Origin of the sequence: Xanthobacter autotrophicus, from assembly GCF_030015065.1 — a bacterium.
GTDB classification, from domain to species: Bacteria; Pseudomonadota; Alphaproteobacteria; order Rhizobiales; family Xanthobacteraceae; genus Xanthobacter; species Xanthobacter autotrophicus_D.
Map to the genome: position 1 here is coordinate 1 of NZ_JAIVFN010000023.1, position 46,036 is coordinate 46,036.

General features: G+C 65.9%; 39 protein-coding genes and 1 pseudogene. 16 read left to right on the forward strand and 24 right to left on the reverse strand.

Annotated features, from left to right (window positions below):
* Positions 1-206: 206 nt before the first annotated feature.
* The 4 genes from K9U40_RS07100 to K9U40_RS07115 form a co-directional block, all read right to left on the reverse strand.
* Positions 207-2,168, reverse strand: a complete 1,962-nt coding sequence (locus K9U40_RS07100) for an amidohydrolase (RefSeq protein ID WP_414114972.1) — start codon at positions 2,166-2,168, stop codon at positions 207-209.
* Positions 2,169-2,181: 13 nt separating this feature from the next.
* A complete protein-coding gene (locus K9U40_RS07105) occupies positions 2,182-2,478 on the reverse strand; it encodes a XapX domain-containing protein (protein ID WP_282889549.1) in 297 nt (98 codons plus the stop codon).
* A gap of 57 nt (positions 2,479-2,535) precedes the next feature.
* Positions 2,536-3,366, reverse strand: a complete 831-nt coding sequence (locus tag K9U40_RS07110) for an alpha/beta fold hydrolase (protein WP_349239419.1) — start codon at positions 3,364-3,366, stop codon at positions 2,536-2,538.
* Between the two features lie 158 nt (positions 3,367-3,524).
* On the reverse strand, positions 3,525-4,148 hold the full coding sequence (locus tag K9U40_RS07115) for a hydrolase (RefSeq protein ID WP_282889551.1): 624 nt from the start codon (positions 4,146-4,148) through the stop codon (positions 3,525-3,527).
* A 135-nt stretch (positions 4,149-4,283) separates the two neighbouring features.
* Here K9U40_RS07115 and K9U40_RS07120 point away from each other — a divergent pair, with 135 nt between their 5' ends.
* Entirely contained in the window at positions 4,284-4,625 is a 342-nt protein-coding gene (locus K9U40_RS07120) for a winged helix-turn-helix transcriptional regulator (RefSeq protein ID WP_282889513.1), read from the forward strand.
* Between the two features lie 539 nt (positions 4,626-5,164).
* On the opposite strand, the gene K9U40_RS07125 is transcribed toward K9U40_RS07120, so the two are convergent.
* On the reverse strand, positions 5,165-6,070 hold the full coding sequence (locus K9U40_RS07125) for a helix-turn-helix domain-containing protein (protein WP_282889514.1): 906 nt from the start codon (positions 6,068-6,070) through the stop codon (positions 5,165-5,167).
* Between the two features lie 401 nt (positions 6,071-6,471).
* Between K9U40_RS07125 and K9U40_RS07130 the strand changes: the two genes are divergently transcribed.
* Genes K9U40_RS07130 through K9U40_RS07140 form a run of 3 tightly spaced genes read left to right on the forward strand, consistent with a single transcriptional unit; the run spans position 6,472 to position 10,969 of the window.
* Entirely contained in the window at positions 6,472-7,302 is an 831-nt protein-coding gene (locus tag K9U40_RS07130) for an FAD binding domain-containing protein (RefSeq protein ID WP_282889515.1), read from the forward strand.
* The gene (locus tag K9U40_RS07135; RefSeq protein ID WP_282889516.1) at positions 7,299-10,034 is read left to right on the forward strand and encodes a molybdopterin-dependent oxidoreductase; all 2,736 of its coding nucleotides are present in this window, start codon (positions 7,299-7,301) and stop codon (positions 10,032-10,034) included. The genes K9U40_RS07130 and K9U40_RS07135 overlap by 4 nt, the downstream gene beginning before the upstream one ends.
* On the forward strand, positions 10,031-10,969 hold the full coding sequence (locus K9U40_RS07140) for an antibiotic biosynthesis monooxygenase (protein WP_282889517.1): 939 nt from the start codon (positions 10,031-10,033) through the stop codon (positions 10,967-10,969). Before K9U40_RS07135 ends, K9U40_RS07140 begins: the two co-directional genes overlap by 4 nt.
* 363 nt (positions 10,970-11,332) lie before the next feature.
* Here K9U40_RS07140 and K9U40_RS07145 read toward each other — a convergent pair whose 3' ends face one another.
* The 11 genes from K9U40_RS07145 to K9U40_RS07200 all read right to left on the reverse strand — a co-directional run bounded on the left by K9U40_RS07145 (position 11,333) and on the right by K9U40_RS07200 (position 20,772).
* Entirely contained in the window at positions 11,333-13,522 is a 2,190-nt protein-coding gene (locus K9U40_RS07145) for an amylo-alpha-1,6-glucosidase (RefSeq protein ID WP_282889518.1), read from the reverse strand.
* 68 nt (positions 13,523-13,590) lie between these two features.
* Positions 13,591-14,649, reverse strand: coding sequence for a glycosyltransferase family 4 protein (locus K9U40_RS07150; protein ID WP_282889519.1), 1,059 nt, complete (start codon positions 14,647-14,649; stop codon positions 13,591-13,593).
* 272 nt (positions 14,650-14,921) lie between these two features.
* Positions 14,922-16,235, reverse strand: a complete 1,314-nt coding sequence (gene nhaA, locus K9U40_RS07155) for a Na+/H+ antiporter NhaA (protein ID WP_282889520.1) — start codon at positions 16,233-16,235, stop codon at positions 14,922-14,924.
* 47 nt (positions 16,236-16,282) lie between these two features.
* Positions 16,283-17,095: a transglutaminase-like domain-containing protein gene (locus tag K9U40_RS07160; RefSeq protein ID WP_282889521.1), complete on the reverse strand. Its 813-nt coding sequence runs from the start codon at positions 17,093-17,095 to the stop codon at positions 16,283-16,285.
* 9 nt (positions 17,096-17,104) lie between these two features.
* Complete coding sequence (locus K9U40_RS07165; RefSeq protein WP_282889522.1) at positions 17,105-17,374, reverse strand: DUF1488 domain-containing protein; 270 nt, start codon at positions 17,372-17,374, stop codon at positions 17,105-17,107.
* A gap of 310 nt (positions 17,375-17,684) precedes the next feature.
* Positions 17,685-17,927: a hypothetical protein gene (locus tag K9U40_RS07170; protein WP_282889523.1), complete on the reverse strand. Its 243-nt coding sequence runs from the start codon at positions 17,925-17,927 to the stop codon at positions 17,685-17,687.
* A gap of 469 nt (positions 17,928-18,396) precedes the next feature.
* Positions 18,397-18,660, reverse strand: a complete 264-nt coding sequence (locus K9U40_RS07180) for a hypothetical protein (RefSeq protein ID WP_282889525.1) — start codon at positions 18,658-18,660, stop codon at positions 18,397-18,399.
* A gap of 622 nt (positions 18,661-19,282) precedes the next feature.
* Positions 19,283-19,627, reverse strand: a complete 345-nt coding sequence (locus K9U40_RS07185) for a response regulator (RefSeq protein ID WP_282889526.1) — start codon at positions 19,625-19,627, stop codon at positions 19,283-19,285.
* Between the two features lie 181 nt (positions 19,628-19,808).
* Positions 19,809-19,982 (reverse strand): DUF3309 family protein, encoded by a 174-nt coding sequence (locus tag K9U40_RS07190; RefSeq protein WP_282889527.1) that lies wholly within the window; start codon positions 19,980-19,982, stop codon positions 19,809-19,811.
* A 134-nt stretch (positions 19,983-20,116) separates the two neighbouring features.
* On the reverse strand, positions 20,117-20,512 hold the full coding sequence (locus K9U40_RS07195) for a PRC-barrel domain-containing protein (protein WP_282889528.1): 396 nt from the start codon (positions 20,510-20,512) through the stop codon (positions 20,117-20,119).
* A gap of 89 nt (positions 20,513-20,601) precedes the next feature.
* Positions 20,602-20,772 (reverse strand): CsbD family protein, encoded by a 171-nt coding sequence (locus K9U40_RS07200; protein WP_282889529.1) that lies wholly within the window; start codon positions 20,770-20,772, stop codon positions 20,602-20,604.
* 308 nt (positions 20,773-21,080) lie between these two features.
* Here K9U40_RS07200 and K9U40_RS07205 point away from each other — a divergent pair, with 308 nt between their 5' ends.
* Positions 21,081-25,499, forward strand: a complete 4,419-nt coding sequence (locus K9U40_RS07205; RefSeq protein ID WP_282889530.1) for a chemotaxis protein CheB — start codon at positions 21,081-21,083, stop codon at positions 25,497-25,499.
* Positions 25,500-25,593: 94 nt separating this feature from the next.
* Here the strand turns inward: K9U40_RS07205 and K9U40_RS07210 are convergent.
* From K9U40_RS07210 to K9U40_RS07220, 3 genes and pseudogenes are all read right to left on the reverse strand, one after another.
* Positions 25,594-25,740 (reverse strand): annotated as a pseudogene (locus K9U40_RS07210) (DUF3363 domain-containing protein); the annotation flags it as partial.
* A gap of 95 nt (positions 25,741-25,835) precedes the next feature.
* Positions 25,836-26,180, reverse strand: a complete 345-nt coding sequence (locus K9U40_RS07215; RefSeq protein WP_282889531.1) for a conjugal transfer protein TraD — start codon at positions 26,178-26,180, stop codon at positions 25,836-25,838.
* Positions 26,104-26,430, reverse strand: a complete 327-nt coding sequence (locus tag K9U40_RS07220) for a conjugal transfer protein TraD (RefSeq protein ID WP_282889532.1) — start codon at positions 26,428-26,430, stop codon at positions 26,104-26,106. The genes K9U40_RS07215 and K9U40_RS07220 overlap by 77 nt, the downstream gene beginning before the upstream one ends.
* 172 nt (positions 26,431-26,602) lie before the next feature.
* On the opposite strand from K9U40_RS07220, the gene traA reads away from it, so the two are divergent.
* From traA to K9U40_RS07250, 6 genes are all read left to right on the forward strand, one after another.
* Complete coding sequence (gene traA / locus K9U40_RS07225; RefSeq protein ID WP_282889533.1) at positions 26,603-29,593, forward strand: Ti-type conjugative transfer relaxase TraA; 2,991 nt, start codon at positions 26,603-26,605, stop codon at positions 29,591-29,593.
* A gap of 197 nt (positions 29,594-29,790) precedes the next feature.
* Positions 29,791-30,033, forward strand: coding sequence for a helix-turn-helix transcriptional regulator (locus K9U40_RS07230; protein WP_282889534.1), 243 nt, complete (start codon positions 29,791-29,793; stop codon positions 30,031-30,033).
* Complete coding sequence (locus K9U40_RS07235) at positions 30,020-30,268, forward strand: hypothetical protein (protein WP_282889535.1); 249 nt, start codon at positions 30,020-30,022, stop codon at positions 30,266-30,268. Before K9U40_RS07230 ends, K9U40_RS07235 begins: the two co-directional genes overlap by 14 nt.
* 83 nt (positions 30,269-30,351) lie before the next feature.
* Positions 30,352-30,771: a putative toxin-antitoxin system toxin component, PIN family gene (locus K9U40_RS07240; RefSeq protein ID WP_282889536.1), complete on the forward strand. Its 420-nt coding sequence runs from the start codon at positions 30,352-30,354 to the stop codon at positions 30,769-30,771.
* Complete coding sequence (locus tag K9U40_RS07245) at positions 30,768-31,028, forward strand: toxin-antitoxin system HicB family antitoxin (protein WP_282889537.1); 261 nt, start codon at positions 30,768-30,770, stop codon at positions 31,026-31,028. The genes K9U40_RS07240 and K9U40_RS07245 overlap by 4 nt, the downstream gene beginning before the upstream one ends.
* 16 nt (positions 31,029-31,044) lie before the next feature.
* Positions 31,045-32,787, forward strand: a complete 1,743-nt coding sequence (locus K9U40_RS07250; RefSeq protein WP_282889538.1) for a recombinase family protein — start codon at positions 31,045-31,047, stop codon at positions 32,785-32,787.
* Between the two features lie 91 nt (positions 32,788-32,878).
* Here K9U40_RS07250 and K9U40_RS07255 read toward each other — a convergent pair whose 3' ends face one another.
* From K9U40_RS07255 to K9U40_RS07265, 3 genes are read right to left on the reverse strand one after another with little or no spacing between them, the layout of a single operon-like run.
* Positions 32,879-33,721, reverse strand: coding sequence for a siderophore-interacting protein (locus K9U40_RS07255; RefSeq protein ID WP_282889539.1), 843 nt, complete (start codon positions 33,719-33,721; stop codon positions 32,879-32,881).
* Positions 33,718-34,695, reverse strand: coding sequence for an alpha/beta hydrolase (locus K9U40_RS07260; RefSeq protein ID WP_282889540.1), 978 nt, complete (start codon positions 34,693-34,695; stop codon positions 33,718-33,720). The genes K9U40_RS07255 and K9U40_RS07260 overlap by 4 nt, the downstream gene beginning before the upstream one ends.
* A gap of 2 nt (positions 34,696-34,697) precedes the next feature.
* Positions 34,698-36,950, reverse strand: a complete 2,253-nt coding sequence (locus tag K9U40_RS07265; protein WP_282889541.1) for a TonB-dependent siderophore receptor — start codon at positions 36,948-36,950, stop codon at positions 34,698-34,700.
* 388 nt (positions 36,951-37,338) lie between these two features.
* Here K9U40_RS07265 and K9U40_RS07270 point away from each other — a divergent pair, with 388 nt between their 5' ends.
* From K9U40_RS07270 to K9U40_RS07290, 5 genes are all read left to right on the forward strand, one after another.
* On the forward strand, positions 37,339-38,358 hold the full coding sequence (locus K9U40_RS07270) for a helix-turn-helix transcriptional regulator (protein WP_282889542.1): 1,020 nt from the start codon (positions 37,339-37,341) through the stop codon (positions 38,356-38,358).
* A gap of 170 nt (positions 38,359-38,528) precedes the next feature.
* Positions 38,529-39,473: a siderophore ABC transporter substrate-binding protein gene (locus tag K9U40_RS07275; protein WP_282889543.1), complete on the forward strand. Its 945-nt coding sequence runs from the start codon at positions 38,529-38,531 to the stop codon at positions 39,471-39,473.
* A gap of 3 nt (positions 39,474-39,476) precedes the next feature.
* Positions 39,477-40,538: an ABC transporter permease gene (locus tag K9U40_RS07280; protein ID WP_282889544.1), complete on the forward strand. Its 1,062-nt coding sequence runs from the start codon at positions 39,477-39,479 to the stop codon at positions 40,536-40,538.
* A gap of 61 nt (positions 40,539-40,599) precedes the next feature.
* On the forward strand, positions 40,600-41,493 hold the full coding sequence (locus K9U40_RS07285; RefSeq protein WP_282889552.1) for an iron chelate uptake ABC transporter family permease subunit: 894 nt from the start codon (positions 40,600-40,602) through the stop codon (positions 41,491-41,493).
* Entirely contained in the window at positions 41,490-42,248 is a 759-nt protein-coding gene (locus K9U40_RS07290; RefSeq protein ID WP_282889545.1) for an iron ABC transporter ATP-binding protein, read from the forward strand. The genes K9U40_RS07285 and K9U40_RS07290 overlap by 4 nt, the downstream gene beginning before the upstream one ends.
* Before the next feature lie 12 nt (positions 42,249-42,260).
* Here the strand turns inward: K9U40_RS07290 and K9U40_RS07295 are convergent, their stop codons facing one another.
* Together K9U40_RS07295 and K9U40_RS07300 are read right to left on the reverse strand one after the other, a co-directional pair.
* Complete coding sequence (locus K9U40_RS07295; RefSeq protein ID WP_282889546.1) at positions 42,261-44,342, reverse strand: sensor histidine kinase; 2,082 nt, start codon at positions 44,340-44,342, stop codon at positions 42,261-42,263.
* Positions 44,335-45,738, reverse strand: coding sequence for a sigma-54-dependent transcriptional regulator (locus K9U40_RS07300; protein ID WP_282889547.1), 1,404 nt, complete (start codon positions 45,736-45,738; stop codon positions 44,335-44,337). The genes K9U40_RS07295 and K9U40_RS07300 overlap by 8 nt, the downstream gene beginning before the upstream one ends.
* Between the last annotated feature and the right edge of the window lie 298 nt (positions 45,739-46,036).

A 46,036-nucleotide genomic window follows, 5' to 3' on the forward strand; every position in this document is an offset into this window, starting at 1 on the left:
CTCCCCAACCCTCCCCCGCAAGTGGGAGAGGGAGGGGCCGCTTTTCACCATCGTCGCCGTCCGGCTTGACCAGAGGGTCCATCTGTCCGCTTTCCCGGCCCCCGCCGCTTTGTTCCGGAGGTGTTTTCCCGGCGGGGCCATGGGCCGTCCGGTCAAGCGGCCGGCGACGGTGCTCTATCGTCTCAAGGCGCTGCCCCCGCCCCCCATCAGAACGCCCAGCAGGCGCAGCCCAGCGCGCCCCAGAACGAGCGCTCGTCGGAGGTGGGCACGCTGGCCGCCAGCGCGCCGGCATGGGCGTGGCCGTGGATGCCGCAGGCGGTGGCGCAGCCGCAGGCGGCGGCGAAGGCGTATTTGCGCTCGCCGGTCTCCGCCCGCTTCTGGTAGCCGCCGAAGGTGCGCACCGGCGACCAGTCGGGCATGGGCGGCGGCAGGTCAGGGGCGAGGGTCCTGAAGTCGCCGTCGCCGTGGACCGGCACGCCCCCCAGCAGCGTGAGCACGCTAGTGATGTCCTGGATCTTGTCCTCCGATACGGAGAAGAAATCGTCCGAGAGCACCGCGAGGTCGGCGAGCTGGCCGGCCTTCACCTGCCCCTTCTTGTCGGGCTCGGAGGAGAACCAGGTGTTGGCCTGCGTCCATAGCCTCAGCGCGCTTTCGCGGTCCAAGAGGTTCGACGGCGGGTAGAGGGAAAGGCCGCCCAGGGTGCGGCCCGTCACCAGCCAGGAGAGGGAGACCCAGGGATTGTAGGAGGCGACGCGGGTGGCATCGGTGCCGGCGCCCACCGGAATGCCCGCATCCAGCATGCGGCGGATGGGCGGGGAGCGCTCCGCTGTGCGGGCGCCGTAGCGCTCCACGAAATATTCGCCCTGGAACGCCATGCGGTGCTGCACGGCGATGCCGCCGCCCAGCGCCGCGATGCGGTCGATGTTGCGGTCGGTGATGGTCTCGGCATGGTCGAAGAACCAGTTGAGGCCCTTGAGCGGCACGTCCTTGTCCACCTTCTCGAACACGTCGAGGGCGCGCGAGATGGTCTCGTCATAGGTGGCGTGCAGCCGCCACGGCCAGCGGTTCTCGGCCAAGAGGCGGATGACGGGCTCGAGGTCGCCCTCCATGTTGGGCGGCATGTCGGGCCGGGCCACCTGGAAGTCCTCGAAGTCGGCGGCGGAATAGACCAGCATCTCGCCGGCGCCGTTGTTGCGGTAGAGGTCGTCGCCCTGGCCGGGCTTCACCTGTTTCGACCAGCCGGAGAAGTCGGCCAACTCCTGCTTCGGCTTCTGGGTGAAGAGGTTGTAGGCGATGCGCACGGAGAGCTGGCCGTCGCGGTGCAGCTCCTCGATCACCGCATAGTCGTCCGGATAGTTCTGGAAGCCGCCGCCGGCGTCGATGACGCTGGTGACGCCCAGCCGGTTCACCTCGCGCATGAAATGGCGGGTGGAGTTCTTCTGGTATTCGGCCGGCAGCTTGGGGCCCTTGGCCAGCGTCGAGTAGAGGATGGTGGCGTTGGGCTGGGCGAGGAGCAGGCCAGTGGGGTTGCCGCTCGCGTCGCGCACGATCTCGCCGCCGGGCGGGTTGGGCGTGTCCCTGGTGTAGCCCACCACGCGCAGCGCGGCGGCATTGAGCAAGGCGCGATCGTAGAGGTGGAGGATGAAGACCGGCGTGTCGGGGGCGGCGGCGTTCAGCTCCTCCAGCGTGGGCAGGCGCTTCTCGGCGAACTGGTGCTCGGTGAAGCCGCCCACCACGCGCACCCATTGCGGCGGCGGGGTCACGGCCACCTGTTTCCGCAGCATCTCCATGGCGTGGTCGAGGGAGCGCACCCCGTCCCAGCGCAGCTCCATATTGTAGTTCAGCCCGCCGCGGATGATGTGCATGTGGCTGTCGATGAGGCCGGGAATGACCCGCCGGCCGCCCGCGTCGATGATCCTGGTAGCCGTGCCGGCGTGTCGCATGGCGTCGGCGGTGGGGCCCGCGAACAGGATGCGCCCGCCCTTCACCGCCACCGCCTCGGCCTGCGGGTTGGCGGGATCGAGGGTGGTGACCTTGCCGTTGAAGAGGATGAGGTCGGCGGTCTCGCTCATGGTCTGCGCCTTCGGGGAAGTGGGAGCAAAGCCGGCGGCGAAGAGCCCCGCGGCGGCGATGAACTGGCGGCGATCGGGCCGCTTCCGGTCGGGCATGGCGCTGCTCCGCTCAGGATCCGGGAGGTGTGGGGGAGGGCAAGTCCCGTGGCGCCGGTTCCGCCGCGGCGCTCTGCCGGCCCGGCAGCTGGCCGAGCACGTGGTCGGAGCAGTCGGCGAGCCCGATGGCGGCGCGCAGGCTGTCGCCGGCCATCAGGTGGCGGGCCACGGGCACGATCTGCTCGCCGATGAGGATGCCGAACAGCCCCACCAGCGCCACCACCGGCGGCGCCGGCGAGCGGACGTTGATGAGGCTGTAGACGATGCCGACCAGCAGGCCGGCGCCGAGCGAGGCGAGATAGAGCTTCATGCTGTGTGCGCCCATGGTAGGGCGGCGCCGGCCGGGGGCGGGCCGGCGCCGCGCGCGTCACGCCTTGATGAAGGCGAGGAGGTCGGCGTTGATCACCTCGGCATTCACCGTGCACATGCCGTGGGAGAAGCCGGGATAGACCTTCAGCGTGCCGTGCTTCAGCAGCTTCACCGAGAGCAGGGCCGAGTCGGCGATGGGCACGATCTGGTCGTCGTCGCCGTGCATGACGAGGGTCGGCACGTCGATGGCCTTGAGATCGTCGGTGAAGTCGGTCTCCGAGAACGCCTTGATGCCGTCATAGTGGGCCTTGGCGCCGCCCATCATGCCCTGCCGCCACCAGTTCCAGATCACCCCCTGCGATACCTTGGCGCCCGGCCGGTTGAAGCCGTAGAACGGCCCGGTGGGCACATCGAGGAAGAACTGGGCGCGGTTGGCGGCAAGCGCCGCGCGGAAGCCGTCGAACACCTCCATGGGCAGGCCGCCGGGATTGGCCGGCGTCTTCAGCATGATGGGCGGCACGGCGCCGATCAGCACCGCCTTGGCGACCCGGCCCTTGCCGTGGCGGGCCACATAATGGGCCACCTCGCCGCCGCCGGTGGAATGGCCGATATGGACGGCATTCTTGAGGTCGAGATGCTCGACCACCGCGGCGGCGTCGGCGGCGTAGTGGTCCATGTCGTGGCCGTCCCAGACCTGGCTGGAGCGGCCGTGGCCGCGCCGGTCATGGGCGACGACGCGATAGCCCTTCCCGAGGAAGAACATCATCTGGGCGTCCCAGTCGTCCGACGACAGCGGCCAGCCGTGGTGGAAGACGATGGGCTGGGCGTCCTTCGGGCCCCAGTCCTTGAAGAAGATCTCGACGCCGTCGCGGGTGGTGACGAAAGGCATGGCTGTGGCTCCCTTGGTCGTGGCGGAGGTGGCTGCCGCGGCCGGCATGGGCAGGCCGAGGGCGGCCGCGAGCGCCGCGCCGGCACCGAGTTCAAGCGTGGTGCGGCGCGTGAGGCCGCCGGCCGGGGCGCCGGTGGCGGATGGGGCTTGTTCCACGCTCAATGGCCTTCCGAGGCGCCGAACATGGTCTTGGCGTAGATGATGCCGAGGCCGTAGGCGCCGCCGAACTTCTTGGCGATGCCGGTGGTCATGTCGTAGGTACCGGTGCGGGCCCAGTCGCGCTGCAGCTCCAGCAGGTATTGCAGCGAGGTCATGGGCCGGGCGCCGGCCTGGATCATGCGCTGCATGGCCCGCTCGTGGGCCTCTTCCGAAACGTCGCCGCAGGCGTCGGCGATGACATAGACCTCGAAGCCCTGGTCGATGGCCGACAGCGCCGGGCCGACGATGCACACGCCGGTCCACAGGCCCGACAGCACGATGCGGTTCTTGCCGATGGCGTTCACCTTCTCGATCACCGCCGCGTCCTCCCAGGTGTTCATGGAAGTGCGGTCGAGCAGCTTCTCGCCGGGGAAGGCGTCGGTGATCTCGGAGAACATGGGGCCCGAGAAGCTCTTCTCCGCCACCGTGGTGAGGATGGTGGAGACGCCGAAGCCCGCCGCCGCATGGGCGACGAGGGCGGCGTTGTTGCGCAGGTTCACGGCGTCGATGGACTTGGTCGCGAACGACATCTGCGACTGGAAGTCGATCATGATCAGGGTGTGGTCGTTGGGGGACAACAACATCCCGCCGGGGGCAGCGACGGCATTTGACACGGGGAAATCTCCTGTTGTGATGATGGGGACTGACAGGGTGGACGGGAAGCTAGCGCCGCGCGGGCGCGGCGGCCATTAGTTACCTATGGGATACTGGTTTCATCCATGGACGACGAAGCAGAAGACCAGAAGATCGGGCTTGGGCACTGCCCGGCTGAGCATTTTCTCAAGTTCATGGCCCAGGAGTGGATGGGCCACATCATGGCCGCGCTTGCGCGCAACGGGACGCTGCGGTTCGGTCAATTGCGCCGGGCGCTTCCCGGCGCCATCTCTGCGCGCGTTCTCTCCGCGCGGCTCAAGGAACTCGAGGCCGCGGGCTATGTGACGCGGCGCGAGATCGAGGGGCGGGTCCGCCATGTGGAATATGCGCTGACCGCGCGCGGCGAGGCGGTGGATGCGGCGCTCACGCGCAACGAGGCCTTCGGCGTTCCCGTGGTCAGGGCCTAGAGAACGCGTTGTCCTTCTTGAGTTTAGAGGGCGATCCACTCCCCCGAAGCGAACGCCCCGGTCGGCGTGAACCGGCCGGATCGGTTCCGTCCGGTCGGGCCCGGCTGCAATCCGGCGCCCGCAGGCCCGGCGGAGGCGGATGCGCGGCGCTTCTTCGGAGCCCGTGCTGGTAGTCCAAGGTTGCGGTCATGGTTCGACCCCCGGCTGTGTGTGGCGGGGACTATCGCGCCGGGCCGAGGGGTCGTCTTGCAGGAAAGTCTACGTCCTTGGACGATCGGACCCGGACAGTTGGCGCGGACGTCGGGGAGGTTGCACGTCTTCCACAATGCGCGCAACGTCTTTGTGTCATCGGTCTTTCACGTTGTAATGAAGCCGGGCGCATCTGTCGTCTCGCCGGTGCTCCGTGCCGGCACACCCGCGATATTTCAGACTATACCAATTGATGAAGCGAAACCCTTTCCGCCATCGCTCCTGGCCGGGCGGGCGGCGCGGCGCATTTTTCCGCATCGGCTTGCGATGCAAGCTGATCGGCGCGTGCTCTAGCGGCCGCGCCGCCAGGCCCCGGGCGTTGATCCGGTGAGGCGCGCCACGGTGCGCGTCATGTGGCTCTGGTCGGAAAAGCCGCACTGGATGGCCACTTCCGCCAGCGACAGGCGCGATCGGGTGAGAAGCGCCCGCGCCTGCTCCACGCGGCGGGCGAGCAGCCACTGGTAGGGCGTCGCGCCCGTCGCCTGCCGGAAGGCGCGGATGAAATGGCTGCGCGAGACGTTGCAGGCGGCGGCGATGTCGCTGATCAGCACGGCGCCGTCCACACCCGCCATCAGCAGCTCCTGCGCGCGCCTGAGCTGCGTGGCCGACAGGCCCCCGCGGCCCACATGCGCCGCCGCGCCGTGATAGCGCTGGACGATGTGCGTCTGGAGGGCGCTGACCACCTGGCTCACGAACAGCGGGCTGCTGCTCGCCGGCTGCGCGAGGGCCGGCAGAAGGGCGCGGGCGAGGTGAGCGAGCACCGGATCCTTCCTGCCGGGCGGGGCGGAAATGCCGTCTGCGGGCGGCAGCCCCATTTCGTCGAGGGTGCGGCACAGCTCGCCCTGCGAGATTTCGAGCAGCACGAACTCGAACCCGGTCTCGATGTCGGCCAGGTAGTCGTCGGCGAAGGCGCGGACATAGCTGCTGTCCGGCTCGAAGTCATGCACGGCGGAGCGCCTGCCGCTGAAGATGCGCCGGCGGTGGCCCCCGCTGAGGCAGACCCCCATCAGGACACCGCGGTCGCTGGGCGGGGTCTCCACCCGGCTCATGCGCCGGCCATCGTGGGATTTGCGGTGGAGCACGAAGCCGGGCCCCGTCAGCTCCTGCCCGCCGCACAATGCCGCGAGCGAGCAGCCGAGGCTGTCGCGACTGGGTGTGGGCCGGCTTCGGGGCGGGCTCGGCTGTGTGCCATTCATGCCCTTATCTCACCGCCGCGCGCGCCCGAAGGCAAGGCCCACGCTGACGCGCCCTGCGCGGACCGCCGCCGGCCGCCCCTTGATGGCCGCCAAACGCCGCTTGGCGCGGGCCGGCGAGCCGTGATAGCGTCGAAATAGAACGAAGATCAATTCCGGCTCTCAATTTGCCGGATGGGGCGGGACGACACGGGACAGCCGAAAAGGAAAGAAATAGCGCCCGGCCGCCGATGTTTCATCGGGCTGCCGGATGTTTTGCCACGTCTTTCCGGTTGACACGTCTTTCCGGTTGACACGTCTTTCCGGTTGTCACGTCTTTCCGGATCGGCGATGCCTGTTCGCGAGCCACCGGACCCGAGCGGGTCTCCCGTGTGTTCGGCGCGGCGGCGAGTGCGGGGAGACGAATGGACCTGAACACGGTGCGGCAGATCAAGTCGCCCTTGAGCGCCGACGAGGTGGCCGACTGGCCTTCGGGTCACGCCTGGCTGTCCGGCGGCACCTGGCTGATGTCCGAGCCGCAGCCGGGCATCGACACGCTGGTGGATCTCCTCGGCCTCGGCTGGCCGGCGCTGGCGGCATCGCAGGCGGGGCTCGAGATCGCGGCCACCGCCACCATCGGCGCCCTCGCCGATTTCGCCGCCCCGCCGGACTGGACCGCCGCCCCGCTGCTGCGGGCCTGCGCGAATGCGCTGCTCATGTCGTTCAAGGTGGCGGATGTGGCGACCGTGGGCGGCAACATCTGCATGTCGCTGCCCGCCGGCGCCATGATCTCGCTCACCGTGGCGCTGGACGCGACATACCTGCTGTGGCCCCGCTCGGGCGCGCCGCGCACGGTGGCGGCGGTGGATTTCGTCACCGGCAACCATGCCAATGTGCTCAGGCCCGGCGAGTTGCTGCGCGCCATCCATATTCCGGCGGCTTCTCTTGAGCGGCGCTTCGCCCTGCGCCGGGCATCGCTCACCAAGCTCGGCCGCTCGGCGGCGCTCGTCATCGGCACCGCCGGGCTTGAGGGCGATTTCGTCCTCACCATCACCGCCGCGACCCCGCGCCCGGTGCACCTGCGCTTCGCCGCCATGCCGGGCGCGCCGGAGCTTCAGGCCGCCCTCGCGGCGGCGATCCCGGACGACGGCTGGTTCGACGACGTCAACGGCACGCCCGCCTACAAGCGCCATCTCACCATGCACTTCGCGGAAGAGATCCGGGCGGAGCTGGCAGCATCCGGGGGCGACGCGTGACCTACAGCATCGACGGGCGGAGCGTTTCCGCCGAGCCGCGCCCCGGCCAGTGCCTGCGCACCTTCCTGCGCGAGAGCGGCGCGCTGGGGGTGAAGAAGGGCTGCGACGCGGGGGATTGCGGCGCCTGCACCGTGTGGCTCGACGGGCGCCCGGTGCATTCCTGCCTCATGCCCGCCTTCCGGGCCAGGGGGCGGCAGGTGACCACCGTGCAGGGGCTCGCGGCCGGCGATGCGCTGCACCCGGTGCAGCAGGCCTTCCTGGAGGCGCAGGCGTTCCAGTGCGGCTTCTGCGCCGCCGGCATGATCATGACGGTGGCCGCCCTCGACGAGGCCCAGCGCACCGACCTGCCGCGCGCGCTGAAGGGCAACCTCTGCCGCTGCACCGGCTATCGCGCCATTTCGGATGCGGTCCACGGCGTGGGCGCCATCGAGCAGGACGTGGCCGGCGCGGCCTGCGGCGCCAGCCTGCCCAACCCGTTCAGCGCCGGCATCGTCACCGGCCATGCGCGCTACACCATGGACGTGGACGCCACCGACCCGGCGCTCCACGGCCTCCTTCATCTGAAGGTGCTGCGCTCGCCCCACGCCCATGCGCGCATCCTGCGCATCGGGCGGGAGAAGGCGCTGGCCGTTCCCGGCGTGGTGGCGGTGTTCACCCATGAGGATGTGCCGAAGAAGCTCTTCAGCACCGCCACCCACGAGGACCATCTGGTCGATCCCGACGACACTCTCATCCTCGACGAGGTGGCCCGCTTCGTCGGCCAGCGCATCGCCGCCGTGGTGGCGGAAACCGAGGGCGCGGCCGAGGCCGGCTGCCGGGCGCTGGAGGTGGAATACGAGATCCTGCCCGCCGTGTTCGATCCCATCGAGGCGATGGCCGAGGGCGCGCCCCTGCTGCATCCCGGCAATGACGGGATCGGCGGCGCGGCGCGGGGCAACGTCTTCCTCACCCTCAGGGGCGAGGTGGGCAGCGTCGCCGAAGGTTTCGCGGCCGCCGCGGTGGTCCATGAGGAGACCTATTCCACCTCCCGGGTGCAGCACGCGCACCTTGAAACCCACGGCTCCATCGCCTGGCGGGACGGCGAGGGGCGCATCCATGTGCGCACCTCCACCCAGGCGCCGTTCATCACCCACAGGAAGCTGTGCTATCTGTTCGGCATCTTCCCCCACGATCTGCACGTCTTCACCGAGCGGGTCGGGGGCGGGTTCGGCGGCAAGCAGGAGATGCTTGCCGAGGATCTGTGCGTGCTGGCCACGCTGCGTCTCGGCCGCCCGGTGAAATGGGAGTTCACCCGCGAGGAGGAATTCCTCGGCGCCACCACCCGCCACCAGATGACCACGCGGGTGAAGCTCGGCGCCACAGCCGACGGCACGCTGACGGCGCTGGAGGTGCACGTGGTCTCCAACACCGGCGCCTATGGCGGCCATGGCGGGGAGACGCTGGCGGCGGCGCTGGGCAGTCCGCTCGCCGCCTATCGCTGCCCGGCCAAGAAGGCGCAGGGCCACGCGGTCTACACCAATGTGATCCCCGGCGGCGGCTTTCGCGGCTATGGCGCCTCCCAGACCTCGTTCGCCATCGAATGCGCCATGGACGACCTTGCGGCGAAGCTGGGCCTCGACCCGTTCGCCATCCGCCGCAGCAACATGATCCGCCCCGACGACGTGATCCAGTCGGTCTGGAACGACCCGAGCGACGTCGCCTTCGGCAGCTACGGGCTCGACCAGTGTCTGGACCTGGTGGAGGCGGAGCTGGCGAGCGGCAGGGGCGAGGCGAAGCCCGAAGGCGACTGGGCGGAGGGCACCGGCGTGGCGCTCGCGATGATGGAAGCCGGCCCGCCCACCGAGCATCGCTCCGGCGGCGAGATGCGGCTTCTGGAGGACGGCACCTATCACCTCGCCGTGGGCTCCACCGAGATGGGCAACGGCTCGGTCACGGCCCATCGCCAGATCGCCGCCGCGGTGCTGGGCACGCGGGCCGAGGCCATCGCCATCATCAATGCCGATACCGACCGTGCCCCCTACGACACCGGCACCTTCGCCAGCACCGGCACGGTGGTGGCCGGGCAGGCGGTGGAGCTGACGGCGCGGGCGCTCAGCGCCGACATCCTCGCCTATGCGGCGCGCCGCACCAATACGGCGCTGGAAGACTGGCGGCTTGCGGGCGATGCGGTGGAATGCGCCACCGCGCGCATCCCGCTCGCCGAGCTGTACCGGCTGGGAACCGCCGAGGGCCATCGCTTCGAGGCCAAGCGCAAGGCCTATCTCTCGCCGCGCACCATCGGCTTCAACGTGCAGGGGGTGCGTCTTGCCGTGCATCGCGTCACCGGGGAGATCCGCATCCTCCACAGCGTGCACGCGGCTGATATCGGCCGCCTCATCAATCCGCTGCAATGCCGGGGGCAGATCGAGGGCGCGGTGGCCATGGGGCTGGGCTGGGCGCTCACCGAGCACATGGTGCATGACGCGCAGGGCCGCGTGCTCAATCCGGCGCTGCGCAACTACCACATCCCCGCCTTCGCCGACACGCCGCGCACCACCGTGCTGTTCGCCGACACCCACGACGCCATCGGTCCACTGGGCGCCAAGGCGCAAGGCGAATGCGCCGTCAACGCGGTGGCGCCGGCGGTGGCCAACGCGCTCGCCCATGCCACCGGCGTTCGCTTCGCCCACCTGCCCTTCACCCCGGACCGCATCTTCGACCGGCTCGGCCGGGCGGCGGGGGCGCCCCAATGAGCGGGGCGCCGGAAGGCTCGGTCACCATCGTCACGCAGACGCGGGTGCTGAAGGGCCAGGATCACGCCTTCGCCGACTGGCAGGAGGAAACCAGGCGCCTCATCGCCGGCTTTCCCGGCTTCATCGAGCAGTCGGTGGCGCCCCCCGCGCCGCCGGCGCAGGTGGATTGGGTGATCCTCCAGCGCTTTGCCAGCACCGAGGATGCGGTGGGCTGGCTGAAGTCGCCGGAGCGCCTCGCGCGCATCTCCGGCGTGCAGCACATGCTGGCCGGGCGGGACGACGTTCACCTGGTGCGCGACGGCGCCGCCGGGGTATTGCCCTCGCCGGTGTCGGTGGTCATCGCCACCCGGCTGAAGAGCGGGCAGGAGGCGGCCTATCGCGCGTGGGAGCAGCGCATGACCATGCTGCAGAGCCGCGCCCCCGGTTTCGAGGGCTACCGGCTGGAGGCGCCCATTCCCGGCGTGCAGGAGGACTTCCTGGCGATCCTGCGTTTCGATACCCAGGAGCATCTGGAAGCCTGGCTCGGCTCGCCGCAGCGCAGGGCCATGCTGGAGGAGGCGCGGGCCTTTATTGAGGAGTTTCATGCCCGCACCGTGCGTACCGGCTTCGAGCAATGGTTCTCCGCGCCCAGGGGCAAGGCGCCGCCGCCCTGGAAGCAGAGCATGCTGGTTCTGCTGGCGCTCTATCCGGTGGTGTTCCTGTTCGGCCACCTGGTGCAGATCCCGCTGCTGATGGGCGAGGCGGGACTGCCGTTCGCGGTGGCGCTGTTCATCGGCAATGCGGTGAGCGTGCTGCTCCTGACCCGGTTGGTGCCATGGGTCAGCCGCCGTTTCGACTGGTGGCTGCAATCGCCGGCGCCGCGGACCGATGCGCTGGGCGCGGGCGTCATCCTCGCATTCTACGCCGTCCTGATCGCCGTCTTCGTGCGGGTCTGAGAGCTCGTTTGGAAAATCCGGCTGGCTTATGCATGTCGCTGGAAAAGAGCCGTCGTCATGCCCGGGCAGGTTTTGACCGAGACCGACACCTGTTGGTCGTGGAGATTTGAAGCCTGTCCTACCAACCACTTTTGTTATAGCTCAATCACCATCTCGGTCTAACCACCGGGATGGATATAGCATTTACTTGGAAACTCAAGTTCGTCTAGGTATGTTCTTACTAGATCACCTTTCGAATGTCGGGAGGACGTCTGTCAGGAGTTCGAATCTTCTCGGGTGGGCCAACTACCCTCAAACCCGCCCGTTGCGAACGCCGAACGCCGCCGATTCCCGCACTAATTGAAACTGTCAGCGATCCCCGTATCACTTGGTCTGCACGATACTTGCATTGCCGTCTCGCGAAAGCACGCTCACCGTCACGTCGACGCCATCGTTGCGCAGCCGGATGTCGACACATGTCGTTCCAAGCCGCAAACCGCGGATCGTCAGGTCGGCAAGGAAACCAGGCAGTTGTGGATTCGCAAAGCGGATTTCGTTCCTGTCATGGTCGAAGCTCAGCCCGATGCAAGCGGCCAAGAACGCGAACGGGGCAGCGGACGCCCAAGCTTGGGGAGCACAAGCGACAGGATAGGCGATCGGCCCGCACCGGCGCCGGCGTCCGAAACCGCAGAAGAGTTCTGGTAGCCGTAGCAGATACTGATAGCTCGCAGCGTCGAACATGCCGGAAAAAACTTTGGCGGCGTGCCGCTTCAGGCCATATCGGCCGAAGCCCAGCGCGATGAGCGCATTGTCGTGCGGCCACACCGACCCATTGTGATATGACATCGGATTATACCGGCTTTCGCCTTGCGAAACGGTGCGAATTCCCCAACTGCTGAACGCTTCCGGTCCCGTCAGCACATCGGCGATGCGAGCGGCATAAGCGGGATCGGCGATGCCGGCGAAAAGTGCATGTCCGGCATTGGAGGATCGCACGCGGCACGGTTGCTTGGCTCCATCCAGGGCCAGGGCATAGGTGCCAATTTCCTCGCACCAGAAGCTCTCGTGAAACCGGATCCGCAACACCGCGGCCTGCTTGCCGAGAGTCTCGGCAAGGGCCGTCTTGCCAAGGACCTGCGCCAGCGTTGCTGCGGCCCCTTTGGCGGCATAGACATAACCCTGCACCTCGCAAAGCGCGATCGGCCCCTCGGCCAATGATCCATCCGCATGAAAGATGGAATCGTGGCTGTCCTTCCAGCCTTGATTGACGAGGCCGGCGTCTGTCGTCCGGAAATATTCGACGAAACCATCCTGATCCGGATCGCCGGACGTATCGCACCACGAAAGCGCGGCTTCGATGTTGGGCCAGATTGCCCGGATTGTGTCCATATCGCCGGTTCGCTCGAAGTAAAGGCCGGCGAGCATGACAAAGAGTGGAGTGGCATCAACTGATCCATAATAGTGACCAAATGGCACCTCTTTGAGATTTGCCATTTCACCGTTCCGCGTTTCATGCAGGATCTTGCCGGGCTGGGCGTCCGCCCCTGGATCGTCGGCTTTTGCCTGCGTATCCGCTAGATAGAGGAGCACGCCCTTCGCGATGCTGGGGTCGATCCAGAGCATCATGATCGCGGTGATGATCCCGTCGCGCCCGAAAACCGTGCTGAACCACGGGATGCCGGCATAAGGATAAGGGCCGCTCTTGGTCTGGCTGACCAATGTGTAGATATCCGAGGTCGAACGACAGGCCATCTCGTTGAAGAGAACGTTGCTACTTTCGACCGTGGCAATGCCCCGCGTGAGCTTTGCCAGATCTCGCCTCGCGCCGCGATAAGCCGCCAGGAAATGCATGGGCTCGGGTACCTGACCCTCGCCGCAAACCGCACTCACGAAAATTGAGCATCTCGCGCGCGGCTCGAGCACGATGTCGAATTCCGCTAGACCGGTTTCAAGCCTTTGCGGCACAGGATCGAAACTCATCACCGTGTAGCGGCGGATGGCGTCCAGGCCGTCATATCGAAATTCGACGCGTTTGGAGCTTAGGAGCCGTGCGGACAATTGGCCTCTCGCCTTGCGGCGTGTCCCACGGACTTCGAAAAGGTCGTGGAAGTCCGCCGCAAAGCGGATCGAGACCCTGAAGGCTCGCTGCTTGTCATCATAGTTGACGAAACCAATGCGCTCATAGCACCCTGCCTCGAAAAGCAATTTGGTGCGTTCTATGGCGATGATATCGCGCGGTATTGTCAGGCTGCCGCCGAGATGGATGTCGGGATTGCTTGAGTTGGCGGACAGGGAGGCATTGTCATCCTCGACGACGGAGCCGAGCAAAAGGGGGCGCTCCCCCTCGAACCTGAGATCGAAGCCGGACAGGTATCGCGTATCGCGCAGGAACACGCCTTCCGGGCCGTCGCAGCCGACGCCGATGTCGCCATAGCTGTCCAGCACGGCGAAGATATCGCCGTGCTTGAGCGTGCGCAGCGGGCGTTCGATCAGCGAGGTCTGGGGCTCGATATAAAAATCCGATGCGGCTTCGGTCCCGACGCCGATATCGTTCAAGGCATCGATCTCTTGCATTGTCATGGTTTCTCGCATTGAGGGGACGCCAGGGAGCACCGCGACATGGTTCGCAGAGAGACGGCGGCCTATGCGGCCTCCATGCGCCCAGCCCGCGATCGCGATTTCCCGATGAGATCCTCGTAGACCGCGACGTAATTCCCGGCCATCTGGCTCACGGTGAAACGCCGTTCGAAGGACCGCCGGACGATTGATCGATCAAGCGTTGCAGCGCGGCCAACAGCTTCGATCGCCATTTCCATCGAATCGACGATGAGGCCGCCGAGTCCCTCCTCGATGACTTCCGGCACCGAGCCGTTGCGCCAGGCGATGACGGGTGTGCCCGCCGACATGGCCTCGATCATGACGAGTCCGAAAGGCTCGATCCAATCGATGGGAAAGAGAAGCGCGAGGGCTCCACCGAGGAAGGCACTCTTCTGACTCTCGTCGATTTCGCCGATGAACTCGATCAGGGGATGATCCAGCATGGGCCTGATCACCTCGTCGAAATAGCCTCGATCCACCTCGTCGACCTTAGCGGCGATCTTCAGCCGGACGCCGGCCCTGATCGCAATTTCGATGGCGCGATCGGGACGTTTTTCGCGTGATATCCGCCCAAGAAAGGCCAGATACTCACCACCCTTGGCATTGAACGGGCAAACCGTGGCCGGCAGCCCGTGATACACCGTCGCTGCCCAGTTGACATTCGCCGGCATCGGCTCGCGCTGCCGGTTCGAGATCGAGACCAGCGGCATATGACGATAGGCCCCGTAAACCGGCCACAGATTCGGAATATCCAGGCGACCATGCAAGGTCGATACGAGCTTGTGACCCAGATCCCGGAACACGGGATATTGCAGGATATCGATGTGGCAGTGAATGACGTCGAACTGCTCCGCTAGCCGTCTGGCATGCTCCAGCATCACCAGATTGCTTGCTGTGTGGTCCGCGACGCCTTGAAGGCGCAGGCCTTTGTCGCAGCCCACCACGAGCTTCGCGGCAGTCTTCGATCCGCCCGCCGCGAAGAGGGTTACGTCGTGCCCTTGAGCGACCAGTTCTTCCGTCAGCCAGGACACCACTCGCTCCGTTCCTCCATAGAGCGCGGGCGGCACTGCTTCGGCAAGAGGCGCAATCTGAGCAATTCGCATTCTGTATCCCAATCATAGCATCACGTGGGCCTCGATTGTCGACAGGGTTTCATAACGACGCGCCGGACGTTGCTCGCGAGGTAGAAGCATTCGTCAGAACCCGGCTCGGCGCCCTTCAGGTAACCAGACTGCATGAGCCGTCTGAAAATTCGATCCCAATCAGAATATAGCTTCCAACCGATCACGATAGCAGGCTCGGAAACTACTCAAACCACCCTCCCGGCTTGTCCGACATCAGAGCCGACGCCTTAAGTCCGGGGATGAAGAAGGCATTATCTCGTGGCGGCAGACGTCAGCCAGTTCAAGCTCAACAGACCGAGGATTGCCGATATGGCAGAAGCGCCGAGAACGCCGAGCTTGACCGAGTTCAGAAGCGCCGCATCGAAGCCGAGCTCGGCAATGAACAGCGCCATGGTGAAACCGATACCGGTCAGCAGTCCTCCTGCTGCCAAAAATCCCCACGACAACTCGCTGGGACGAATGCCGAGATGCGATTTCACAACAAGGAAGCTGAAGAGAATGACGCCAACGGGCTTGCCCGCCACGAATGCCATGAAAATTGCAGTCGTAAGTGTAGGGTCGAACTTGGCGGCGATCATTGGGATCCCGGCGTTGGCCAGGGCAAACAGCGGCAGGATTCCAAACGCGACCAAGGGATGGAGCGCCATCTCAAGGCGCTCGACCGGGGACAGCGCTTCGCGTGTCGCGATGCCGGCCTTGTTGAGATCATTGCGAGCGGCTGTGTCACTGCTCCAATGGTCGCCGGGCGGGTAGGCAATAACCCGGTCGAGAATCGCATGGAGGCGTTTGTCGCTCACCCAGCTTCGCGCCGGCGTCATCAATCCGAGGACGACCCCCGTCAAGGTTGCGTGGATGCCAGAAGCATCGAACGCGAGCCAGATAACGCCGCCCATAGCGAAATAGACCGGGATGCTGCGCACACCCAGGCGTGCGAACGTGGCCACGGCGACGAATCCCAACCCTGCTACGCCGAGCGGCAGCCAATTCAAGGTCCCGCCATAGGCGATCGTTACAACCAGAATAGCGCCGACATCATCGAAGATAGCAAGCGAGAGCAGGAACAGCCGCAAACTCTGCGGGATACGCGAACCGAGAACCGCCAGACAGCCGATCACGAAAGCCGTGTCGGTGGACATCACGGTGCCCCAGCCGCCGGCTCCGGGGCTGTCGCCAACGATCAGCAGGAACACGCTGACAGGCGCGACCATCCCGCCGATCGCCGCGGCGACAGGCAATGCTGCCACCCGAGGATCTCGCAGTTCGCCCAGCACCAGTTCCCGCTTCAGTTCGAGCGCAATGACGAAGAAGAAGAGCGTCATCAGCCCGTCATTGATCCAGTGCTTCAGCGACCGGGATATCTCCAGGCCACCAAGATTGATCCCGGCATGAATATCCCACAGGGCGAGAAACGAAGCCGACCACGATGAGTTGGCGAGAGCGAGCGCTAAGAGGGTGCTCAGCAGCAGGACGGCGCCTGCCATAGCCTCGATGCGAAGGAAACGCATGAATGGCTTGGTCAGCCGATCAGCCGGCACTCTCGGGAGTCGGGAGAGACTCTCGTTCATTTCAAACAGTCCCTCCTTGTTTCTCAGTGGCGAACGGGGTTCTACGGCTATAGAGGCGCCTGCACCTCGTAGGTCCAGACTCGGAAGGATTTCAGAACATGAGGTCCGAAGGAATTGATGAGAGGGACGTCAGCGGCGTCGCGTCCACGCGCGACCACAATCCGGCCAATTCTTGGAACATTGTTGCGCGGATCGAACGTATGCCACGCACCGTCGAGGAAAACCTCGATCCAAGCGCTGAAATCCATCGGATCGACGACCGGCACACCGATGTCGCCCAGATGGCCATTCACGTAGCGTGCGGGGATATTGAGGCAGCGGCAGAAGGTGACCGCCAGATGCGCGAAGTCGCGGCACACCCCGACACGCTCATGGAAAGCTTCGAACGCCGTGCGTGTTGCGCGGGCTTGCATATAGTCGAAACGGATGTGGGCATGCACGAAGTCGCAGATGGCCTGCACCCGGCTCCAGCCACGCGGAATCTTTCCGAATATATCCCAGGCGATCTGGCTGAGACGATCCGTCTCGCAATAGCGGCTGCCCATGAGGTAGCCGAGACATTCATCGGGCAGATCCGGCACTGGAGTTTCCCGGGCCTCGGGCACCACGGGGTCCGGCTTGCCGTCGTCCTCGATCGTGGCGTCGCCCCAGATCATGAGGTCGCCCGCCGGCGCGACAAGCCGCCGGCACCGGTTGCCGAAGAGGTCGCGATAGGTCGACACCGGCACATCCGGCGTCGTGAAGGTCGTCTCTTGAACCCTGATGTCGGCCGCGCGATCGTCATGGACCGACAGCAGGCACACCAACGCGGTTGGTTGTGTGCAGGTCAGGGTGATCTCGTAGCCGTAGCGGATCAGCATCGTGCCGCCCTACCGGAAATCGGTGGCGGTCAGGGTGTTCGAATTGCGGCGGCTGTGGGAATACGCCTTGCGTGCAACATCATGGATGGATGCACGCATGGCATCGAACGCCGAAAGATATTGCGCCTCCGACATTCGCGCGCCCCGTGGCTGGCCTCCTGCGAGTGCCGCGATCTCGACAAAAAACCGTATCTCGAACATGCCATCATGACCGAAGAAGACAACCGCATTGCGCGCCTCATCGAAGCTCCGGCTCGGATTGAGGAAAGCCACTGTCATGATTGGCACGCGGCTACAACCGGCACCAAGGCGACCGTTGGTAGCCCACTGCGGTCCTTTCTGCAGCTAGCGTAGCGTTCGGCGAGCGACAAACGGTTATCGCTCACTGCCCACCGCCAGAGGGCCGTCATCGTGAGTCGAGGCGTATCTACGCGGGGGAACACGGGATGGAGCGTCCGGGATCGATCCGCCTCGATCTTCCAACCGTCTTGATGGTCAAGCGTGTCGGGCGCCGGTGCTCCGCCCTCATTGTCCCAAACGCCAATCGCGAGGGCATGCTGTCCGAATTCGGTATTCGTCCCGGGAGCGTTCATGGTAGTGACCTTTCATCCGGTGTTTCAAATACGCTGAACCTGTGAACATAAAGCTCGTTTCCGTCGCTATCGCTGATCGACATGGCGTCTGGCTGCTGCGGCATGTTGAGAGTTTTTGAAAGCCGCAGCGCGATCTCGATTGCATCATCGAGATTTGCGGCGTCCGCAGTCTCCCGACCAATGACAGCGTGCGCCTTGTCCGTTTCGCGGATACGGTAGAACTCGATCACGATCTTCATCGCCGATTCCCGACGCCACGCAGCGTCACGACCACCGCACTTTGCCTTTGGCGCGCTTGGTGTTTGTATTTGCAGCGAGTCTGGTTTGGCTGGCGAACGGGTCCGCTGACCTGGGGGCCGCCTTTTCCTGCGTCGGCTTTTTGGCCTCGCGATTGCCGCGCTTCTGTGCCTTAGCCATGACTGAACGTTCTCTCGATGAGAGTGTCGCCTTCGCTACCAGACGAAGTGCTCACCGGCTCGAGGTTATCCTGCGTCGCCACCCGTTCGTGACGTTCGTCGTCGTTGCGGATACGATATTGCGGAAGCTCTCCCCGCGACGGCAAGGTACCGGTAATGTGATAGATGCTGGCGCCTTGGGACCGCCGTATGAAGCCGCCCTTTAGCCGGACTGCCTGCCCCAAGGCGTAGAGATGGGTCGGGGTGTCAGGGCGCATAGGACGGGAGGTGCGTCGGGAAAGATTTGGAGTGTTCATGATGTCTTGTTGTCCTTTTCGAGTGCGGCATCGAGGTCCGCTGCATTGATCGGCACCATCTGATGAGTCGACATTTTCACGCCGATCCCAGGCAGATGAATGAATGAGCCAACGCGGTGCCACGCCAGTCGGGAGACGCCTTCAATAGGCTCCTCGTCATGGTCGACGCGATACTCCCCGGCCGGTTGCGGCTTATCAAAGCCAGGCAACAGAAAGGCGTTCTTGAAGTGGACGATGGCTTGTGTCGTGCGATTGGCCATGATTGCGGGTCTCCGCAGGGCACAGGAATGACCGCGTGCCCGGTGTACCCATTCAGACTGGAACGTTCTCCAAACTGTCAGTACATCCGTGGTCAGTTCGGAGTTCATTCCAGAACTCGAATGGAGCGACATACCGCGCCGGACGGCGCATGCATTCGCTATCGAAAATTCGAAAGAGGATGGCGGGTCTCTGACACCGCAAAGCCACGGCCAAATCAACGAACCATATTTATATGGGTCTCGACTGAGTTCTAAACAAGGAGAGCGGTTCGCCTTGTTTCCGGTCGAGGACCGGGAACCGTTAGAGCTTGAGGACGAGCTGCTGTCTGATATCTAGTGCCTAGTCGGTCCCTCGCTCGTCTGAATCTCCGCCCTGGTCAGGAGCAAGCTTCGCAGTGGCGGTGGTCGTCGGCGACGAAATCGTGGTTTGCTGCTTCTCCTCTCATGAGTTTAACGTACTGATCTTGTCGGTGCATGCCGTAATCTGATGCAGATTGATTGTACACACATCACCTTTTCATGCAGCGAGCGCCGCCGTCGTAGCCTCGCATCCCACAGTGCTCGGCTGGCTGTTCGTCATAGCCGTGCAAAACGGCGCGCTGTTTGTTGCTGCTCTTCATTTTCAGATCGGAGGTTCCGCACTGAGGGCACGTTGAATGGCCTGCACCAGGTCTCGATCCCGAAACGGCTTTTTCAAAACCACGGCGTTCGGCCATGATGCCTGCACGGCCCTGTCATCGCCGGTCACGAACAGGTGCGGGACAAAGCCACTTCGCAGTATTTCAGTAACCGCAGACATGCCGCTGCCGTGGCGTAGACCGGCGTCGACGATCATGAAGTCGGGCTTGTGGCGAGCTGCTGCGGCCACCGCGTCGGCTTCGGTCGTTTCGATCGCGCAGATTGTATGGCCCATCTCCATCAGAAGGTCAGCATACAGCATTGCGATGAACGCATCGTCTTCGACCACCAGAACACGCGACGCCTTCCTCGGTGTAGAGATTATGCAGGAGTCACGCTCTGACATTTCGATCGCCCTGTGATGGGATGTGGAGGCGCGCACCCTCGGACAGCCTCTATTAAAGAACCAAAAGCTAAACCGAGCGGGACGGCCTTTTCAATCGAAAGCCTCAGCCAGATGGCTGCGATCATTAAATTCTGCCGACACCTCCGAGGCCGCCAAAAAGCCATAGCAGCACGAGAACGATAACAATCAAGCCAAGGACGCCGCCCAGTCCGGCGCTGCCATAGCGGCCGTGCGCGTAGTAGCCTCCACCGCCGCCGAGCAGAAGGATCACCACGATGATGATCAGAATCGTACTCATGATCTGGTACTCCTCGAGACGTTGATCGTTTCAGAAGAGCCGATCAGGAGCTCTGGGACTTCGTTTGTTCAATTCCGCGCAGGCAATGCACGGCGACATGCGATCACGATCGCGGCGCCGTGTCCCGCGGACCGTCATGTGCCGGTGTTGTACTTGAACTCTGGAAGCGCTTTCAGCGAGTCCTTGGTCGCGCCGGCCAGCACCATCTTCTTATCTTTCACCTGGATGGAGCTGAACGGCACCACAACGTATTTCGAGCCCACGCCCAGGAACCCCCCGACGGAGAGCACCGCGAAAGGCACCTTCTCGGAGGAAGTAACGATCAGATCGTCGATCGTTCCGATAGTTTCGTTGGCTTCATTGACGACAGTGCTGCCCACCACCTTAGATGTCCGATAGCCCGTCGCCAGCGATGCGGGGTCGACCTTCGTCAGGGTGACAGTTTGGGGAGAACCCTGCGAAAACGCTGGACCGCCGAGCGAGGCCGCCAGGAGGGCGCTACCCGCTAGAATTTTGATTGAACGTGTCATTGGTCGCTCCTTTTGATCTGTCTTGTATTGGTCTGTTACGTGCAGCAGGCCGTCCGGGACGGAATGACGCCCCTGGCCGCCGCCTGCGCTTACTTCTTCAATGCGTCCTTCAAGCCGCCGATGGCGTTCTGAACCTTGCCTTGGGCCTTCTCGCTCTTTCCCTCGGCGGTCAGTTTCGCGTCACCGACGGTCTTACCGGTCGTCTCCTTGATCGCGCCCTTCGTCTCCTTGGCCGCGCCTGCGATACGATCCTTGTCCATGTCGTCACTCCGCTTGTTAATACCCGCCTGGCGAAGCTGCCGGCCGGTGCGAGAATCCGAGCCATCTGGGGTCGGAAATCCAATTCACATTGGAAGGAAGCATATGGAGTACGCGGGTCCGCTGGCAGGCTCGGAATCTACTCAATCGCATGGCTTCCCGAGGGCGCTGGACCCCCATTAGCGATATTCGGTGGCCGTGGCAGAATGCTCTCGGATATACTACCTACGGATAAGCGGCGGCCGGTCCGGGAACATGTGGATTAACCTCAAATCGCACGCAGAGACCGCCGGGCGCGAAGGGAAGGCCAATGCCAGGAAAAAACGGAACCTCGGAGACGAAGGCAGGCCGCCGCCGTTCAAGGGGGCAGGCCTTGGTGGCCCGTGGGCCGCCGCATGCGTCAGCGGATTTTCCGATCGTCGGCATAGGCGCCTCGGCCGGCGGCCTGGAGGCTTGCACCAAGCTTCTCGGGGCCCTGCCGCCCGACAATGGCATGGCATTCATCCTCGTGCAGCATCTCGACCCGACGCACGAAAGCATGATGGCGGAGCTGTTGGCTTATCGCACCGCCATGACCGTCGTGCAGGCCACCAATGGCATGCTGCTCGAACGCCAACACCTCTACATCATCCCGCCGGGCACCTATCTCTCCGTCAGCAACGGCACTCTGCATCTCTCTGAGCCCGAAGCGCGTCACGGCGCCCGACTGCCCTTCGACTTTCTGCTGCGCTCGCTGGCGGAGGAATACGGGGAACGCGCCATCTGCGTGATCCTTTCGGGGACGGGCGCCGATGGCAGCCTCGGCCTGAAGGCCGTCAAGGAAAAGGGCGGTCTCGTCATCGCTCAGAATCCGGACGAGGCTGCCTTCGACGGGATGCCGAGAAACGCGATTCTGACCGGCGCGGTGGATCTTGTCCTGCCGCTTACGGGCGTCCCGGACGCGCTCGTCAAATTCCACCGGCGAATGGCGCTGACACGTACGGCTGCTGCGCCCGCCGATGGGAACACCGCTCCAGACTGGCTGCCGGAGATCGTCGATCTGCTCCGGAAAAAAACGGCTCACGATTTCAGACTTTACAAGGAGGGCACGCTGCGGCGCCGGATCGAGCGCCGCATGGCCATGGCGTCGATCGAAACCGACGACATCGAGCGATATCTTGATGCGTTGAGAAACGACGAAAAAGAGCTCAATCAACTGGCCTCGGATCTACTCATCAACGTCACCAGTTTCTTTCGCGATCCCAAGATATTCGATGTCCTGAGCCAAAAGGTCGTTCCCGATCTGGTCCGCAACCATTCCATCGATCAGCCGCTGCGGATATGGATCGCCGGATGCAGCACCGGCGAAGAAACCTACTCTCTCGCCATGCTCTTCCGCGAGGAAATCACGGCGGCGAAGCGGGAGATCAAGCTTCAGATCTTCGCCTCCGACGTTGACCCCGATGCCGTCGCGACGGCCAGGGAGGGCCTCTATCCGGAAACGATCGCGGCGGAAGTGTCGGCCGCAAGGCTTACCCGTTTCTTCTCGAAGGACGAGCACGGCTATCGGATTTTGCCGGAACTACGTGCGACGATCGTCTTCGCGGTGCAGGACGTGCTGGCCGACCCACCCTTCTCACGACTCGACCTGATCTCATGCCGAAATCTGCTCATTTATCTGCGTCCCGAGGCGCAGGAGAAGGTGATCTCGTTCTTCCACTTCGCCTTGCGAGAAGGCGGCATTCTCCTGCTGGGCAGCGCCGAGACGATCGGCAATTCCAAAGGGCGTTTCGAGGTCATCTCGAAGGCGGAGCGCATCTATCGACACATCGGGCGCGCCCGCCCCGGCGAGGCGGGTTTTTTGTTCGGATCCGCCGAGGGCGCGCGGCTACCCCTGCGCGCACCACAGGGTCAGACGCCATCCCGGCAAGTCGCGCTCGCCGAGGGGTGCCGCCGCCTCATCGTCGAGATGTATGCACCCGCAGCGGTGCTGATCAACAGCAAGCTGGAATGGCTCTATTCCCTGGGACCGACCGAACGCTACCTGCGCGTGCCCCAAGGCCATCCGAGCTACGATGTGCTCGCGATGGTGCGCCCGCATCTGCGGATCAAGCTCAGGGCGGCGATCTATCAGGCCATCCAGGAAAAGGCCCGTATCGTGATCCCGGGCGGACGGATGAACTATGAAGGCAAGCTTGGTTTGTTCGAGATCGCCGTGCAACCGGCCGTGATCGACGGGGAGGACCTGCTGCTGGTCTGCTTCATAGAGAGTCCCGCGACGGTCCATAAGCGAAGCCGGGCGGCTACCCCGCCCGATCGTGAATATGTCGCGGAGCTCGAGCAGCAATTGGAAGCGACACGAACGGAACTGCAAGCCGCGGTCCACAGTCTGGAAACATCAAACGAAGAACAGAAGGCGGTCAACGAAGAGGCCCTGTCCGCCAATGAGGAATATCAATCGACCAACGAAGAGCTGCTGACGTCGAAGGAAGAGTTGCAGTCGATGAACGAGGAGCTCACGGCCCTCAACAGCCAGCTCCAGGAAACGCTGGAACGGCAGCGGACGACTGCAAGCGATCTCCAGAACATCCTCTACAGCACGGACGTTGCAACAATTTTCCTCGATCTCGATCTCGGCATTCGTTTCTTTACGCCGGCGACCAAAGCGCTTTTCAACATCATTGCGACAGATATCGGCCGACCACTCGCCGATCTCAACTCGCTCGCCGACGACGGCGTTCTTCTCGCCGATGCTCGCACGGTGCTGCAAACGCTCGCGCCGATCGAGCGGGAAATTCAGGCCAGGAACGGTCTATGGTATGTCCGCAGGATACTCCCCTATCGCGCCCAGAATGACGGCGTGGAGGGCGTCGTCATCACCTTTGCCGATATCACGGAGCGCAAACACACCGCTGATGCGCTGGAGGCCGCCAAGCGCGACGCGCAACAGGCCAGTATCGCCAAGTCCCGATTCCTCGCCGCCGCGAGCCATGACCTGCGCCAGCCGCTGCAAGCCATCAGCCTGATGCAGAGTGCCCTGACCCGGAAGATTCGCGACCACAAGATAGAGGAAGCTATTGCGCTGGTGGCCCGTCTCGACGAAACGGCCGCCGCCATGTCGGGCATGCTCAACACGCTGCTCGATATCAACCAACTCGAGGCCGGTACGGTCCATCCGGAATTCGTGAGTTTCCCTATCGGCGACATGCTGGAGCGGCTGCGCGATGAGTTCAGCTATCACGCCACAGCCCAGAAGCTCGTCCTGCGCGTCGTCCCGTGCGGTCTGTCGGTCTATAGCGATCCGCGCCTGCTTGAGCAGATGGTCCGCAACCTGCTGTCGAACGCCTTGAAATACACCACGCGCGGCAAGGTGCTGCTTGGCTGTCGCCGGCATGGCGAGATGCTCAGAATCGAGGTCTGCGATACTGGCGCCGGCATTGCCGAGCAGGATATCAGGGCCATCTTCGACGAGTATCACCAGCTCGACAACCCCGCACGTGAACGCAGCCGTGGTCTTGGTCTCGGACTGTCCATCGTGCAGCGCTTGGCGATATTGCTAGGTCATCCCGTGCATGTCCGCTCGCAGCCAGGGAAGGGCTCGATCTTTTCCATCGATGTCATGTTTCCGGCGGACGAGTTGTCGCGAGCGGAAGGCCATTCTCCTGTCACAAGCGGGCCCAAGAGTGATGGCGACCGGCACACTGGCGCGATCCTGGTCGTCGAGGATGACCGAGAATTGCGTGAGCTCATTGAAGTGGTCCTCAGCGAGGAGGAACATCGCCCGGCAACAGCGCCCGATGGTCCCGCGGCGCTGGATTTGGTCGTCCATGGCGGTTTTCAGCCCGACCTGATCCTGGCGGACTACAATCTGCCGAATGGCATGGATGGACTTCTCGTGGCCACGAAGATTAGAGAGAGACTGCATCGTCATATACCAGTCGTTGTTTTGACGGGCGACATTTCGACGGATACCCTGCGACGCATTGCCGGCCAGGACTGCTTGCAACTCAACAAACCGGTCAAGACGACAGACGTCCTGCAAGCAATCCAGCGCCTGCTTTCCATCGCGCAACCCGCGCGGCATCCGCCGCCGCAGCAGCGGGCTGAAGCCGCCCGGCATTCCGAAACGTCCGTGATCTTCATTGTCGATGACGATGGCCACGTCCGCGACGGGATACGCGACCTGCTCGAAGCCGACGGGCGGGTCGTTGAGGATTTCGCGAGCTGCGAGGCTTTCCTCGAAGCCTATCGGCCCGGTCAAGCAGGATGTCTGCTGGTCGACGCCTACCTGCCCGGAATGACTGGCCTTGAATTGTTGGAACGGCTCCATCATGCCGGCAACGGATTGCCCGCTATCATGATCACCGGCAACAGCGACGTGCCGATGGCTGTCCAAGCCATGAAGGCCGGTGCGAGAGACTTCATCGAGAAACCGATCGGCCGCGAGGAACTGCTCGCCAGCGTCGCGCGCGCGCTCGAACAGGCCCAAGATGCGGCCAAGCTGTCGGACTGGCGAAAGGCAGCGACCGACCACATTGCGAGTCTCACGCCGAGACAACGCCAGGTCATGGATCTCGTGCTGGCCGGACACCCCAGCAAGAACATCGCGGCCGATCTGAACATCAGCCAGCGCACCGTCGAAAATCATCGCGCCGCAATCATGAAGAGAACCGGGGCCAAGTCTCTTCCGGCACTCGCGCGTCTGGCGCTCGCCGCGGCCTCCGGGCAAGAGGAGGTGACGAATACCTAGATATGTTGCCCGTCACCGAAGTGGTGCGGCAGGAACCTATCGAGGGAACACGTTGGGTGAACGGTATTGCTCCCTTCAATCGAGACTTGGGCTATTACGCAGCGAGCAGTGGAATGTTGGACACAAGTTGGGCGAAGTCATAGACCAATCCCCTCTGCCGCCCCAACTGCCAGGATACCGAACCGCCCTGAACGACGCCCGCGACTTCGCGGCCAAGCTGGCGGTCGATGATAAACCTCCACAGACGAGGCTATCCGGCCCGTTGCCTTTGCGCGGCGAGCCGCGCGATGGCGGGCGGCGCTGCGATTGTGGGGTCTCCGCGCCGCCCGCCATCGCTCAGGTCCGATCCTGCTGCGGCTGTGAAACGTCGTGCGCGTCAGCAGGCCACCCTAACTCGAACGCCATCTTTCCCAGTTTTGTCCAGACGCAGCGCGCGCGTTCGCCGTCCTCGCTTTGCAGCTTGTCGGCGATCCAGAACAGCGCGCCGTAGATCATGGTCCGATCATCGCCGGTCAGTTCGACGATGCCCGCCTTGACGACGAGGCCGCCGAGTTCGATCAGATGCCGCGTGCGCCTGCGGCGCTCGACCTGCCATGTGCGCATGTCACGCCGGGCGCGCGCCGCTTGATAGCGGTAGCGCGCCGCGCGGTTGCGTTTGAGCGCCGCCAGTGTTGCGCTCAATTGCTGGAGCAGTTCGCCGTGCCCGACCTTGAAAAAACGCGGCCCCACGCTTGGCCCATGCCTCCCGCTTTGCGGCGTCCTTGGTTTCGACCAGCACCATCAGAGCGCCCGCGAGTTCGTCGGTGCCGAGGCTATCTGCGCCGGTGGCGATGACGAGTTCGCCAAGCTGCTGCACCTTGCGGCTCTTGAGGTCGCGCACCTTGTCCTCAAGCGCCTTCAGTTCTGCGTCAAAGTTCCGTGGCTTGCGCATCATCGTCTCCGTAGATTGTCAATGCAGCGATGATAGTCGAGCGACTTGCGGAATGCTGTAAGGTTGCCGGGACAGCTTGCGACGGTCTGGTCCATCCCGAGATTTTTTCGAGGGAGGGCGCGCTTATACGTCGTTCCGACGTGCGCTTGAGCATGTCAATGATCCGATCGCGATGGCGATCTATCATCTTCACGTCAAGGTCATCAGCCGTAAGAGCGGCCAGAGCGCGGTGGCGGCCGCCGCCTACCGCTCGGCCTCGCGTCTGCGCGATGAGCGGCTTGGCCGCGTGCAGGACTTTTCCGCCAAGCGCGGCGTCGTCCATTCCGAGGTGCTGTTGCCGGAGAACGCCCCCGAGCGATGGAGCGACCGCGAACGGCTGTGGAACGATGTCGAGGCGTTCGAGGTCAGGAAGGACGCACAGCTTGCCCGCGAGGTGGAGTTTGCAATCCCGCGCGAAATGACGCAGGCGCAAGGCATCGAGCTTGCCCGCGACTTCGCGCAGTCGGAGTTTGTCGATCAGGGCATGATCGCCGATCTCAATGTGCATTGGGACATCGGCGAGGATGGGATGCCCAAGCCCCACGCCCATGTCATGCTGACCATGCGATCCGTTGACGAGAACGGCTTCGGCCCGAAGGTGCGAGACTGGAACGCGACCCAGATGGTCGAGCGTTGGCGGGAACGCTGGGCGGAGCTGGCCAACGAACGCCTGGCCGAACTCGACATTGACGCGCGCATCGACCATCGCAGCCTGGAAGCGCAAGGCATCGACCTTGAACCACAAAGCCAGATCGGCGCACCGGCGCAGCGGATCGAGGGCGAAGGGATCGAGGCCGCCGACCGCGCGGACATGCACCGCGAGATTGCCCGCAACAACGGCGCGCGTATCATTTCCGATCCGTCCATTGCACTCGACGCGATCACGCATCAGCAATCGACGTTCACGCGCCGCGACATGGCGAAGTTCGCGCATCGCCACAGTGACGGGATGGAGCAGTTCAACGAGGTCATGGGGGCGATGCGCAATGCACCCGATCTGGTCGAACTCGGCAAGGATTCTCGCGGCGAGGACCGCTTCACCACGCGCGACATGATCGAGGCCGAACAGCGTCTCCATCGTGCCGCCGAACTCATGGCCGACCGCGAGCGCCATGAGGTGAACGACGCCGACAGGCAAGCGGCGCTTGCACGAGCCGAAGCGCGGGGCCTTGTCCTTTCCGGTGAGCAGGCCGACGCGCTGGCGCATGTCACGGACGGGTGCGATCTGGGCATCGTCGTCGGCTATGCCGGGACGGGAAAGAGCGCCATGCTGGGCGTGGCGCGCGAGGCATGGGAGGCGACGGGCTATGAGGTGCGCGGCGTTGCGCTGTCCGGCATCGCTGCCGAGAATCTGGAAAGCGGATCGGGTATCGCGTCACGCACCATCGCCAGCATGGAACACGGCTGGAAGAATGGCCATGACATGCTCACCGACCGCGATGTGCTTGTCATTGATGAGGCGGGCATGGTCGGCACGCGGCAATTGGAGCGCGTGCTGTCCCATGCCGCAGAAGCTGGCGCTAAGGTGGTGCTGGTCGGCGATCCGCAACAGTTGCAATCCATCGAGGCGGGCGCGGCGTTCCGCTCGATCCATGAGCGCCACGGTGGCGCGGAAATCGGCGAAGTCCGCCGCCAGCGGGAGGACTGGCAGCGGGATGCCACCCGCGATCTGGCAACCGGCAGGACCGGCAATGCGATCCATGCCTATGACAGTCACGGCATGGTGCATGCAGCCGAAACCCGCGAACGGGCGCGCGACGATCTGATCGACCGCTGGGACCGCAACCGGCAGGCGTCGCCGGACAGCAGCCGCATCATCCTCACCCACACCAATGCCGAGGTGCGCGAACTCAACGAGGCAGCGCGCGACCGGATGCGCGCGGCGGGCGATCTCGGCGAGGACGTGCGCGTCACCGTCGAGCGCGGCGAACGCAGTTTTGCCACCGGGGATCGCGTCATGTTCCTGCAAAACGAGCGCGGCCTTGGCGTCAAGAACGGCACGCTCGGAACCATCGAACAGGTCAGCGCGCAGAGCATGGCGGTTCGCACCGATAACGGGCGCAATGTCTCGTTCGACCTCAAGGATTACAACCGCATCGACCACGGTTACGCGGCGACGATCCACAAGGCGCAGGGCATGACGGTGGACCGCACCCATGTGCTGGCGACGCCGGGCATGGATGCTCACGGCAGCTATGTCGCGCTGTCGCGACACCGCGACGGGATGGAGTTGCATTACGGCCGTGACGACTTCGCCAGTCAGGACAAGCTCATAAGCACCTTGTCGCGCGACCGGACCAAGGACATGGCGTCAGATTACGAGCCAGCACAGAGCTACGCCCAGCGGCGCGGCATCACCTTCCGCGAGCGCGTCGCCGAGATCGTGCGCAAGGTCGTGCCCGAGAAAGTGCGCAGTATGTTCGATGGTCTGCGTCCATCCGTAGATGCCGCGCCGCCGGCCAGCGAGGCACAGCGACCGGAAAGGGAGGCAGCCCAGCCGGAAAGGGAAAGCGCGGGTGTAGCGACGCGGCGTGGCTCCACAGCGCCCGTCCGTGAGGCCGCCGATGACCCGGAGGTAGCTCTGCGTCGCGCCCGCACCGAAGCTCTCAAGCGTCATGCCCGCGCGGTGGATGCGATATTCAGCACCGAGGACATGGGCAGCAAGGCCAGCCCGGAGCAGTGGACGGAACTGGTCGATTCCCGCAAAGCCTTCGATGAGGTCCGGCCCTACGGCTGGCAAGATGCGGAAGCCGCCTACGCCAAGGACGAAAGCCTCGCCCGTGAAGCGGGATCGGGCCGGACTGGCCGCACCATTCGCGCCCTCCAGTTGGAGACTGAAATCCGCACCGATCCGCAGCGCCGTGCGGACCGCTTCGTGGAGCGCTGGCAGAAGCTCGACCGGGCCAGCGAGCGCCAATATGCGGCAAGCGACTACTCCGGCTACAAGGCCGCGCGTAAGGAGATGGGCAACATGGCGATGAGCCTCGAACGCGATGCGCAGATGGAATCCCTGCTCCGGGGCCGGAAGCGCGAACTCGGTATCGATTTCGACTCAGGCCACAGTCTTGGCCGCGACCTTGCCATCAGTCACGGGCTCGGCAGAGGACGGGGAATCGGACTCTGATTTAGTGTCATGCCGTCGCCCGAAAATCGCGGCGCGCCGTGTTGGGCGACATGGAACGATTCCGCCGATTGCAAGTATTTGCCGCCGTTTCTACGCCGCAGCACTACGACGAGAAAATATCTCTTGCACAACGATAAATCATTGCTCTGTCTGGTCTCGGAAACCCTCAAGAACAGTCAGCAGGAGGCAGCGCGACCATGCACCAGCCAGATCGTATCGTCCGCATGACCACCGTCCTTGCTCGGACCGGGCTGTCCAAGTCCACGATCTATCGCAAGATCACTGAGGGCACGTTCCCACCCCGGATCAAGATCAGCGTCCATGGTGCTGGCTGGCGCGAGTCCGACATCAACCGCTGGGTTGCCAACCCTGTCGGATGGCGCGCCGTCAATGACAACGAAGACCCCGGCGGAAAGGCGGGCCCCCATGATGCCGGCTGACCCGCCCGATTCTGAGCGGCATCCCGTCGCGGCCAACGATAACGGCGGCACGGACGGTCCCGATCCCGAGTCGTTGCGCAAGGTCAACGAGGTAGCTCTCCAGCTTGCCCGCATCATCGGCCGCCGCATCGCGCGCGAGGATTTTGCCGCGCGCATCGCCGCGAATGACAACGTCCCGAAATCCGGCGATGAGCCGGAGCACGAGACCGGGCGGGAGGCCGAAGATGAGGATTGATCCATTCGCGGTCGCGAGGTCCGTGATCGCTCTTGGCACCCCAAATCGTTGACATCTTATGAGATGTCACTATATTGTTTCCGATGAGGCTGGTTCTGGACACCAACGTGATCGTGGCGGCGTTCCGCAGCCGCAACGGGGCGAGCAACCTGCTTCTCCGGTTCGTTGACCGGGGCACGGTGACGCCGCTTTGTTCGACGGCGCTGTTTCTGGAGTATGAGGCGGTGCTGAGCCGGGAGGAAACCCGGAAGGCGACGGGTCACAGTTTGAAGGATGTCGCTTCGGTGATGAGCGCGCTCGCCGCCGTATCCGAGGGCGTCGATATCTCGTTTCGGACGCGACCTATGCTGTCCGATGTCGCGGATGAGATGGTGCTTGAGGCCGCATTGAACGGACAGGCCGAGGCCATCGTGACGCATAACGTCAAGGACTTCCGCCCGGCGTTGACGCTTGGCGTGACTATCGCAACACCGGGAGAAATCGTCAGGAGACTGAACACATGACGCAGGCCCAACGCTACAAATACCCGCTACAACTGCCGCAGTCGCTCAAGGAGACGGCGGCGCGCCTTGCCATGGAGGATGGCGTGTCCCTCAATCAGTGGATCGTCTCGGCCGTGGCGCAGAAGATCGGGGCTGTGGAAACGGCCAGCGATTTCCTGAAAGCGCGTGCTGGCAAGGCGAAGCGCGGCAATCTGACGAGGCTTCTGGACAGGGCACCGGACTCAATGCCGACGCCGGAGGATGCAATCAAAGACTGATCGAACGGAGATGACCATGCCCCGTGTTGCGCTCTACGCTCGCTATTCGTCCGACAACCAGCGCGATGCTTCCATCGAGGATCAGTTGCGCCAGTGCCGCGAGCGCGCCGCGCGCGAGGGCTGGACCGTGGTGGACAGCTATTCCGACCGCGCCATCTCCGGCGCATCGCTCATCCGTTCCGGCATTCAGGAGCTTCTGGCCGACGCCCAGGCGGGCCGCTTCGACATGGTGCTGTCCGAGGCGCTGGACCGCATCAGCCGCGATCAAGAAGATGTCGCCGCCGTGTTCAAGCGGCTGCGCTTCGCAGGCGTCTCCATTGTCACGCTGTCGGAAGGCGAGATCACCGAGCTTCACGTCGGCCTCAAGGGCACGATGAATGCGCTGTTCCTGAAAGACCTCGCGCTCAAGACCCATCGCGGCATCAGGGGCCGTGTCGAGGCCGGCAAGATCGGCGGCGGCAACGCCTATGGCTATCGCGTCGTCAAGACGTTGGACACGAACGGCGAGCCGATCCGGGGCGAACGCGAGATCATCGAAGATCAGGCAGAGATCGTGCGGCGCATCTTCCGCGAGTATGTCGCCGGCAAGGGGCCGCAGAAGATCGCAGCAGACTTGAACCGCGAGGGCATCCCGAGCCCGACCGGCAAGCGCTGGTCGGATACGACGATCCGCGGCAACCGCGCCATCAGTTCGGGCATCCTCAACTGCGAGCTTTACATCGGCGTCATCCGCTGGAACCGGCAGCGGCAGATGAAGAACCCGGACACCGGCCGCCGCGTCCTGCGCCTCAATCCCGAGAGCGAGTGGATACGCACCGATGTCCCCGCGCTTCGTATCGTGCCGCAGGAGCTATGGGACGCCGCCAAGGCGCGGCAGGATGAACTGACCGGCCTCTATACCAAACAGATCGAAGGTGCCCGCGAGGGTATCCGCCGCAGCGTCGCCGCCAATGGCGGTCTCAACGCCACACACCGGCCGCGCACGCTGTTGTCCGGCCTGCTGTTCTGCGGATGCTGCAACGGCTCTTATGCCCGGCGCGGCCAGGACCGCTACGCCTGCACCAATCATGTACTGTCCAATGGCTGCGACAACGCTCGCACCATCGGCCGCGAGGCGCTGGAGGCTCGCGCGCTCGCCGGTCTGCGCGACAGCCTGATGGCGCCGGAGGCCGCCGCCGAAGCCATGCGCGCCTACGCGAAGGAAACCAACCGCCTCAACCGCGAGCGCCGCACGTCGGGCGAGACCACCCGGCGCGCGCTTGCCGACACCGAGAAGGCCATTGCCGAGATCGTCCGCGTCATCGAGCAAGGCGGCTATCATCGCGCCCTGTCGGCGCGGCTGACCGAGCTTGAGGGCAAGCAAGACGAACTCAACGCGCGGCTGTCGGAGGCCCCCGTCGATCTGCCCGACATTCACCCCAACATCGGCGACCTCTACCGGCGCAGGATCGAGCGCCTGACCGAAGCGCTCAATCATCCCGACGATGCCCGCGAGGCTGCCGAGGCGCTCCGCCAAGTCATCGACCGCATCGTCATCAGCCCCGGCGAGAAGCGCGGCGACCTCCAGATCACCTTGCATGGCGATCTCGACACCATCGTCGAATGGGTCGCGCGCACCGCCAATTCAGGCTACAAGGCCAAGTTCGAGACCGCATCATTCCGATTGTCGGTCTCGGCAAAAGGCCGGGCTTGTCCCGGGCATCCACGCCCTGGGTCTGGGAAAGACCCTGGAACAGCCGGGAACTCGGCCCGGCCATGACGAGCCGGGTAGAGCGCCCACCTGCCGAAAGGCGTCCCGGTGGGAATTTTCAAACAGGCTCTGAGCACAGGCCCCGGGCCCGGCGGGCGGATCAGCCGGCCGGCGGATCCTCCTCGCGGTCGTGGCGGTAGGCGGCGTCGTAATCGGGCTCGCTGATGCCGCGCTTCCAGTAGCCGATGGCCACCACCGCGGCGCGCTCCACCCCTCGCTCGCTCACGAGGTGCGTCCGCGCGGCCCGCACGGCCGCCGATTCCGCCGCGATCCAGGCCGAGACGGCGCTGCCTTCCGGCAGCTCCAGCGTGCGGATCGCATCGGCGAGGAGCGAGGTGGTGCCGGCAGGGGCGCCGCGGCGATACAGAAAGGCGAGGCTCATGCCGGTGGGCCGGTCGAGGTCGAGGGCGTCGGCTTCGTCCTCCACCTCCAGCAGGGCGGCGCCCCGCGCCTGGGGCGGCAGGCTTTCGAGGATGGCGGCGATGGAGGGCAGGCCGCAATGATCGCCGGCGAGGATGTGGAAGTCCGCCGGGGGCAGGGTGCGCCCGCCCGGCCCGCCGATCCCCACCAGATCGCCCGGCCGGGCACGCGCGGCGAAGCGCGCGGCGGGGCCGTGCCCGCCATGGCAGGCGAAGTCCACCGACAATTCCCCGCGCAGCGGATCGAACCGGCGCACCGAGAAGGTGCGCACCGCCGGCCTGAAGCCCTCGGCCGGCCAGATGGCGCGCCCGTCCGCCCCGGCGAGGGGCCATTCAGGCTGCTCCACCCCTTCAGGCGGGATCAGCAGCTTGATGTTGGGGCCGGCGCCGAAGCCCTCGATCTCCGCGCCGCCCAGCACGATGCGGCGCAGGCGCGGCGTGATCTGCTCGGCGCGCAGCACTTCCAGCACGCGGATGCCGCGATAGCGCGCCGCGCGCGGCTCGGTGGTTGTCAGCACGTTCATCTGGCGGCGTCCATGGACTGGGGCGCGAGGAAGGTCTCCAGCCCCAGCAGCAGCGCATGGGGCGCGGCCGAGGCATGGGTCTGGCCGGGGAAGATGGTGAAGGTCACGTCCACCGGCACGCCGGGCAGGGCGCCGAGCCGGGCGGCGAGCTCGCGGGCGCCGTCCACCATGCGGCGCTCGGCCTGCTTGCGGGCGGTGGCCTCCGCATTGGGGCCGGCGTGCAGGAGGGGATGCAGTTCCTGTTCATAGGCACCCACGGTGAGGACGAGGCGCTTGCGCGTCTTCGGCGGGTGGCGGGCGAAGGCGGCCTCCTCCCGCGCGATGGCGCCATTCGCCCACCACAATGAGGGGCTCGCGGCCACATAGGTGGAGAAGGCGTCCGGCCGCGTGAACAGCACATGCAGCGTGAACAGGCCGCCGAAGGAATGGCCCATCAGCGCCTGCCGCGCCGGGTTCACCTTGAAGGAGGCGGCGATGGCGGGCTTCAGCTCGTCCTCGATGAAGGCGAGGAAGGCGTCCGCCCCTCCGGTGCCCTCGGGGGTGAGATAGGTCCACGATCCCTTGTCCGGCGTGGCGGGCGCCATGGTGAGGTCCTTCGCCCGCCGCGGCATGTTGATGGGCGCGTCGCCGGGATAGCCGATGGCCACCAGCACCGCAGGATCCATGATCCCGCCCTGGGCGAGGGTGCCGCCGCGGGCCATGTCGGCGAGGGTGCCGACCACCGCATTGCCATCCAGCACATAGGCCACCGGATAGCCTTCAGGCGGCGGGGGCGCCTTCGGCACGGCGATGAAGATACGGTAGGCCAGCCCGCCCTTGGAGACGAGGGCCCGCTCCTCCACCCCCGGCAGGGTCACCGGCTCGGCCGTGGCGGGCCTTGTGCCGGCGAGGGAGAGGGCGCCGAGGCAGAGGCCGGCGGCCGCCGCCAGAAGGATGGCCCCCGGAGGGATGGCTTTGGCGAGGATCTGGAGCATGGTCAGTAGGTCGCGCTCACCTTCAGCCAGTAGCCGCGCGGCTCACCGTAGAAATTGAACAGGGAGGTGGAGCCGACGCGGGTGTAATAGACCTCGTCGAAGATGTTGGTGGCGGTGAAGGTGGCCTTCCAGTTGTCGTTGAACTTGTAGCCCACCTGGCCGTCCACCGTGGTGTAGCCGTCCTCGGTCAGCGTCACGCCGCCGGACTTGGTGTAGAAGCTGGAGAGGATCTTGAATCCGCCGGCCACATGCCAGCCCTTCAGCATCGGATCCTGGAACTCGTACTTGGTCCACAAATTGTAGTTGTGCTTCGGCGTATAGGTGCTGAAGCCTGCCGTCAGCTGCGCGGCGGTGGCGGTGAGGTATTCGGTCTCCGAGTAGGTATAGCCGGCATAGATCTCCCAGCCCGGCGCCAGCTTGCCGCTGACCTCCACTTCCCAGCCCGACACCTGGACCTCGCCGGACGCCACGTAGACGTTGGCGACATTGGTGGCGAGCGCGCGGTTGTTGTCGCGGATCAGGAACATGGCGGCGGAGGCATTGAGCGCGCCGTCGAGGAAGGAGCCCTTCAGGCCGCCTTCATACTGGTAGCCCTGCCGCGGCGGCAGCACGTCGCCGGCCGCGTCCAGCTCGGTCTGCGGGGTGAAGGTCGACGTATAGCTGCCGTAGAAGGAGATGTCCTTGGTGAGGTCGATGACGAAGCCCGCATAGGGCAGGAACTCGTTGTCGATATCGACCGAGCTGGAGGTGGCCGTGACCTTGCCGGTGCCGACGTTGGCGGTGGTCACGTCCGATGTGGAATCGTACCAGGAGAGACGCCCGCCGAGGATGACGTGCACCTGGTCCAGCGGATTGATGCGGGCCTGGGTGTAGAGGCCGTACTGGTTGGGGTCGGTGACGCTCTCGCGATTGTAGATGGTGACCGGCTCTGCCACCGCCCAGGGGTTGGGGGCGTAGACATTGTAGGTGCCGGGGAGCGTGGTGGAGGTGGGCGTCCACTGGGTCTGGTCCACGGCGCGGAAGTCGGCGCCGACCGTGAGAGTGTGCTCCTGCCCGAAGGCCTGGAACGGGGTGGAGACATGGGCGTCGCCGGAGAGCGAGGTCTCCTCGACCTTCGCCGCCGTGTACTGCATGGAGATGTTGCCGAACGTGGCCGGCGCGGTGCTCACCGCCGAGCCGCCATAGGCATATTTGTAGTCGATGTTCCGGTCGGAGTAGCGCAGGGAGGCCTTGGCCTCGCCGCCATTGGCGAGGTCGTGCTTTACCTCCGCCAGATAGTCGGTGGTGTCGTTGTTGAAGCGGTTCCACAACCCGCCCACGAAGGTGGAGCGCGGCACGTCCAGAAGCTGGCCCACGCCGCCGCCCAGATTGATTGCGGGCAGGCCGTTGAAGGGCAGCATGTCGCGTTCCTGGTGCCAGGCATAGAGCGACAGGGTGGTGTTCTCGGTGATGTCGAAGGCGAGGGTGCCGTAGCCGACCCAGACCTGGTTCTCGTTATAGTCCACGAACGAATTGCGGTCCTGGAACGCGCCGCCGATGCGGGCGCGCACCGTGCCCTTCTCGTTGAGCTTGCCGCCGGCATCCACCTCCGCGCGCACGAAGTCCCACGAGCCGTAGCTCAGGTCGGAATTGAGGAAGTACTTTTCCGTGGCCGGCTTCAGCGTGCCGTTGATGATGCCGCCGGGCCCCGCATTGTTGCCGCCCGCGCCGCCATAGAACAGGCCGGCGGGTCCCTTCAGCACGTCGAGCCGGTCGAAGATGAAGAGGTCCGGCTGGGTGCCGAGGATGGAGGACAGCGGCGCCGGCAGGCCGTTGACCAGCAGCGTGTCGATCTCGAAGCCGCGCGAGAAGATGGAGGACCGGCCCTGGTCGTTGGCGAGGATGACCATGCCGGTGGTGCGCCGCATGGCGTCCTCCAGCTGGGTGAAGTTCTGGTCGTCCATGCGCTGGCGGGTGACGGTGGAGATGGATTGCGGGATCTCGCGCACCGGGGTCGGGCTGCCCACCCCGATGGTGGTTTCGGAGGCGGTGTAGGTGTCCTTGCCCTCGGTGAGGATGGCGCTGTCCTGGGTGCCCTCCACGTTCACCGTGTCGAGGCTGACATCCGCCGTCTGCGCTTCAGCGCGGGCGGCGGTGAGCGCCGACAGGGGGAGCGCCGACGGAAGCAGCGCCGACGCCAGGATGGCGACACCGGCGATACCAGCAGGCCGCGCGGCGGAATGCGGCGCCTGCGCCGAAAGTCGAAATCCCTTCATAACAATCCCCGTCCCATCACCAGAGCAATCAAGGCTGAACCATTCGAGAGGGGAGTTTTACGGCTTTCGCCAGTATGGTCTTTTGCCGGACGTTGCAATTCGTTTGTGCCGTCGCCTAAAATATGGAACTGATCGAGTTCGATGATAGATGATGCGATCCACTTTTGAATAATAATAAATACATGGTGGCACGCGGCTGTTGACAGCGGCGGGGCCGCGAAGTCCTTCTTGGGGGATGACCGATCCCCACTCTCAGCTCCGCCGCCGCACCGGCGCCGCGTCCAGGACGCAGGGCGCGGCGGAGGGTGGCGCGCGGCCGGCTGGTTCCTCGCCCGCGCATTTCACGCCTGCGGCTTCCTCTTCCACGACGCCCTCGTCCGTAGCGCCCTTGCCCGTCCCTCTCCCGCCCATGGGCGGCGGCGCCGTCCCCATGCCGGGCGATGCCGGGCGGCAGGTGGTGCGCAGCGCCGACATCGCCGCGCTGTCCCATCTCGCCGGCACCCAGTTCGTGCTGACCGCCCCGCGCACCCTCGCGGATGGCGCGGTGCTGCGCGGGCGCTACCTGATGACATCCCTGCGCAGCGGCGCGGTGCTCCACGCCACCGATGCCCGGCACCTGCACGACCTCACCAGCCAGGTGGTGCATGCGCGCGGCATCACGCTCGGCCTGTTCCTGGAGGGCCATGCCGATGTCCAGCTGGGTGGCCGCCCGTTCCGCTTCGGCCCGGCCCGCGCCGGCGAGGCGGAGGCGGCGCTGCTGGTGCGCGCGGAGCCCGGCCTCTTCGTCCGCAAGGGCCAGCGCGGCCAGCACGTGCGCAAGGTGAACATCACCATCCCGGCCGATTGGCTGGAGCAGGCCCTGTTCGAGGAGATGGACCGCAGCGGCACGGTACGCCGCATCAGCGCCGATCACCTCTCCAGCCTGAGCTGGCGGGCCTCGCCTCGCCTCGTCGCCATGGCGGAGCAGGTGCTCGCCTTGCCGCCCTATGGCGGCTTCCTGCGCGACCTCTACATGGAAAGCCGCGTGATGGAGATGCTGTTCGAGGCCTTCTGCGCCATGGGCGATGCCGCCCCCGCCGCGGAGCGCGCCCGCCCGCGCGTGAAGCAGCGCATGTGGCAGGTGCAGGAGTATCTGGAGGCGCGCCTGTGCGACAGCCTGAGCCTGGATGCGGTGGCGCAGGAGGCGGGCATGAGCGTCACCAGCCTGCAGCGCGCCTTCCGCGCCACCTTCGGCACCACCGTGTTCGACTATGTGCGCGGCCGCCGGCTGGAACGTGCCCGTGACGCACTGCTCACGGAAGGCGTCAGCGTGACCGAGGCCGCGACCATCGCCGGCTACAGCTCCGCCGCCAATTTCTCCACCGCCTTCAAGCGCGCCTTCGGCATGCCGCCCAAGGCGGTGCGATGAGGGCGGTGCGATGAGGGTCGCTCCCTTCGGATCGGCCCGTCTTTGTATTCAACATCCAGGAAGCCGTTTTTTATTTGCGAAACGGCTGTTTTATTTGCGAGAGCGTTATGGACGCCATTATTGACGCCTTCGGAACGTGTAGATCCGCACGTGCTTCCGCGTCGCGACACATGCCCCCGCAGGCGGGTCGGCACGGACTGACGCGGCGCGCCGCCCTCGGCCTCGCCGTTGCCCTGGTTTCCTGCGGCGCCCTGCCGGCCTTCGCCGACATGGTGGTGGAGGATACGCGGGGCAAGACGAAGGTGCCGGAGCGCCCGCGCACGACGCTGGTGTTCGACATCGCCGCCCTCGACACGCTGGACGCGCTGGGCGTGGCGGTGGCGGGCGTGCCGGGCTCCAACCTGCCGGACTATCTCGGCAAGTATCGCGACCGCCGCTATCTCAAGATCGGCACCCTGTTCGAGCCGGACTACGAGGCGGTGAACGCCGCCGCGCCGGACCTCATCCTCGTGGGGCCGCGCTCGGCGGCGAAATATGCCGATCTCGCGAAGCTGGCGCCCACCCTCGACCTCACCGTCCCCGCCGACCGCTTCGTCGCCGGCACGCGGGCCCATGTGGAGCTGCTGGGCCGCATCTTCGACCGGCAGCCGCAGGCCGAAGCCCTCCTCGCGCGCATGGATGCCGCCATCGCTCGCGTGAAGGCGCTGGCGCCGCAGGTCGGCCGGGTGCTGATGGTCATGGTCAATGGCGGCAAGCTCACCGCCTTCGGCGCCGGATCGCGCTACGGCTGGATCTACGACGATCTCGGCTTCACCCCGGCCGCGACCAGCGACACCACCGTCGCCCACGGCGAGGTCATCTCGTTTGAATACATCCTGAAGACCGATCCCGACTGGCTGTTCGTGCTCGATCGCGACGCTGCGGTGGGGCGCGGCGGGGCCGCCGCCCGCGCGGTGCTGGACAATGATCTGGTGGCCGCCACCCGCGCCGCCCGCAGCGGGCGGGTCGTCGATCTCGATGCGGTGCGCTGGTACATCGTCGGCAGCGGCGGCGCCGCGCTCACCACCATCACCGAGGAGCTGGCGCAGGTCCTCGAGGCCCGGCAGGGCAAATAGGCCATGGAAACAGGTGGACCGGGCCCCGGCCCCGCGCAGGGCCGGGCCGAACCGCGCCCGGATCGCGCGCGGCTGGGGCTGGCGCTCCTCGGCCTCCTTTCGCTCGCGGTGCTGAGCGTGCTGGTGGGGGTGGGGGACATGGCCCCCGGCTCCCTCGTCTCGGCCCTGCGGGCGAGCCTCGCCGGCGACGCGGCGGGCGGCGGTGAGGCGGCGGGACGCGCGACGCTGCTCCTCGTCGCGAGCCGGGTGCCGCGCACGCTGGCGCTGCTGTTCGCCGGCCTCGCCATGGGCGTGTGCGCGGCGCTGATGCAGATGCTGTTCCGCAACCGCTTCGTGGAGCCAACCACCGCCGGCACCGCCGAGGCGGCGAGCCTCGGCCTGCTCTGCGCCACCCTTCTGACCCCCGGCCTGCCGCTGCTGGGCAAGATGCTGGTCGCGGCGGCCTTCGCGCTGGCGGGGACGGTCCTGTTCCTCAAGATCGTGGACCGCATCGCCTTTCGCGGCGCGGTGGTGGTGCCGCTGGTGGGGCTCATGCTGGGCGGCGTGATCAATGCCCTGACCACCTTCGTCGCCTATCGCGCCGACCTGCTGCAATCCCTCGCCGCCTGGACCACGGGGGATTTCTCCGGCGTGGTGCGCGGGCGCTACGAACTGATGTGGCTGTGCGTGGTGCTCGCCGTCATCGCCTATGCGGCGGCGGACCGCTTCACCGTCGCCGGCCTCGGCGACACCTTCGCGCGCAATCTCGGGCTCGATTATCGGCGCATCGTGGCCCTGGGCCTTGCCATCGTCGCGCTGGCGACGGCCGCCGCCATCGCCACGGCGGGGACGGTGCCCTTCCTCGGCCTGCTGGTCGCCAATGCCGTGGGGCTGGTTCTGGGCGACAACCTGCGCCGGACCCTGCCGTGGATCGCGCTGTCCGGCGCCGGCTTCCTCCTGGCCTGCGACATCCTTGGCCGCCTCATCCGCTACCCCTACGAGATCCCGGTGGGCACGGTGGCGGGGGTGGCGGGCAGCGCGGTGTTCCTCTTCCTGCTGCTCGGGCGGCGCCTGCGCCTTGGCTGACGCGCGCACCATAAGGGCGCGGCGCGTGCTCCTCCTGCTGGTGCTGGCGACGCTGGTCGCCATGGCCTGCTTCATGACGGTTGGGGCGCGGGGCAACTGGGGCTTCGTTTTGTCCCTGCGCGGCGGCAAGCTGGCGGGCCTCGTGCTGGTGGGCGTGGCGGTGGCCATCGCCACCGTGCTGTTCCAGACCCTCACCGAGAACCGCATCCTCACCCCCGCCGTGATGGGCTTCGACGCGCTCTACGTGGCGCTCCAGACCGCTCTGGTGTTCGTGCTCGGAGCGCAGGGTGAGGCGGCGCTCGATCCGCGCCTGCGCTTTGCCGGCGAGGCGCTGCTGCTCGCGGTGGTGGCGCTCGGCCTCTTCCGCTTCCTGTTCGACGGGCGGCGCGGCTTCCACCTCGTGGTGCTGGCCGGCCTCGTGTTCGGCATTCTGTGCCGGGGGCTCGCCAACCTCCTCCAGCGCATCCTCGATCCCAACGCCTTCTCGGTGCTCCAGTCGCTGATGTTCACCCGCTTCAACGTGATGGACACCAGCCTCCTGCCGGTGGCGGCGGTGGCGATCCTTGCCGCCGGGGTGCTGGCCTGGCGCCTCGCGCCCGCCCTCGACGTGCTGGCGCTGGGGCGGGATGCGGCGATCAATCTCGGCGTGGACCACCGGCGCATGGTCACCCTGCTCATCCTCGTCATCGCCGTGCTGGTCTCGGTCTCCACGGCGCTGGTGGGGCCGGTGCTGTTCTTCGGCCTTTTGGTGTCGAACCTCGCCTATCTCGCCCTCGGCACCGACCGCCATCGCTACACCCTGCCGGGCGCGGCGCTGATCGCCGTCGCCGGCCTCGCGGGCGGGCAGACCGTGCTGGAGCGCGGGCTCGGCTATGACGGGGCACTGAGCGTGGTGATCGAGTTCACCGGCGGCATCGTCTTCATCCTGCTGCTTCTGAGGGGCACCCGGCCGTGATCGAGATCGCCCACGTGTCGAAATCCTATGGCGCCACCCGCGTCCTCGACGATGTCAGCCTGAGCCTGCCGGCGGGCGGCCTCACCGCCGTCATCGGCCCCAACGGGGCGGGCAAGTCCACGCTTTTGTCCATCGTGGCGCGGCTCATGGCGCCGGACCATGGCAGCGTTCATGTGGACGGGCTCGACGTGTTCGCCACCCCCGGCGCGGTGCTGGCAAAGCGCATGGCCATCCTGCGGCAGGCCAACCAGATCACGCCGCGCCTCACCGTGGGCGAGCTGGTGGCGTTCGGGCGCTTTCCCTATTCCCATGGGCGCCTGACGCGCGAGGACGGGGAGAAGATCGCCGAGGCCATCGCCTATGTGGACCTCGCGGGGCTCTCACATCGCCTTCTGGATGAATTGTCCGGCGGCCAGCGCCAGCGCGCCTTCATCGCCATGGTGCTGGCGCAGGACCCCGCCTGCCTGCTGCTCGACGAGCCGCTCAACAATCTCGACATGAAGCACGCCGCCGCCACCATGCGCCTCCTGCGCCGCGCCGCCGACGAGCTGGGCAAGACCGTGGTGGTGGTGATCCACGACATCAACTTCGCCTCCTGCCACGCCGACCGCATCGTCGCCATGAAGGAGGGCCGGTTGCTGTTCTCCGGCGGGCCGGACGAGGTGATGCGGGAGGACGTGCTGCGCGCCATCTATGACATGGAGGTGGCCGTGCATGAGGTGGATGGCGCGCGCCTCGGCGCCTATTACCGCTGACACCGCCGCCGGTCAGCCGCCCCACGCGGCGGCATCCGCCTGCGGCAGCCAGATGGCGAATGTGGCGCCGTGTCCCGGCGGGCTCGCAAGGCTCATGGTGCCGCCGGCCCGGTCCACCAAGGTGAAGCTGATGGAGAGGCCGAGGCCGGTGCCGGCCTTGTCGCCGCCCTGCGGCTTGGTGGTGAAGAAGGGATCGAACACCCGCGCCGCATGCTCGGGGGCGATGCCGGGGCCGGTGTCCTGAACCTCGATGGACACGCCTGCGCGCCCGTTCTGCGCCGCATCGCGGGTGCGCAGGGTGAGGGTGCCGCCCCGCGGCATGGCGTGGGCGGCATTGACCATCAAATTGATGAGCACCTGTTGCAGCTCAACCCGGTTCATGGGGACGAGGCGCGTCGCGCTTTCATCCCGCACCACCTCGATCTCGCCGCGCGCGAGCAGGTATTGCACCAGCACCAGCGCATCGCCGATCACCTCGGACGGCGCCACCGGCTCCAGATGGCCGACGAATTCGGCCGGCCGGGCGAACTGGAGCAGCTTCGACACGATGATGGTGATGCGGTGGACCTGCTGGTCGATGAGGTTGAACTCGGTGCGCACCGGCGCCGCCGCCGGCCCCAGCACGTCGCGCGCCACATCGAGGTTGCCCTGGATGACGGCCACCGGATTGTTGATCTCGTGGGCCACCCCCGCCGTGATCTCGCCGATGGCCGCCAGCTTCTCCGACATCACCAGCTGGCGCTGGGTGGCGGCCAGCTCGGCGTTGGCCGCCTTCAGCTCCGCCGTGCGGGCGGCGACGCGGCCGTCGAGTTCCTGCGCCCAGCGCCTGAGCTCGGCGTCGCGCTGCTGGAGCAGGTCGAGCATGCCGTCGAGATGGTGGGCGACGCGGCCGATCTCGTCGGAGGTGGCGGCGACCCCGGTGCGGGCCGAGAGCGTGCCGGCCTCCACCTGCGCGATGGTGGCATTCATGGCCTCCAGCGGCCGGAAGATGCCCGCCGCCCAGCGCAGCAGCACGGGACTGGCGATGAGCGCCACCAGCAGGAAGCCGATGCCCACTGCGGCAAGGCTCGCCCGCTTCAGCGCCAGGAACGGCGCCTCCAGGAAGCCCACATAGAGCATGCCGATGCGCTGGCCCTTGCTGTCCACCACCGGCTCGTAGGCGGAGATGTACCAGTCGTTGACCACGAAGGCGCGGTCGAGCCACACCCGGCCCTCGCCCAGCACCGCCGCGCGCACTTCCTGCGACACGCGGGTGCCCAGCGCCCGGCGGCCCTCGAACAGGCGCACATTGGTGGAGACGCGCACGTCGTCCACGAACAGGGTGGCGGTGCCGGCGCTGCCCTCCGCCAGGCTGCCGGGGCGGTAGACCAGGTCGTTGATGGTGTCGATGAAATCCAGGTTCTGGTTGAGCAGGATGCCGCCCACCAGCGCCCCCGTCCGCGTGCCGTCCGCAAGCTGCACCGGCGTGCCGGACTGCACCACCATGCCCCGGTCTTCCGCATCGCGGGCGGTGGGCACGGCGCCTGGGGTGGGGACGAGGGCGATATGGGCGCGCGCCGCAAGCTCCGGGGAGAGGTGGGCGAGCTGCTCGGGCGCGAAGATATCTATTTCGGTGGAGGCCTGCCCCTCAAGCGCGCGGCGCTCCACCAACCACAGGGGCGCTTCCGGGCCGTCCTGCGCGGCGGGCGGGGAAGCGGCGATGCGGCGGCCCTGCGGGTCCAGCAGATAGAGGAAATCGAGCCCCATGGCGCGGCGGCGGGCATTGAGGAAATCGGCCATGGCGGCGCCGTCACCGGCCTCTGCCACCCGCGCGAAGGCGACGGACTCCCCCAGCGCGTGCAGGGTCTCGTCGGAGCGCTCCATGAGGCGGTCGAGATATTGCCGGGCGATGGTGAGGTCGCCCGCCACCTTGGAAATGAGCAGGTGGTCGAACTGACGGGTCCACCACGTCACCACCAGCGCCAGCACCGCCGGCATGATGATGAGCGTCGGCAAAAGCGCGATGGCCAGCAGCCGCGCCCGCACCGAGCGCAGGCGGGAGAACAGGAGGGACAACCGGCCCCTTGGCGCGGCCTGCGCCGCCGGTTCAGGCATTCCAGGCCTTCAGCTTGCGGTCGAGGGTCTTGCGCGAGACGCCGAGGCGGCGCGCCGCCTCCGCCCGGTTGCCGCCGGCCTCGCCCAGCACCTTGAGCATGTGGGCCTTCTCCACCGCGCCGAGGGCCTGGGGGAGGGCGTCGGCGTTTTCCACCGCCGGTTCCTCGTCCGCGTCCGGCACCACGTCGCCCGGGAATTCGCCGAGGATGAGCGAGCGCTCGATGACGTTGCGCAGCTCGCGCACATTGCCGGGCCAGTCGTAGCGGGCGAGGGCGCGCAGCACCGCCTCCGTCAGGGCGAGGGGCGGCACGCCCAATTGGGCCGACAGCTCGGCCATGAACAGGTGGGCCAGCGGTTCAACGTCCGCCGCCCGCTCGCGCAGGGGAGCGAGGTGGATGTTGACCACGTTGAGCCGGTAATAGAGATCCTGCCGGAAGCGGCCCTGCGCCACCGCCGTTGCTAGATCGCAATTGGTGGCGGCGATGAGGCGCACGTCCACCGGGACCTCCCGCTCGGCGCCCACCGGACGGACCTTCTTGTCCTCGATGACGCGCAGGAGCTTGGACTGCATGGCGGGGGGCAGCTCGCCCACCTCGTCGAGGAACAGCGTGCCGCCCTGGGCATAGAAGAACAGCCCCTCGCGGGAGGAGGCGGCGCCGGTAAAGGCGCCCTTCAGGTGGCCGAACAGCTCGCTCTCGATGATCTCGGGGGCGATGGCGGCGCAGTTCACCGGCACGAACGGTTTGCCGGCGCGGGGCGAGACATCGTGCAGGGAGCGGGCGGTGACTTCCTTGCCGGTGCCGGATTCGCCGGTCACCAGCACGGTGGTGGGCATGGGGCCGACGCGCTCGATCATGCCCCGCACGGTGCGGGTGGCGTTCGAGGCGCCCACCATGGCGCCGGCGCCGGGCAGGGCTTTGAGTTCGCGCCGCAGCACGAAATTCTCGCGCATCAGCCGGCCGCGGTCGAGGCAGCGGGCGATGGCGTTGAGGATCTGGTTGGAGCGGAACGGCTTCAGCACGAAGTCCGCCGCCCCTGCCCGCAGCGCCTTGATGGCGGTTTCCAGGTCCGCGAAGGCGGTGATGAGGATCACGTCCCGGTAGAAGCCCGAGCCGCGCAGCTCCTCCAGCCATTCGAGGCCGGTGCGCCCGGCCATGATGTTGTCGAGGATGATGAGGTCGAAGGGCGTCGCCTCCAGCAGTCGCGAGGCCGTCGCCACGTCCGCCGCCTCCGCCACGTGCCGGCAGCGGGAGGCGAGCATGCGCACGAGGAAGTTCCGCATGCCGGGCTCGTCGTCCACCACCAGGATGGAGGCGCCGGACAGATGCGGGCTGAAGGCGATGTCGCCGGCGGCGTGGTGAGGCGCCTCCTGCGGGGCATCGGCGGTGGTGGCCATCAGGTCTTGATCGTCCTTCTGCGACCCCCCGCCGGCGCCCGGTCCGGCGCGCGAGGGTCAAGCGCGAAAGACGCGTCGTCTGGCCCGCCGCTGGCGCGCCCTCCGTCCCGCCTTTCCTCCCCGATGCCGCCGCCGCGTCTTGTGGAGCGCAGGATCGCCGGTCATCGCGCCATCCATCGCGCAAATCGCCGGATCGGGCAAATGGGGAAAGGTCCGGCGCGCCCCTGCGGCCGGCGTGAACCGCCGCTCGCGGCTGGCGGAACGGAACCCTCTCCCGCTTGCGGGGGAGGGCAGGGAG

What these genes read in the sequence shown, in the direction of transcription:
- K9U40_RS07235 (WP_282889535.1), top strand. Translation starts at nt 30,020, where the DNA reads ATGATGCCGGCTGACCCGCCCGATTCTGAGCGGCATCCCGTCGCGGCC.
- K9U40_RS07230 (WP_282889534.1), top strand. Translation starts at nt 29,791, where the DNA reads ATGCACCAGCCAGATCGTATCGTCCGCATGACCACCGTCCTTGCTCGG.
- K9U40_RS07170 (WP_282889523.1), bottom strand. Translation starts at nt 17,927, where the DNA reads ATGAAGATCGTGATCGAGTTCTACCGTATCCGCGAAACGGACAAGGCG.
- K9U40_RS07160 (WP_282889521.1), bottom strand. Translation starts at nt 17,095, where the DNA reads ATGCTGATCCGCTACGGCTACGAGATCACCCTGACCTGCACACAACCA.
- K9U40_RS07265 (WP_282889541.1), bottom strand. Translation starts at nt 36,950, where the DNA reads ATGAAGGGATTTCGACTTTCGGCGCAGGCGCCGCATTCCGCCGCGCGG.
- K9U40_RS07200 (WP_282889529.1), bottom strand. Translation starts at nt 20,772, where the DNA reads ATGGACAAGGATCGTATCGCAGGCGCGGCCAAGGAGACGAAGGGCGCG.
- K9U40_RS07125 (WP_282889514.1), bottom strand. Translation starts at nt 6,070, where the DNA reads ATGAATGGCACACAGCCGAGCCCGCCCCGAAGCCGGCCCACACCCAGT.
- K9U40_RS07165 (WP_282889522.1), bottom strand. Translation starts at nt 17,374, where the DNA reads ATGACAGTGGCTTTCCTCAATCCGAGCCGGAGCTTCGATGAGGCGCGC.
- K9U40_RS07295 (WP_282889546.1), bottom strand. Translation starts at nt 44,342, where the DNA reads ATGCCTGAACCGGCGGCGCAGGCCGCGCCAAGGGGCCGGTTGTCCCTC.
- K9U40_RS07145 (WP_282889518.1), bottom strand. Translation starts at nt 13,522, where the DNA reads ATGCAAGAGATCGATGCCTTGAACGATATCGGCGTCGGGACCGAAGCC.
- K9U40_RS07245 (WP_282889537.1), top strand. Translation starts at nt 30,768, where the DNA reads ATGACGCAGGCCCAACGCTACAAATACCCGCTACAACTGCCGCAGTCG.
- traA (WP_282889533.1), top strand. Translation starts at nt 26,603, where the DNA reads ATGGCGATCTATCATCTTCACGTCAAGGTCATCAGCCGTAAGAGCGGC.
- K9U40_RS07240 (WP_282889536.1), top strand. Translation starts at nt 30,352, where the DNA reads ATGAGGCTGGTTCTGGACACCAACGTGATCGTGGCGGCGTTCCGCAGC.
- K9U40_RS07105 (WP_282889549.1), bottom strand. Translation starts at nt 2,478, where the DNA reads ATGAAGCTCTATCTCGCCTCGCTCGGCGCCGGCCTGCTGGTCGGCATC.
- K9U40_RS07120 (WP_282889513.1), top strand. Translation starts at nt 4,284, where the DNA reads ATGGACGACGAAGCAGAAGACCAGAAGATCGGGCTTGGGCACTGCCCG.
- K9U40_RS07300 (WP_282889547.1), bottom strand. Translation starts at nt 45,738, where the DNA reads ATGGCCACCACCGCCGATGCCCCGCAGGAGGCGCCTCACCACGCCGCC.
- K9U40_RS07205 (WP_282889530.1), top strand. Translation starts at nt 21,081, where the DNA reads ATGCCAGGAAAAAACGGAACCTCGGAGACGAAGGCAGGCCGCCGCCGT.
- K9U40_RS07115 (WP_282889551.1), bottom strand. Translation starts at nt 4,148, where the DNA reads ATGTTGTTGTCCCCCAACGACCACACCCTGATCATGATCGACTTCCAG.
- K9U40_RS07275 (WP_282889543.1), top strand. Translation starts at nt 38,529, where the DNA reads ATGCCCCCGCAGGCGGGTCGGCACGGACTGACGCGGCGCGCCGCCCTC.
- K9U40_RS07140 (WP_282889517.1), top strand. Translation starts at nt 10,031, where the DNA reads ATGAGCGGGGCGCCGGAAGGCTCGGTCACCATCGTCACGCAGACGCGG.
- nhaA (WP_282889520.1), bottom strand. Translation starts at nt 16,235, where the DNA reads ATGAACGAGAGTCTCTCCCGACTCCCGAGAGTGCCGGCTGATCGGCTG.
- K9U40_RS07110 (WP_349239419.1), bottom strand. Translation starts at nt 3,366, where the DNA reads ATGCCTTTCGTCACCACCCGCGACGGCGTCGAGATCTTCTTCAAGGAC.
- K9U40_RS07280 (WP_282889544.1), top strand. Translation starts at nt 39,477, where the DNA reads ATGGAAACAGGTGGACCGGGCCCCGGCCCCGCGCAGGGCCGGGCCGAA.
- K9U40_RS07260 (WP_282889540.1), bottom strand. Translation starts at nt 34,695, where the DNA reads ATGCTCCAGATCCTCGCCAAAGCCATCCCTCCGGGGGCCATCCTTCTG.
- K9U40_RS07250 (WP_282889538.1), top strand. Translation starts at nt 31,045, where the DNA reads ATGCCCCGTGTTGCGCTCTACGCTCGCTATTCGTCCGACAACCAGCGC.
- K9U40_RS07255 (WP_282889539.1), bottom strand. Translation starts at nt 33,721, where the DNA reads ATGAACGTGCTGACAACCACCGAGCCGCGCGCGGCGCGCTATCGCGGC.
- K9U40_RS07220 (WP_282889532.1), bottom strand. Translation starts at nt 26,430, where the DNA reads ATGCGCAAGCCACGGAACTTTGACGCAGAACTGAAGGCGCTTGAGGAC.
- K9U40_RS07130 (WP_282889515.1), top strand. Translation starts at nt 6,472, where the DNA reads ATGGACCTGAACACGGTGCGGCAGATCAAGTCGCCCTTGAGCGCCGAC.
- K9U40_RS07285 (WP_282889552.1), top strand. Translation starts at nt 40,600, where the DNA reads ATGGCCTGCTTCATGACGGTTGGGGCGCGGGGCAACTGGGGCTTCGTT.
- K9U40_RS07100 (WP_414114972.1), bottom strand. Translation starts at nt 2,168, where the DNA reads ATGCCCGACCGGAAGCGGCCCGATCGCCGCCAGTTCATCGCCGCCGCG.
- K9U40_RS07195 (WP_282889528.1), bottom strand. Translation starts at nt 20,512, where the DNA reads ATGACACGTTCAATCAAAATTCTAGCGGGTAGCGCCCTCCTGGCGGCC.
- K9U40_RS07150 (WP_282889519.1), bottom strand. Translation starts at nt 14,649, where the DNA reads ATGCGAATTGCTCAGATTGCGCCTCTTGCCGAAGCAGTGCCGCCCGCG.
- K9U40_RS07180 (WP_282889525.1), bottom strand. Translation starts at nt 18,660, where the DNA reads ATGGCCAATCGCACGACACAAGCCATCGTCCACTTCAAGAACGCCTTT.
- K9U40_RS07190 (WP_282889527.1), bottom strand. Translation starts at nt 19,982, where the DNA reads ATGAGTACGATTCTGATCATCATCGTGGTGATCCTTCTGCTCGGCGGC.